The sequence below is a fragment of the Rhodococcus sp. 1168 genome, assembly GCF_002091955.1.
Lineage (GTDB): Bacteria > Actinomycetota > Actinomycetes > Mycobacteriales > Mycobacteriaceae > Rhodococcoides.
Genome location: NZ_MKKY01000059.1, coordinates 1 through 57,671, shown reverse-complemented (window position 1 = coordinate 57,671; position 57,671 = coordinate 1). Strand labels below are relative to the sequence as shown.

At 60.9% G+C, this 57,671-nt stretch carries 55 protein-coding genes and 2 pseudogenes (1 of these 57 running past the window's edge); 32 read left to right on the top strand and 25 right to left on the bottom strand.

From position 1 onward, the window contains the following. From BJI47_RS11400 to BJI47_RS11385, 4 genes are all read right to left on the bottom strand, one after another. Positions 1–177, bottom strand: partial view of a GlsB/YeaQ/YmgE family stress response membrane protein gene (locus BJI47_RS11400; RefSeq protein WP_088943835.1) — the 5' portion only. Its footprint begins 90 nt before the window's first position; 177 of the gene's 267 nt are visible here — the first part of the coding sequence; its start codon is at positions 175–177; its stop codon lies beyond the left edge, outside the window. A gap of 124 nt (positions 178–301) precedes the next feature. Then, positions 302–934, bottom strand: a complete 633-nt coding sequence (locus tag BJI47_RS11395) for a class I SAM-dependent methyltransferase (protein ID WP_088943834.1) — start codon at positions 932–934, stop codon at positions 302–304. A 94-nt stretch (positions 935–1,028) separates the two neighbouring features. After that, the gene (locus BJI47_RS11390; RefSeq protein ID WP_088943833.1) at positions 1,029–2,675 is read right to left on the bottom strand and encodes a DASS family sodium-coupled anion symporter; all 1,647 of its coding nucleotides are present in this window, start codon (positions 2,673–2,675) and stop codon (positions 1,029–1,031) included. Between the two features lie 79 nt (positions 2,676–2,754). Further along, positions 2,755–4,146, bottom strand: coding sequence for an ATP-binding protein (locus BJI47_RS11385; RefSeq protein WP_254900531.1), 1,392 nt, complete (start codon positions 4,144–4,146; stop codon positions 2,755–2,757). An 83-nt stretch (positions 4,147–4,229) separates the two neighbouring features. Between BJI47_RS11385 and BJI47_RS11380 the strand changes: the two genes are divergently transcribed. Next, positions 4,230–5,027, top strand: coding sequence for a hypothetical protein (locus BJI47_RS11380; protein WP_088943832.1), 798 nt, complete (start codon positions 4,230–4,232; stop codon positions 5,025–5,027). Between the two features lie 249 nt (positions 5,028–5,276). Next, complete coding sequence (locus BJI47_RS11375) at positions 5,277–5,585, top strand: hypothetical protein (RefSeq protein WP_088943831.1); 309 nt, start codon at positions 5,277–5,279, stop codon at positions 5,583–5,585. A gap of 207 nt (positions 5,586–5,792) precedes the next feature. Here BJI47_RS11375 and BJI47_RS11370 read toward each other — a convergent pair whose 3' ends face one another. Beyond that, a complete protein-coding gene (locus tag BJI47_RS11370) occupies positions 5,793–6,473 on the bottom strand; it encodes a response regulator transcription factor (RefSeq protein WP_088943897.1) in 681 nt (226 codons plus the stop codon). Positions 6,474–6,521: 48 nt separating this feature from the next. Here BJI47_RS11370 and BJI47_RS11365 point away from each other — a divergent pair, with 48 nt between their 5' ends. The 3 genes from BJI47_RS11365 to BJI47_RS11355 are packed head-to-tail and all read left to right on the top strand — an operon-like array spanning position 6,522 to position 8,703. Further along, positions 6,522–7,394, top strand: a complete 873-nt coding sequence (locus BJI47_RS11365) for a phosphatase PAP2 family protein (protein ID WP_088943830.1) — start codon at positions 6,522–6,524, stop codon at positions 7,392–7,394. Between the two features lie 41 nt (positions 7,395–7,435). Continuing rightward, positions 7,436–7,819 (top strand): BlaI/MecI/CopY family transcriptional regulator, encoded by a 384-nt coding sequence (locus tag BJI47_RS11360; protein WP_088943829.1) that lies wholly within the window; start codon positions 7,436–7,438, stop codon positions 7,817–7,819. Next, entirely contained in the window at positions 7,816–8,703 is an 888-nt protein-coding gene (locus tag BJI47_RS11355) for a M56 family metallopeptidase (protein WP_088943828.1), read from the top strand. Before BJI47_RS11360 ends, BJI47_RS11355 begins: the two co-directional genes overlap by 4 nt. Before the next feature lie 44 nt (positions 8,704–8,747). On the opposite strand, the gene BJI47_RS11350 is transcribed toward BJI47_RS11355, so the two are convergent. Both BJI47_RS11350 and BJI47_RS11345 read right to left on the bottom strand, forming a co-directional pair. Beyond that, the gene (locus tag BJI47_RS11350; RefSeq protein ID WP_088943827.1) at positions 8,748–9,239 is read right to left on the bottom strand and encodes a DUF2231 domain-containing protein; all 492 of its coding nucleotides are present in this window, start codon (positions 9,237–9,239) and stop codon (positions 8,748–8,750) included. Positions 9,240–9,367: 128 nt separating this feature from the next. Then, positions 9,368–13,783 carry an amino acid adenylation domain-containing protein gene (locus BJI47_RS11345; RefSeq protein ID WP_254900530.1) on the bottom strand — a complete coding sequence of 1,472 codons (4,416 nt, stop codon included), beginning with the start codon at positions 13,781–13,783 and terminating at the stop codon, positions 9,368–9,370. Between the two features lie 236 nt (positions 13,784–14,019). Between BJI47_RS11345 and BJI47_RS11340 the strand changes: the two genes are divergently transcribed. The 9 genes from BJI47_RS11340 to BJI47_RS11290 all read left to right on the top strand — a co-directional run bounded on the left by BJI47_RS11340 (position 14,020) and on the right by BJI47_RS11290 (position 26,960). Further along, a complete protein-coding gene (locus BJI47_RS11340; protein ID WP_088943895.1) occupies positions 14,020–14,961 on the top strand; it encodes an ABC transporter ATP-binding protein in 942 nt (313 codons plus the stop codon). Continuing rightward, entirely contained in the window at positions 14,951–15,727 is a 777-nt protein-coding gene (locus BJI47_RS11335) for an ABC transporter permease subunit (RefSeq protein ID WP_176224812.1), read from the top strand. The genes BJI47_RS11340 and BJI47_RS11335 overlap by 11 nt, the downstream gene beginning before the upstream one ends. A 5-nt stretch (positions 15,728–15,732) precedes the next feature. Continuing rightward, positions 15,733–16,578, top strand: a complete 846-nt coding sequence (locus tag BJI47_RS11330; protein WP_176224811.1) for an ABC transporter permease subunit — start codon at positions 15,733–15,735, stop codon at positions 16,576–16,578. A gap of 148 nt (positions 16,579–16,726) precedes the next feature. Beyond that, positions 16,727–18,316 carry a serine/threonine-protein kinase gene (locus BJI47_RS11325; RefSeq protein WP_088943824.1) on the top strand — a complete coding sequence of 530 codons (1,590 nt, stop codon included), beginning with the start codon at positions 16,727–16,729 and terminating at the stop codon, positions 18,314–18,316. Positions 18,317–18,679: 363 nt separating this feature from the next. Further along, on the top strand, positions 18,680–20,152 hold the full coding sequence (locus BJI47_RS11315) for a class I adenylate-forming enzyme family protein (protein WP_088943894.1): 1,473 nt from the start codon (positions 18,680–18,682) through the stop codon (positions 20,150–20,152). A gap of 86 nt (positions 20,153–20,238) precedes the next feature. Next, the gene (locus BJI47_RS11310; RefSeq protein WP_088943823.1) at positions 20,239–22,086 is read left to right on the top strand and encodes a DUF3556 domain-containing protein; all 1,848 of its coding nucleotides are present in this window, start codon (positions 20,239–20,241) and stop codon (positions 22,084–22,086) included. Then, positions 22,083–23,516, top strand: coding sequence for an NAD(P)/FAD-dependent oxidoreductase (locus tag BJI47_RS11305; protein WP_088943822.1), 1,434 nt, complete (start codon positions 22,083–22,085; stop codon positions 23,514–23,516). Before BJI47_RS11310 ends, BJI47_RS11305 begins: the two co-directional genes overlap by 4 nt. A 35-nt stretch (positions 23,517–23,551) precedes the next feature. Then, entirely contained in the window at positions 23,552–24,841 is a 1,290-nt protein-coding gene (locus tag BJI47_RS11300) for a CdaR family transcriptional regulator (protein WP_088943821.1), read from the top strand. Positions 24,842–25,397: 556 nt separating this feature from the next. Continuing rightward, positions 25,398–26,960: a long-chain-fatty-acid--CoA ligase gene (locus BJI47_RS11290; protein ID WP_088943819.1), complete on the top strand. Its 1,563-nt coding sequence runs from the start codon at positions 25,398–25,400 to the stop codon at positions 26,958–26,960. Between the two features lie 23 nt (positions 26,961–26,983). Here BJI47_RS11290 and BJI47_RS11285 read toward each other — a convergent pair whose 3' ends face one another. From BJI47_RS11285 to BJI47_RS11265, 5 genes are all read right to left on the bottom strand, one after another. After that, entirely contained in the window at positions 26,984–27,715 is a 732-nt protein-coding gene (locus BJI47_RS11285) for an SIMPL domain-containing protein (protein WP_176224810.1), read from the bottom strand. 134 nt (positions 27,716–27,849) lie between these two features. Continuing rightward, complete coding sequence (locus BJI47_RS11280; RefSeq protein WP_088943818.1) at positions 27,850–28,422, bottom strand: YceI family protein; 573 nt, start codon at positions 28,420–28,422, stop codon at positions 27,850–27,852. 42 nt (positions 28,423–28,464) lie between these two features. Beyond that, entirely contained in the window at positions 28,465–29,451 is a 987-nt protein-coding gene (locus BJI47_RS11275; protein ID WP_176224809.1) for an oxygenase MpaB family protein, read from the bottom strand. Positions 29,452–29,483: 32 nt separating this feature from the next. Then, on the bottom strand, positions 29,484–30,128 hold the full coding sequence (locus BJI47_RS11270; RefSeq protein WP_088943816.1) for a TetR/AcrR family transcriptional regulator: 645 nt from the start codon (positions 30,126–30,128) through the stop codon (positions 29,484–29,486). 175 nt (positions 30,129–30,303) lie between these two features. Next, complete coding sequence (locus BJI47_RS11265; protein ID WP_088943815.1) at positions 30,304–31,059, bottom strand: Ltp family lipoprotein; 756 nt, start codon at positions 31,057–31,059, stop codon at positions 30,304–30,306. Positions 31,060–31,820: 761 nt separating this feature from the next. Here BJI47_RS11265 and BJI47_RS11255 point away from each other — a divergent pair. Further along, on the top strand, positions 31,821–32,378 hold the full coding sequence (locus BJI47_RS11255) for a hypothetical protein (protein WP_125458721.1): 558 nt from the start codon (positions 31,821–31,823) through the stop codon (positions 32,376–32,378). A gap of 75 nt (positions 32,379–32,453) precedes the next feature. On the opposite strand, the gene BJI47_RS11250 is transcribed toward BJI47_RS11255, so the two are convergent. The 4 genes from BJI47_RS11250 to BJI47_RS11240 form a co-directional block, all read right to left on the bottom strand. Continuing rightward, the gene (locus BJI47_RS11250) at positions 32,454–32,933 is read right to left on the bottom strand and encodes an N-acetyltransferase (protein ID WP_088943812.1); all 480 of its coding nucleotides are present in this window, start codon (positions 32,931–32,933) and stop codon (positions 32,454–32,456) included. Positions 32,934–33,044: 111 nt separating this feature from the next. Further along, positions 33,045–33,221 (bottom strand): hypothetical protein, encoded by a 177-nt coding sequence (locus BJI47_RS24095; protein ID WP_176224808.1) that lies wholly within the window; start codon positions 33,219–33,221, stop codon positions 33,045–33,047. A gap of 86 nt (positions 33,222–33,307) precedes the next feature. Beyond that, the gene (locus tag BJI47_RS11245; protein ID WP_088943811.1) at positions 33,308–34,039 is read right to left on the bottom strand and encodes a peroxiredoxin-like family protein; all 732 of its coding nucleotides are present in this window, start codon (positions 34,037–34,039) and stop codon (positions 33,308–33,310) included. Between the two features lie 382 nt (positions 34,040–34,421). Beyond that, positions 34,422–34,871: a hypothetical protein gene (locus BJI47_RS11240; protein ID WP_088943892.1), complete on the bottom strand. Its 450-nt coding sequence runs from the start codon at positions 34,869–34,871 to the stop codon at positions 34,422–34,424. Positions 34,872–35,157: 286 nt separating this feature from the next. Between BJI47_RS11240 and BJI47_RS11235 the strand changes: the two genes are divergently transcribed. From BJI47_RS11235 to BJI47_RS11220, 4 genes are all read left to right on the top strand, one after another. After that, positions 35,158–35,661: a nucleoside deaminase gene (locus BJI47_RS11235; RefSeq protein ID WP_088943810.1), complete on the top strand. Its 504-nt coding sequence runs from the start codon at positions 35,158–35,160 to the stop codon at positions 35,659–35,661. Positions 35,662–35,922: 261 nt separating this feature from the next. Continuing rightward, positions 35,923–37,263, top strand: coding sequence for a serine hydrolase (locus tag BJI47_RS11230; protein ID WP_254900529.1), 1,341 nt, complete (start codon positions 35,923–35,925; stop codon positions 37,261–37,263). 54 nt (positions 37,264–37,317) lie between these two features. Further along, positions 37,318–37,980 carry a PadR family transcriptional regulator gene (locus BJI47_RS11225; RefSeq protein ID WP_088943808.1) on the top strand — a complete coding sequence of 221 codons (663 nt, stop codon included), beginning with the start codon at positions 37,318–37,320 and terminating at the stop codon, positions 37,978–37,980. Between the two features lie 91 nt (positions 37,981–38,071). Beyond that, entirely contained in the window at positions 38,072–39,361 is a 1,290-nt protein-coding gene (locus BJI47_RS11220; RefSeq protein WP_088943807.1) for a lipase family protein, read from the top strand. 35 nt (positions 39,362–39,396) lie between these two features. Here BJI47_RS11220 and BJI47_RS11215 read toward each other — a convergent pair whose 3' ends face one another. Together BJI47_RS11215 and BJI47_RS11210 are read right to left on the bottom strand one after the other, a co-directional pair. Next, entirely contained in the window at positions 39,397–40,995 is a 1,599-nt protein-coding gene (locus BJI47_RS11215; RefSeq protein WP_088943806.1) for an amidohydrolase, read from the bottom strand. After that, positions 40,992–41,960 carry a DMT family transporter gene (locus BJI47_RS11210; RefSeq protein WP_088943805.1) on the bottom strand — a complete coding sequence of 323 codons (969 nt, stop codon included), beginning with the start codon at positions 41,958–41,960 and terminating at the stop codon, positions 40,992–40,994. The genes BJI47_RS11215 and BJI47_RS11210 overlap by 4 nt, the downstream gene beginning before the upstream one ends. A 54-nt stretch (positions 41,961–42,014) precedes the next feature. On the opposite strand from BJI47_RS11210, the gene BJI47_RS11205 reads away from it, so the two are divergent. Further along, the gene (locus BJI47_RS11205) at positions 42,015–42,611 is read left to right on the top strand and encodes a TetR/AcrR family transcriptional regulator (RefSeq protein WP_088943804.1); all 597 of its coding nucleotides are present in this window, start codon (positions 42,015–42,017) and stop codon (positions 42,609–42,611) included. Between the two features lie 73 nt (positions 42,612–42,684). On the opposite strand, the gene BJI47_RS11200 is transcribed toward BJI47_RS11205, so the two are convergent. Further along, entirely contained in the window at positions 42,685–43,242 is a 558-nt protein-coding gene (locus BJI47_RS11200; RefSeq protein ID WP_088943803.1) for a TetR/AcrR family transcriptional regulator, read from the bottom strand. Between the two features lie 79 nt (positions 43,243–43,321). Between BJI47_RS11200 and BJI47_RS11195 the strand changes: the two genes are divergently transcribed. Together BJI47_RS11195 and BJI47_RS11190 are read left to right on the top strand one after the other, a co-directional pair. Beyond that, positions 43,322–44,029, top strand: a complete 708-nt coding sequence (locus tag BJI47_RS11195) for an SDR family oxidoreductase (RefSeq protein ID WP_088943891.1) — start codon at positions 43,322–43,324, stop codon at positions 44,027–44,029. 368 nt (positions 44,030–44,397) lie between these two features. After that, positions 44,398–44,829, top strand: coding sequence for a VOC family protein (locus BJI47_RS11190; protein ID WP_088943890.1), 432 nt, complete (start codon positions 44,398–44,400; stop codon positions 44,827–44,829). Positions 44,830–44,858: 29 nt separating this feature from the next. Here BJI47_RS11190 and BJI47_RS24090 read toward each other — a convergent pair whose 3' ends face one another. Beyond that, positions 44,859–45,008, bottom strand: coding sequence for a hypothetical protein (locus BJI47_RS24090; protein WP_176224807.1), 150 nt, complete (start codon positions 45,006–45,008; stop codon positions 44,859–44,861). Beyond that, positions 45,005–45,385, bottom strand: coding sequence for a hypothetical protein (locus BJI47_RS11185; RefSeq protein ID WP_139804862.1), 381 nt, complete (start codon positions 45,383–45,385; stop codon positions 45,005–45,007). The genes BJI47_RS24090 and BJI47_RS11185 overlap by 4 nt, the downstream gene beginning before the upstream one ends. A 507-nt stretch (positions 45,386–45,892) precedes the next feature. Between BJI47_RS11185 and BJI47_RS11175 the strand changes: the two genes are divergently transcribed. The 5 genes from BJI47_RS11175 (at position 45,893) to BJI47_RS11155 (ending at position 49,468) form a co-directional block, all read left to right on the top strand. After that, positions 45,893–46,549, top strand: coding sequence for a bifunctional 2-polyprenyl-6-hydroxyphenol methylase/3-demethylubiquinol 3-O-methyltransferase UbiG (locus tag BJI47_RS11175; RefSeq protein ID WP_088943800.1), 657 nt, complete (start codon positions 45,893–45,895; stop codon positions 46,547–46,549). A gap of 104 nt (positions 46,550–46,653) precedes the next feature. Beyond that, positions 46,654–46,878 carry a hypothetical protein gene (locus tag BJI47_RS11170; RefSeq protein ID WP_088943799.1) on the top strand — a complete coding sequence of 75 codons (225 nt, stop codon included), beginning with the start codon at positions 46,654–46,656 and terminating at the stop codon, positions 46,876–46,878. A 219-nt stretch (positions 46,879–47,097) separates the two neighbouring features. After that, the gene (locus BJI47_RS11165; RefSeq protein WP_084345262.1) at positions 47,098–47,376 is read left to right on the top strand and encodes a type II toxin-antitoxin system RelE/ParE family toxin; all 279 of its coding nucleotides are present in this window, start codon (positions 47,098–47,100) and stop codon (positions 47,374–47,376) included. Between the two features lie 20 nt (positions 47,377–47,396). Continuing rightward, positions 47,397–47,702 carry a HigA family addiction module antitoxin gene (locus tag BJI47_RS11160; protein ID WP_217808534.1) on the top strand — a complete coding sequence of 102 codons (306 nt, stop codon included), beginning with the start codon at positions 47,397–47,399 and terminating at the stop codon, positions 47,700–47,702. A gap of 941 nt (positions 47,703–48,643) precedes the next feature. Beyond that, the gene (locus BJI47_RS11155; protein ID WP_088943798.1) at positions 48,644–49,468 is read left to right on the top strand and encodes a potassium channel family protein; all 825 of its coding nucleotides are present in this window, start codon (positions 48,644–48,646) and stop codon (positions 49,466–49,468) included. Here BJI47_RS11155 and BJI47_RS11150 read toward each other — a convergent pair. Next, on the bottom strand, positions 49,363–51,378 hold the full coding sequence (locus BJI47_RS11150; protein ID WP_088943797.1) for a TerD family protein: 2,016 nt from the start codon (positions 51,376–51,378) through the stop codon (positions 49,363–49,365). The genes BJI47_RS11155 and BJI47_RS11150 overlap by 106 nt on opposite strands. A 436-nt stretch (positions 51,379–51,814) precedes the next feature. Here BJI47_RS11150 and BJI47_RS24080 point away from each other — a divergent pair, with 436 nt between their 5' ends. From BJI47_RS24080 to BJI47_RS11135, 3 genes are all read left to right on the top strand, one after another. Further along, a complete protein-coding gene (locus BJI47_RS24080; protein WP_176224805.1) occupies positions 51,815–51,967 on the top strand; it encodes a hypothetical protein in 153 nt (50 codons plus the stop codon). Positions 51,968–52,137: 170 nt separating this feature from the next. Then, on the top strand, positions 52,138–53,064 hold the full coding sequence (locus tag BJI47_RS23765) for a hypothetical protein (protein ID WP_125458719.1): 927 nt from the start codon (positions 52,138–52,140) through the stop codon (positions 53,062–53,064). A 67-nt stretch (positions 53,065–53,131) separates the two neighbouring features. Then, a complete protein-coding gene (locus BJI47_RS11135; protein ID WP_088943794.1) occupies positions 53,132–53,557 on the top strand; it encodes a hypothetical protein in 426 nt (141 codons plus the stop codon). 817 nt (positions 53,558–54,374) lie between these two features. Here the strand turns inward: BJI47_RS11135 and BJI47_RS23760 are convergent. Further along, a pseudogene (locus BJI47_RS23760) lies at positions 54,375–54,542 on the bottom strand (IS3 family transposase); the annotation flags it as partial. A gap of 82 nt (positions 54,543–54,624) precedes the next feature. Here BJI47_RS23760 and BJI47_RS11120 point away from each other — a divergent pair. Next, positions 54,625–55,329, top strand: coding sequence for a hypothetical protein (locus BJI47_RS11120; RefSeq protein ID WP_125458718.1), 705 nt, complete (start codon positions 54,625–54,627; stop codon positions 55,327–55,329). Between the two features lie 12 nt (positions 55,330–55,341). Further along, a complete protein-coding gene (locus BJI47_RS11115; protein ID WP_088943790.1) occupies positions 55,342–55,737 on the top strand; it encodes a hypothetical protein in 396 nt (131 codons plus the stop codon). 332 nt (positions 55,738–56,069) lie between these two features. On the opposite strand, the gene BJI47_RS24980 is transcribed toward BJI47_RS11115, so the two are convergent. Further along, positions 56,070–56,252, bottom strand: coding sequence for a nitroreductase family protein (locus BJI47_RS24980; RefSeq protein WP_125458717.1), 183 nt, complete (start codon positions 56,250–56,252; stop codon positions 56,070–56,072). Further along, a pseudogene (locus BJI47_RS11110) lies at positions 56,242–57,566 on the bottom strand (ISL3 family transposase). The gene BJI47_RS24980 and the pseudogene BJI47_RS11110 overlap by 11 nt, the downstream one beginning before the upstream one ends. Positions 57,567–57,671 lie beyond the last annotated feature (105 nt).

Below are 57,671 nucleotides of genomic sequence, written 5' to 3'. Positions count from 1 at the left end.
CCGCAGCGATATTCCGTCGCCTGCAATCAAACTCACCACCAAGCCACCGACGAAGGAGCCCACGATGCCGGCGATGAATGCCAGCGTCCAGTCCATGCCGGTCTTGGACTTCCCCAATATCAACTGCGCGCCGGCGCCTATCAGGAGACCGAAGAGAATTATTCCTATGATCAACACAGATGCGACCTAGCCTTTCAGAGTGCACGGTAGCTATCACGGTGGAATCACCAATTGTCAGGTCAGAGTATGCGAACCGAGCCGAGATGTTCAGACTATACGGTGGATGCGATGACTTCGGCCCTCACGACCTCCGTGCTCGCAAACGTTCGACCAGCCCGAGTGTGAATCGATCGATTTCCTCGATGGTGAAGTTTCGGTTGCGGCTTACGGAGTCGGAGGGCCGTCGGAGAAAGTGCTCACCGCCCATCGGGACGCTGATCAACTCGATGACTCGTTGAAGCCATCGAACGACCTGAATGGACGAGGACACATGGTCGGCCAGTAGCAGTGTCCCTCCGGGCCGAAGAACACGCGTCATCTCTGCCAGTGCCGCATCGGGATCAGGTATTGCGCAGAGCGAGAAAGTGCAGACGACCGTATCGAAGGACTCGTCGTCGAAGGTCAGGGCCTGCGCGTCACCGAGCATCAGTTGCGCTCCGGGCATGGCTTCCTTTGACTTGCTACCTGCGCGAGCAAGCATCTCTGGGCTGAGTTCGATGCCGGTCAATTCGATGCCAGGTGGGTAGTGGTCCAGATTGAGGCCAGTACCGACGGCAATCTCGAGGACCCGACCTTCGGCGCGGGCGCAGATCCACGCTCTGGTGTCTCGAAAGAGAACTCGATCGAGGAAGGTCATATGTTTGTCGTAGTTGGCCGACTGCTTGTTCCAATATCGTTGCCACCGCTCGAGTCGGTGTGCCGAGTCCCCTGACATCACTCATACCTTTTTCGTCGTATCGAACGTGTGTCCCTGACAGAGCTGATTTTCTTACGAAATCCCAGCATGCCATTTCAGACCGAGCAGGTCGTCACGACGCGATTCCCAAGGACCAGGCAAAGACGGTATAGCTGGCAACGGTGATCAGAGCTATCGCGATGAGGTTGAGCCATAGGCCACCTCGCATCATCTGACCGATCGTGATGTAGCCACTTGCGTACGAGACGGCGTTCGGTGGTGTCGCCACCGGCAGCATGAACGCGCATGTTGCCGCGAGCGCGACCGGAATCGTCAGAAGCAGCACATCGAGATCCATGCCCATCGCCACACCGCCTGCCAACGGAAGAAATGTCGCCGCTGTCGCAGTATTGCTGGTGAGCTCGGTCAGGAAGATGGTCGCAGTCGTTGTCACGACGACCAACAGGATCACGGGGATCGTGTCGAGACCCGCTGCCACGCTACCGATCCAATCGGTCAGGCCGCTGGACTGAAACTGGGCCGATAGGGCGAGTCCACCGCCGAACAGCAGCAATACCCCCCACGGCAGTTTGATTGCCGTGTCCCAGTCGATAAGACGCACTCCGGCCTTACCTCCGCTAGGGAGTACGAACAACAGAATGGCCGCGGTCATGGCGATGCCGGTATCGGAGATCGGTGGGTCATCGAAGATCAGCGGAACCGCGACCCAGGAAGTAGCCGCTAGACAGAAGATGACTGCCACCCGGATCTCACCCTGTGACATCTTCCCCAGAGCATCGAGTTCTCCCCTGATGAGGCCCTTACCGCCGGGGATGTCGTCGATCTCGGGTTTGAACAAGACGTGAGTGAGCAGAAACCAGGCGATGACCAACAGAACGACGGCGAGTGGCACGCCTGCGACCATCCATTCGAAGAATCCGATGGTGATCCCCTCGCCCTCCAAATAACCCACGAGCAACGTATTGGGGGGTGTGCCGATGATCGTCCCCAAGGAGCCGATCGACGCGGCGTAGGCGATGCCCAGCATCAGGGCGGTCCCGAAGTTGCTCTTGATCACCGCCTCCGTGACCGTCGCGTCGGCAGGCAGGTCCCCCTTGGACGTCGGACCTGCCGACGGCGAAGTGTCTGTGCCGGGTTCTTCCGTGGCGTGGTCCGCCCCTGCCTGCTTTCCGATGTCGAGCACCAGAACCAGAACCGAGACACCGATGGGGATCATCATGACCGCAGTGGCGGTATTGGACACCCACATAGACAGAAAACCCGTCGCGATCATGAATCCGGCGATCACCATCGTCGGCTTGGTGCCCATGGCGTTGACAGTCATCAATGCAATCCGACGGTGAAGGTTCCACCGTTGCATCGCAAGAGCCAGTAGGAAGCCACCCATGAACAAGAAAATGATGTTGTTGCCATAGGCCGCTCCCACGTCGTTGACGGCGACGTCGGGATCGAAGATCGGGAAAATTATGAGGGGCAACAGTGCAGTTGCGGGAATCGGGATGGCTTCCGTCATCCACCAGATACCCATCAGAACCGCTGTCCCGGCGGTCAACCGCGCAGCATGATCGACATCTGCCGGCATGATCGCGTAGACGACCACGGCCAGCAGTACGCCGGCCGCGAGTCCGATCCATTGACGCTTCCGCCGGCCCGGCTCAACCTCTTCGGCCCGTTCACCGGCCGACTGCTGATCGACCTCTTCGAACCCGTCCACATCGGACTGGCGACCGGTTTGTTCATCTGGACCGAGCTGCGTCATGGGGCCTCCTCATGATCTGCGTTTCGTCAGCTTAATGTCGCGAAGACCGAATATGTCCGTTTCTCGACACCTACGGAACTCAGCCGGAATCGACTGACGAGTGTCCGGGGAGACTGATCTCGAAACGAGCGCCGCCCAGTGGCGATTGGAGAACAGTCACCGAACCAGCATGTGCGGCGACTGTGCCGGCAACAATGGCCAAACCCAGACCCGCACCGCCGTCGTTGCGTGTTCGGGACGCGTCGAGTCGCACGAATCGGTCGAACACTCGCATTCGCTCCGACTCGGCAATACCCGGCCCATCATCATCGACTGTGATCAGAGCAGACCCACCCGACTCCGCACAGGACAATTCCACTCGACTGTTCGCGTGCCGAACCGCGTTGTCGACAATGTTGCGCACCATCCGCGCCAATGCCTGCTGATCACCGGTCACTCGAACAGGAACGATCGACGTCCGAACACTCAATTCCGACATCGATACGACACGTTTACCCTCCTCGTACAAAAGATCATCGAGATCGACATCGACCGCACTGGCGGCGCTCTGCTGCTCGTCCGAACGAGCAAGCAACAAAAGATCTTCGATCAACCCCCGCATCCTGCGCGCCTCAGGAAGCAGCGAATCGTCTATCAATGTCGCATCGATCAACTCCGGCCGCGCTGCGGCAAGCTCGAGAGCGGCAGTGATGGTGGCGAGCGGGCTCCGGAGTTCATGGGAGGCATCACTGACGAATCGCTGCTGCGCACGCTGACCGGCGTGGAGGCGCTCCAGCATCTCGTTCATCGTCACCGCAAGTCGAGCGATCTCGTCGTGCGCTTCCGGAACCGGAATACGCTCCCCCAGTTGGCCATTGGAGATTGATGCCACCCGGGTCCGGATACGTTCGACGGGGCTCAACGCCGCACCGACAAGCCGGTACGTCGCCAACGCGACGAGCGCGATCACAATGGGGCCGACGATGGCCAGTAGAACTGCAACCGTGGTGACGACGTCTTCGACCGGCTCCCGGTCGGCACCCACCAATACCGTCACCGGCCCCTCTCGCGTCTTCGCACCGCGGCCCGTCACCCAGAAATCGCCACTCTCGCCGCGTTCGACACGCCCGAGATCCTGCGTGGTCGACGACGGAACCTGAAAAGTCGACAGCGACGCATCACCATCTCCACTCGAGGAGGCGAGTACTACTCCGGACGCGTCGATGACCTGCAGAATCCCGATTTGACCATCGGTAGCCAACAACGAGTCGTCGATCTGCGACGGTGAATCGGTCTGGAGTTGCTCGGATACCTGCACCGCGCGAGCCACCGCAGCAGTACGGGCAGAGGATTCGAGAGAGCTGTAGAGAACACTCAACAACGCACCACCGGCGACGATCAGGCACACAGCAAGTACCAGGGTCGTAGCAACCGCCGAACGCACCCGCACAGTCCAACGTCGTGGCCGCAACACATCGATGTAGGTACTCACGCCCCCAGTGTCCTACCTGCAGCGCCGAAGACAATGACCATCTTCAGCATCCCTTCAGGAACACCCTGTCAGAGTCGTTGTCCATGACCACCACACGCATGTTGGCGAGCAAAGTCCCCGAGGTGACGCTCTACTTCTGGATCATCAAGATCCTGGGAACCACGGTTGGCGAGACGGCCGCCGACGCTCTCAACATGGATCTCGGCTTCGGTCTTACCGGGACCACTGTCGTCGTCGGCATCATGTTGGTCGCTGCGCTGCTCTACCAGTTCACCCTTCGGCGCTACGTGCCGTGGGCGTACTGGTTGGTGGTTATCCTGATCAGCGTCGCGGGCACATTGATCACCGATAATCTCACCGACAAATTCGGCGTTCCACTGGCAACAAGTACCGGATTCTTCACCGCCGGACTGATCCTGACCTTCGCAACCTGGTATATCTCCGAGGGAACACTCTCGATACACAGCATCCGAACCCGCCGCCGAGAAGGGTTCTACTGGCTCGCAATCCTGTTCACTTTCGCACTCGGTACCGCTGCGGGCGATCTGGTTGCGGAGCAGATCGAACTGGGATACCTGACGTCGGCGCTCATCTTTGCCGCCATCATCGCCCTGGTCGCCGCCGCACATTACGGCCTACGACTCAACGCCGTCCTCGCATTCTGGATCGCATACATCGTCACCCGCCCACTCGGCGCGTCCATCGGTGACTACCTGACCCAGGACAAGACTGCCGGCGGGCTCGGACTCGGATCAACCATCGTCACCACCGTGTTCGTGATTGCCATCGTTGGTTCCGTTGCATACCTGAGCATCACCAAAGCCGACGTCCTCGACGCCGCCGCGGACAATTCCGACGCTGAAGACGCAGCGAGGGCATAGATCCACACCGAAGATGGGTCGGCGTCCGCGTGAGAGGTGTTGCGAGCATCCTCACGTCACTGAAACCCTGGTGACTCTCGCGCGCATCGTCGAATTCTCGGTACGTCAGGCATTCCGGCGCTGGTTCGGCTCCGACTGGCCGGCATTGTCGAACGCGACATACCAGAAGGATCGGGTCGATCACCGCACGCTCACGAAAGCCACGGACCCTTTCAGCTCTCCACAGGGATCCTTCAGGAGCCGACTGCGATGGTCGGTCCTGTACCGCACGAACGATATGTGCACACCGACGACCGAAGGAACCTCGTGGACATCAAGAACAAGATTGTTGCCGTCGCTGCCGTAGCGCTGGCAAGCGGATCCATCGGCGGCGGCATCGCCGCCGCTCACACCCTCGATCACGCAGCAACACCGGGCAGCAGCAGCGTCGTCGACACACCGGAAGCCGGAGACACCCCGGATGCAGTCGACACGCCCGAAGCCGGAGACACCCCGGATGCACCGGGCTCGGTGGACCTGCCCGAGTCCGGCGACGTCGCGGACGCACCGGGACAGTAACTCACAGTTCGACCCGACCCGTAGCGCCCGAAGGCTTACTGCCCTCGGGCGCTACCTACATCACTCCGACCACACGACCCTGCTGTGTACCAGCATCTTTCAGATCTTTCTTCAGCTCATCCCACGCATGATCGGGAGTACCGGATCACTTTCCTGTCAGGAGACGCTCATGCTCGCACCGACCCTGCCTGCAGCAGAACACATCTCTCAGTCGCTGGTACCTGTTGCGAGTCGGTATCCGACCCCGCGTATCGTCTCGATACTCTTGCGGCCGAACGGCTGATCCACCTTCTTACGGAGGTAGCCGATATAGACCTCGACGATGTTCTCGTCCCCGTCGTAGTGCGCATCCCACACCGACCGGACGATCTCGGACTTGGTGACCACAACCCCACTGCGCCGCATCAGGAACTCGAGCACGCTGTACTCCCGTGGGGTGAGCGATAGTTCCGATCCCGCCCGCATGACGCGGTGCCGCGCCGGATCCAATTCCAAATCGCCGACGGTCAACACTGCAGGACGCTCCGGAGCACCTCGCCGCACCAGAGCCCGCAACCTGGCCACCAACACCACGAACGAAAATGGTTTGATCAGATAGTCATCCGCACCGAGATCGAACGCATCGGCCAGATCGTATTCACCGTCCTTGGCCGAGAGCATCAGGATCGGCGTCCACACACCCTGCGCCCGCAGATCCCGCACGATGTCGTAGCCATGCTTGCCCGGCAACATGATGTCGAGCACGAGTGCGTCGAATTCGCCGGACACCGCGGTGTGGAACCCATCGTCACCGTCGTGCTCGACCTCGACAGCGAAACCCTCGGCCACCAGACCGCGCCGCACCATCTCCGCCAGACGCACTTCGTCCTCGACCACCAGTACCCGCATCGACAACTCCATCTCTGTACGTTCCAAGAAGTACACCAGAACCAACAGGTGACCGGGGATTCGCTTTCAGCGATTCTTCAGGAGCACTTCTGCACGCTGAACCCCGTGCTCCTCTCCTCATCGATGTTCGCCGTGCATTCAACGGTCACCGAAGTATTCACCGAAGCTGCCTCCACCGACGTCGAAGCGGTCGGGCTCGCGGTCGCCTTCGGTCTCGTGATCCTCGGGGTGGTGCTCCGGACACGCGATAATCGAGCCCGCGCGGCGATCTTCTCCGCACTGGGTTATGCCTTCGCTGTACTGGTTCTGGCCGTCGCGGTACACATCAACGGCGCTTTGACCGGCGCCGATGCACCAGTCGCCCAATGGTTCGTCGACCACCGAAATTCCGCCCTCGATCACCTGGCAACCGCCATCACCACCGCAGGCGGCCCACCCGAAACAGCAGCATTGGGCATCCTCGTCGCGGTGGCGCTGATCTGGAGAACCAAGCGCTACGGCCCAGCGGTTGTGCTACTTGCGACCGTCGCCGCAGCATCGGTTCTGTGCACTGCACTGAAACTGATTATCGGCCGTGACCGCCCACCACTGTCGATGCAGCTGATGCTCGAAACCGATCACTCCTTCCCATCAGGGCACGTCACCGGCAGCGCAGCCCTACTGATGATGATCGCGCTCATCGCCGGCGCGCGACGCCCGACAGCAGTGCGCGCCCTGTTGCTCGGTATCGCACTCGCGCTCATCGTCGTCGTGGCCTGCACACGCATGTATCTCGGAGTCCACTGGCTCACCGACGTCTGCGCGGGCGCTCTCATCGCCGTAGGCATGGTCACCCTAGGGGGCTACGCGCTACACCGACTCGACACTACGACTGCGGACGAACCCACACCGCCCCGGCACATCAGTCCGGTGGCGCGATAGTGCCCTATCCTTGAGGCATATCAGTGAGTGAGGTGAAACCTGTGCGTCGAGCGTCCGGTCAGCTGGAAGCGTCCCTCGTGCAGCTACTCGGTGAGCATCGAGAGCTGTCGGTGTCAGAGGCTCGCGCACATCTGGACGCCGAACTCGCCCACACCACGGTAATGACTGCGCTGGTTCGGCTCCATGGAAAAGGTCTGGTCGAGCGGGAACGCCGAGGACGATTCTTCGTCTACACCCTCACAGCGCCGGTTGACGAGATTCCCGCGCTTCGTGCCGCGATGCGTATGAGAACCGAACTCGGTGAGCGGGACAAGCGTGCGGATGTACTGGCAAGTTTCGTCGCAGCCTTGGACCCCGAGGACGAGGCAACGCTGCGCAGTCTGCTCTCACCTGCTGCACGCGATCTGGATGAGCGCGGGCAGTGACGCTACTCGTGTTCGTTGCCGCGCTCCCCTGGGTGGTATCACTGGCGATTCGCCTGAGCATCGAACATATCGATCGCCGTTTTACTCCGTCGTCTGCGGTAGTGCTGTTTCCGATGCTCGCCGTCGTCACCGCATTCTCGATTGTCGCCTCGATGGTGGCAATTGCTGCAGTCCTGGTTTCTTCGACCAAGCCCTTTCTGATTGCGTTGGGTGTTGTACTTCTCGGGTGGGTTCTCTGGCGGTTCATCGAGGTGTCACGCCATCTTCGACGGGTGGCCGTCAGTTCTTCCATGGCGTCGCGTTTCGGCACCGAAGCGAGCACGCCAGGGGGAACAGTTCTCGTCGACTCCGCTGAGCCCGACGCTTTTGCCGTGCCATCGGGTGGCGGTGCCGTCGTCGTTACGACGGGGCTCGCCGAAGTACTGTCCGATGCCGAGTTGCGTGCGGTCATCGAACATGAACGTGCGCATCTGCGATTTCGCCATGCGCTATGGATTCAGATGTGCGAGATCGCGGCCCAATTCGATCCGGTGCTGCGCCCGTTGGTAGTTCGGGTAAGACATGCTGCGGAACGTCAAGCAGATGAGTACTCTGCAACCTTCGGCCGGAATGTGACTGTGTCTGCGCTCGCGCGAACGGCTTTGCTACGCACGCATCTCGAGAGGGATGCGCAGTCTCGGAAACTTGCAAGTACCGGTGGCGATGTCGTCCGGCGAGTGCGCGCTTTGACCGAGCCCCCGCCGGAGCGCCAGCGTTACGCCGTCCTCATCGCAGGCCTAGTGGTGATAGCCGCATGCGCGTCGATCTCGATAGCACTGTTCGACGTGGCGCAGGACGTCATCGTGCCGGAGGCCGGAGAAACGCCTTCGTCTGTCTTCCAATAGCTTTGGCCGGAGGCGGGATCTTAGTTCTCGCCGTCGGCTTCCCGTCACCTGCTCGGGCCGTCCTCCGCGGGGGCGGAAGTGACGGTGTCATCCCACGCCGCACGCGCACCGGAGTCCCCGATGCGATACACCTGGACGATCGTTGCCACCCCGACGAGGACGGCCACAATCGCGACGGCAACCGATAGCCACCGCACCGGCGGCTTCTCGTTACGTTCACGGAGTTGCAGGAGTACCAGCAATGCTGCAACCACGACAGCAGCGATTGCGAAGTAGAGCATGGTATCGCCGAGTTCGGCATGCGTCTCGACGGATGCCGAACTCGGAACGCGCTTTTCCAGCCATTCCCCAGCATCTGTCGTGAGTGGTGTCATCACCAGAATCAACACCGACAAAGCCGCGATGAGCCACACTAATCTTCGACGGACTCCTGCCCACACACTGGCCGCGACGGCAAGAAGTGCAGTCAGTGGCGCGAGGACAACGATGAGATGAATCAACAGAATGTGGGCTGGTAGGCCGTTGATCGTCGACACTTTTTTCCTACTTCCGGTCACGGGTGTGCGTGCCCCACCACGTTTATACTACACGTTATGTAGTAGTTCTCACCGCACTGCGGATCGATTTCGGACCGGTGCGGACGTTTCACGAATGGCTTTGTGCTTCAGTCGGGTACGCCGTTCCACCTCGTAGTCGGATCGGCGACGATATCCCGCACGATCTGCTCGTACGACTGGCCGAACTCGGCGACCGTCGTCCCGTCGAACAATGCCGTCGGATAGACGATGTCTACCCCGACCGCGACAACAAGCCCCGCTTCGTCCCGGCGTTCGGTGATATGGACGTGCATATCGCATTTGGCAATATCCAGCGGACGTGGAGTTACCTCGAAATGGGCGTCGCCGACGTCGAACTTCGAGGTGGTGAAGACATCCAGGGACAAGGCGACTTGAAAGAGTGGATGCAGAGAATCGACGGGGTCCTCGACGAGATCACCCGCGACGTCGACGAACGGGGCAGTTGCGTGGTCGAGTGCTTTCAGTTCGCTGGTACGTGCCAGGGCAAGGACATCGTCGAACGTTCGCGCGGACGCGATATTCGTGCGGATGGCAACCGTATTGGTGAACATGCCCACGAGTTGCTCGAACCTCGGATCGTCTCGAGCTGCAACAGGAGTGCCGATGACGATATCGGCAGTCGTGCTGAGCCGCGCCAGAAGGACCAGCAGTGCTGACCGAAGTACGGTGAATCGCCCTGTCCGGGCACGGTGACCGAGACCGTCCAGCCCGTCCACGACAGCTGAGTCGAATTCCAGCGAAACTCGAGCACCGGAGAAGTCCCACTGGTGTGGCCTCGGCCGGTCCAGGGGCAAGCCGATATCGAGTGGTGCTCCACGCAACTCCTTGCGCCAGAACTCCATATCGGCGGCGGTGGACCGAGCTGCGGCCCATACGCTGAAGTCGGAGTACTCCAGCGGCAGTTCTGTCCATTCAGCGGTCTTGCCGGCGGCCCGCGCGTTGTATGCGCGAACGAAGTCCGACGCCAACACACCCAGAGACCATCCATCTGCGGCAATATGGTGCACCACGCATGCGAGCAGATGATGATCGGAAGAGACCGAGAACAGCTGCGCCCGGATGGGACGCTCGGACCGAACATCGAATGGTTCTGCCAATACCGCATCTATTGCGCCAGCATCGAATGCAGTCTTACCGAACACCGGTCCGTCGAGAAGAGAAGTCCCTTCGATGACTTGTGCTGGGCCCCAAGTCGAATCCGGATACACCGTCCTCAGGCTTCGATGGCGGACCGCCAGATCTGCGAGCGCTGCTTGCGCCGCATCGGCGTCGAACGAGCCCGTGATCTCGATGGTGAACGGCAAGTTGTACAACGGAAGGCGTGCACTGCGATCGATGTGGCGCTGCTGCGGAGCGAGCGGGATGTACGCAGCAGTATCCGAACGGACCCGCTCAGGACCGGTTGGGTAGACCGAACCCCGGTCGGCGGACCTGGCGTCCACCAGCGCAGACAGAGCACGGACCGAAGGGGCATCGGTGAGGTCTCGCACGCCGACTTCCACGGTGGTATCAGCACGAACGAGGGCGAGAACTCTGGTGGCTGCCAGCGAATCGCCACCCAGGTCGAAGAAGGACGTCTCGACATCGACGTGGTCGACACCGAGAATGCGCGCATACGCCGCTGCGACCGCAACTTCGGTGGCACCCGATGGTTCGACGCCGCGTATCTTCGGCTGTATCTGCGGTGCCGGCACGGGGAGTGCTGCTCGGTCGAGTTTCTTGTTGACCGTCAGCGGGATCGCGTCGAGAATCGTGATTGTCGACGGAATCATGTGGGCGGGCAACCGCTGCGATATATCCAGGCGAATCTGCTGTATGTCGACGGACTGCTCGATGGGCACGATGTATCCGTCGATGCGTAGCCCACCATCGGGACCGTAACGTACGGTCGAGGATGCTGCGGTGACCTGCGGATGCGCGCGCAGTACCGCATCGATTTCTCCGAGTTCGACCCGGTTTCCTCGGATCTTGATCTGATCGTCTGTTCTGCCGAGAAACTCGAGGTTTCCGTCCGCCAGGTGGCGTGCCAGGTCGCCACTACGGAAAAGTCGTGAACCATTACTGCCGAACGGGTTTGCGAGGAACCGCGTCGCTGTGTCGGCACTGCGGCCGAGGTATCCACGGGCCAGACCGCGGGTCTCGATGAAAATTTCTCCAGTGGCACCGGCAGGCACCGGGTGCAGGGCGCGATCGAGGAGGTAGATCTTCGCTCCCGTCATGGCCGCGCCGATCCCGATCGACTCACCTGCATGCAGCGGGTCGGTCATGGTGACACTGCATGTCGTTTCGGTCGGCCCGTAGGCGTTGAGCAAGCGGCGGTTCTGGGACCAGCGATCGACGATGTCTCGCTGGGCCGCCTCACCACCGATGATGATGGTCTCGATGCAGTTCAGCTCTGATGAATCGAGTGTGGCCAGAGCCGAAGGGGTGATCAACAGATGGGTGATCGATTCGCGTGAAAGTAGTTCAGCGAGTTCGAGTCCGCCATACACACCGGGGGGCGCGATCACGACCGTCGCACCGGAGATCGCGCCCGCCAGCATTTCGACGACTGCAGTGTCGAACCCCGGTGAGGCGAGATGACAGATGCGCGATGAGAAGTCGAGTTGGTAACTGGCTCGAATGTGTTGTGTGAGTGCACCGATCCCGTCGTGAGTGACGACGACTCCCTTCGGCTTGCCGGTCGAGCCCGAGGTGTAGATGACGTATGCGGCGCTATGTGCCCTGTACTCGGCCGATACGACAGCAGCGGCGGAGTGTGCCGGTTCGGAGGGATTGTCGATGTCGATCCACTGCACTTCCCCCAGTTCGGATTCGAGGTGTTCGAATGTACACAGGCCTACCTTTGCGGCGCAGTCACCGAGGATGAACTCCGCCCGTCGACGCGGGTAGTACGGGTCGATGGGGACGTACACCGCACCCACTCGCGCTACTGCCCAGAACGCCGCGACTGCGGCAATCGATCGAGACACCCGCACCACAACCATGTCCTCGGGGCCGACCCGATGATCGATCAATGCACGAGCAAGGCGATCGACCTGCATGGACAATTCGGCATACGTGACGACGCCGTTGTCGCGGACAGCAATCCGATCGCCGTAGCGACGGACCGCCTCGTCGAACAATTCGATCACCGAAGTCGAACCCTCGGCATCTGGACCGACGGACGCAGGCGAGCTTCGCGTTTCTTCGGGAAAGAAGAGCTCGAGATCCGTCACAGCGGTGTCTCCGCAGCCAGGTTCGGTAAAGCCGTCGAGAAAGTGCAAGAATCGGCGGTGATACCGGGATAGATCGCCGGGGGTGTACACGGCCGGGTTCGCCTCGAAATCGATACGGGGTTGCGTGGCAGTTCTACTCGGATAGATATTGACCGCGAGATCGGCGACCGGACCCGTCGTCACGATGTGGATCTGACCGTCCAGATCACCGACGGTAATGTTGTTGGCGAACATCATCACGTTGATGGTGGGCCCGAATTGGCCGACGCGAAGCGGAGATCCGCTCACGGATGCGGTGGGTCTGCTGCGCTGGTGCCGCAATACTCCGCTCAATGCCACTTCTGTCGATTTGACGACGCTGTCGACCGTGGCCGATCCGACTCCGGACAATCGCAGAGGGACCACATTCGACACCGAGGATCCGGCACGGCGTAGCAATGCCGTCGGCCTCGCCGACACCGGCAACGACAGGTGGACATCGTCGGAACCGGTCATGCGCGCAAGGAAAGCGGCGAACGCAGCTATCACCACACTCGATGTTGCTCGATCGCCGACCGCCCATGAAACGGCCGAAGACGTTCGGTGCGCGTCGGTGTCCGCGCCGACCGTGATGGATACCGGTTCGGGCTGTACCGCCCGGCCCAGAGTAACCGGAATCGACTCGGGCACATCAGCATTCACGGTTTCCCAAAACCGTCCATCACGCTCGGATCGGGAGGACGTTCGATAACGCTCGTCCTCCTCGACGAGGGCTGCCGGGGACGACAGGTGGAGAGGTTCCGGTTCGGCCCCCGCTCGGCAGGCCGAGTAGATCGCGGCGGCTCGCTCGAGCACTTTCATCGATGCAAACCCGTCGAGCGCGATGTGGTGGGCTCGGGTGTACCAGAGCACATGGTCATCGGTGAGACGGAAGAGCCGCAACCGGACAAGTGGCCCAGCCATCGGCAGCGGGGATCGACAATCGTTGTCCATCCATAGGAGCGCAGAACTCAATGCGCTCGGATGCGCCCTGAGATCGACAATCTCCGCGACGTCATTGATCTGTGTCGTGAATACCTGAGCGGGTCGTCCCTCGATGTCGACGACGCGCATGCTCGACGACGAGAATTCGAGGTGTGCCCGCAATCCACTGTCGAGTAGCGCATCCACATCGACCTCACCGGTGATGTCCACGTAATAGGCGATGGTGAAGGGGATGTCCGGCATGAGCTGTTGCGCATACCAAATATCGGCTTGAGTCGAACTCAAGGGCAATGCATCTTCGAGCACGGCATCCTCCCGCATCAGCACCTAACTACTACATGGTGAGTAGTTTCAGGCTACATGCGCCGCGGATCGGGGTGGCCGGTCCCGATGTGGAAGCGAAAACACCTGGACGTACGAGCATGATCGGAATCGGCAAACCCGACCCCGAAATCTTCGTACACTGGCTATCTGATGGAACGGCCGCAACGCCGCCGACTTGTCGACAGATCTGGACAACGATCACCCACCGCTACCGCGAGGGACACGATGCAAGGATGTCTGAGCAGCCTGCGATAAGGACCGATCGACTCACCAAGCAGTTCGGCGCATTCACTGCGGTGTGCGATCTCGACCTCGAGGTCGAGATCGGTGAAGTATTCGGTTTCCTCGGACCCAACGGTGCGGGAAAGTCGACCACGATCCGGACACTCCTGGACCAGATCCGGCCCACCTCGGGCCGCGCACGGATACTCGGGATGGACTCCCACAAGGACTCGTTGAAAATCCGGTCCGCGATCGGGTACGTGCCCGGGGACCTGGCCCTGTACCCCAAACTGACCGGATCGGAAACGCTGCGGTACTTCGCGCGCCTTCGCGGCGGGGTCGACCAGAAGTATGTCGATCAGCTCGCGGAGCGGCTGCAAGCAGACCTGTCTAAAAAGGTCGGTGACTACTCCACCGGCAATCGGCAGAAAATCGGGTTGATTCAAGCGTTCATGCACAAACCGGATCTACTGATTCTCGACGAGCCGACCGCGGGACTGGACCCACTGGTGCAGCGCGAATTCAACACGATGCTGCACGAGGTGCGCGAGGAAGGACGCACAGTGTTCCTGTCCTCACACACTCTGTCCGAGGTCGAACGCGTCGCCGGACGGGTCGGCATCATCCGGGAAGGCAGGCTTGTCGCAGTCGAGCGCATCGCAGACCTTCAAGCAAAAGCCATCCGCCGTCTCGACATCGAGTTCGCGGAGCCGGTGTCGCCAGAGCTGTTCGCGCAGGTAGACACCGTCCGTGAGGTCACCGTCGACGGTACCCATGCCACCGTGGCATTCGACGGCCCGATCAACGGCATCTTGGCGGCGGCGATGGCGCACGAGCTGGTCGATCTACACACCCGTGATGCCGACCTCGAGGAGATTTTCCTGGCCTACTACCGCGGCAGTTCCGAAGACTCAGAAGACGGTGCAAAGAAGGATCCATCGGATGTCCACTGACATCTTCACTCGCGAACTGACCGACCGCCGGATGCCCGTCGCAGCACTGGGCGTCGTGCTGGCACTCTTCGCATTCTTCGTGACCGGTATCAGCTCCGGGCTCGAGGACGTCATGACCGACCTGACCAACGCGATGCCCGACGCAGTCACTGCGTTCATCCCGGCTGGTCCGGGCGGCTATGCGATCGGTGAGCTGTTCAACCTCATCGCCCCGCTGGCCCTGATCGCGTATGCGGTGATCACCTCGGCGGCGGCAACCGCCGGGGAGGAAAAGGTCGGGACGATGGCGTTGCTGTCCGCCCAGCCGGTCACCAGAAGGTCGATCCTGGCACAGAAAGCTCTGGGAGTGGGCGCCGCGCTTGCTGCGGTGACGATCGTGTTCGGGGGCGCTGCGGTTCTGTCGGCAATGTTGTTCGGTGTCGACGAGCTCACTCCCCGCCACATTGCGGCGGCGTGTTTGCATCTGTACCTGCTCGCATTGCTGTTCGGGGCGATCACGCTGGCCGCGGGCGCAGTAGCGGGCGATCCCGGTATAGCCGCCGGCGTCGGAGGCGGTCTCGCTGTGGCGGCGTGGGTGTCGAACTCGATGCTTCCGATCGCACATCTCGACGCGTGGGCGCGAATCAGCCCGTGGTATTACTACGTCTCCAGCGAGCCGCTGAGTCATGGCGGCGATCTACGGCACGTCCTGGTCCTTGCCGTACTTACCCTCGCTGCGGCGACGATCGCGGCCGTCGCGTTCGACCGCCGTGACCTGAAGGGATGAGCACGATGACAACGACCTCAGACCACAGTGCCGCGGGCTCGGCACGACCGCGCCGGCTCCGCCAGATCCGAGCGGTGACGGCGCTCGCCCTGCGAGACCGGTTGACGCTGGTGGGTGTCGTGGCTGCGGCGATGGTCGCGATGGGTGCCCTGACGGGGGCGCTGTGGCCGCCGTTGCAGGACACATTGGTCGCCCTGCCTGCCAATTTCACGGACTCGGTCGGCAAACTGCTCGCTGGTGCGGACATGACCACTCCAGCGGGGTGGATGAATGCCGAAATGGTCTCGCTGGTCGTGCCTGGAGGACTGATCGCGGTTGCAATTCTCTCCGCATCCAAGGCGATCTGCGGAGAGGAACAGACAAAGACCATAGGCGTACTTTTATCACTTCCATTGAGTCGCAGCGCTTTTCTGGCCGCCAAGACCGCGGCCATGATAGTCCACGTGCTGCTCGCGACCCTAGGCGTCGCAGCCGGATTGATAATCGGGAATGTGATCGGCGGTCTCGGTATCGACGCATCCGGCGTGTTCGGCACGTGCGCGCACAGCGCACTGTTGGCGATCGTATTCGGCGCGGTCGCGGTACTGATCGCTGCGCTTACCGGTGACGGCCGGCTCGCCTCGGCCATCCCGGCGGCACTTGCCGTGCTTGCCTTCGCGCTCAACGCTTTCCTACCGCTGTCGGACTCACTTGCCGGCTTCACGAAGGTCAGTCCCTGGTACTACTTCGCAGGTAGCAACCCCCTCGTCAACGGGGTCAACTACGCTGATCTATCAATTCTTCTTGTCGCCGCGATCGTATTGTGCGCCTTGGCATTTCCCGTCTATCATCGGCGCGACCTGGCCGGTTGACCATGATGCGAAAGCTCGGGTCACCCATCTCGTAGAACTGCACACCGCGGAAGCCGTGAGGGGCTATTACGTAACGAATCCACGCTACCGAGCGAAACCTGACTGGATCATCGTTTGTATTCTTCTCGGCACACACGAAGCAGGTTCGATGAATCAGATCGCGTCAGTATCCCGAGAGGGAAGCCAGTTCGGCCCCTACAAGCTGAAATCGTTGCTCGGCAAGGGCGGCATGGGTGAGGTGTACGAGGCATACGACACTGTCAAAGACCGCACTGTGGCCCTCAAACTACTCTCACCCGACCTTGCGCACGATCCGACTTATCAGGAACGGTTCCGCCGCGAATCGCGAGCTGCAGCGCGTCTTCGAGAGCCACATATTATTCCCATTCACGACTGGGGCGAGATCGACGGCGTCCTCTTCATCGACATGCGGCTGGTCGCCGGCGATGATCTTCGAACCGTTCTCAGGGCTCAGGGTCCGATGTCACCGAGCCGCGCCGTCGCGATCGTCGCACAGGTCGCCTCAGCGTTGGACGCCGCACACGCCGACAATTTGATTCACCGCGACATCAAGCCGGAGAATATTCTCCTTACTCGGGACGACTTCGCTTATCTCGTGGACTTCGGTATTGCTCGGTCAGGTTCGGACGTACAGCTCACCACCCAGGGCACCGCGATCGGCTCGTACGCCTACATGGCACCCGAACGATTCGACGCCGATACGGTCACCCATCAGGCCGACACGTACTCACTGGCCTGCGTGCTGTACGAATGCCTCACCGGAACAGCGCCTTATCCCTCGACCAGCGTCAGCCAACTTATCAAAGCGCATCTCATGACCGCGCCACCCCGAGCCAGCCTCACTCGGCCGGGGCTTCCCCGTGCACTCGATGCGGTAGTCGTCCGCGGTCTGGCGAAAGATCCCGATGAACGGTTCTCCAGTACGGGCGATTTCGCGCGGGCCGCCCATCTTGCCCTTACTCCGCCGGACCGCGCCGAGGCCACCGCGATCGTAGATCGCACTCTCGACGGCACGGCAGTGGGCAGCGTCGGTGAATATCGACAGACCAAAGTTGGCGATGCCGTCCATCCCCGACCGCAGGCCTGGGACACAGCGGCACCTCCTCCCCCACCACCTCGACCGAATGCAGCCCCGTACCCGGTCGCTCAACCGGGGCCGCACCGCTCGACGTTTCTCCCCGTGACGATCACCCTCCTCGTCGTCCTGGTACTCGGACTCGGCGCAGCTGTTGCATGGCTGACACTCGCGCCGAAGACCGAATCCAACACGGCTGCAGTACCATCGGCGGCTGCTCCGACTTCCCAGAGCGCGCCGAACGTGGAGACAGAGCCGCCGACAACGATTGCCCCGACGTCCACTCCGGTCGTACCAACCCGCGCTCGATCGATCCCTGTATCCGGCGCGGACAGCCAAGGCTTCCTCGGCTCATCCGGGCCCCGATGCAACGCCGACAATCTCGCCGTCGCCATCGGACGCACCACCGATTCCAAAATCGTGGTGTGCGAAACCGGCGTCGGACGGTACTACTACAAGGGCGTCCGAATCACCGACGCCGCCGGGATCGAACTCGACGACCCGAGGCCCTCTGCCGGCGGATTCATCGCCACCAACCCCGCCGACGGAACCCAGTATCGACTCGATCGGTCCTCGCTGACCATCGTCTCCGACGGCGAAGTGCTGGCCGAAGAACCGATGAGGGAGTACTATGCGCGCTGACATGTCTCATTGAGGAATGGTGCTACAGCCGAAACGCTTTCGCTACCGCTGGTGTTTTTCTTCGATCGCAAGGCTCTGCCCCAGGATCGGTACCTCGATCGAAAGGGTCGGCCACCCGGCAGATCTGCCTCGTACTGACAGCAGTGGATACTGTCGTCACCCGTCTTGAACCGGATTTCCGAGGTGGTGATCCGACGCGCTCACGAGGTGTTGCAGCAGCCCTCGAGCTCACGTGCGCTGCACCTTCGGCATTGTGCTCAGGGAACAAAGAACCTGGACAAGTTGATCCTCAGGGACCGTTTCTTCGGTCGCAGGACGTCGATAGTGTTTCGAGTCACACACGAATGAAAGGTGCTGACTCTCGTGGCGGACATTGGATATTTGGCTTGGGATCTTGCAAAGAAGTACGGGCAGAAGCCGTGCGTGCGGGACGACCGCGTCGAACTCACGTATGAAGAGTTTGCAAGTCGCACGGAAGCTGTTGCCGCGCAATTGGCCGGACTCGGAATCGGACTCGGTGACGTGGTGGCGATCATGCTGCCCAATCGAGTCGAGCTACTGATTGCGATCATGGCTGCCTGGCGCATCGGCGCTGCAGCTACACCCATCAATCCGATGTTCACCGCGAACGAAGCGGATTACCAGATCGCGGACTCCGGGGCCGAGTTGGTCATCACCGCCACTGCCGACGCTCCCTCTAGTGGACGTGCGTTGTTGGTCGTCACCGATCTGGCGACAGTGCCGCCTACCGATTCTCAACCCGGAATCAATGTTGCAGCAGACGATCTGGCTCTGCTCATCTACACCAGCGGCTCCACCGGGCGACCCAAGGGAGTGATGCTCACCCATGCCAACCTGCAATTCATGGCCTCGTCGATGGGAAAGAACATCGGTGTCACCGGCGCTGATCATTGCCTGCTGATTCTGCCACTGTTCCATGTCAACGCGATCTGCGTCAGCGTCTTGACGCCCTTGCTCGTCGGCGGACAGGTGAGTGTCACCGGAAAGTTCTCGGTGTCGAGGTTCTTCCACGACGTTGCGCGGCTTCGTCCCACGTATTTCTCGGCTGTGCCGGCAATCTACGCGATGCTGGCCTCACAGCAGGAAGACGCGTCGATCGACACGTCCTCTTTGAAGTTCGCCATATGTGGTGCGGCGCCGATCAGCAGGGAACTCCTCGAACGCGCAGAACAGCGTTTCGGTTTCGTGATCGCGGAAGGATACGGACTTACCGAGGGGACCTGCGCGTCGGCCTGCAATCCGGTCGAAGGAGTGCGCAAACTCGGTACGGTCGGACCGGCGCTGCCCGGCCAGCAGATTGCGATTCTCGCCGAGGACGGAACCTTTGCGCCCGTCGGCACTGCCGGAGAGGTGGTAATCAAGGGCGACAACGTGATGCGCGGCTATCTGGGCAAGCCGGAGGAAACTGCACAGGCCGTCAAGGACGGTTGGTTGCACACCGGTGACGTCGGAGTCCTCGACGAGGACGGCTACCTGACCCTGGTCGACCGCATCAAGGACATGATCATCCGCGGGGGCGAGAACATCTACCCCAAGGAGATCGAAAACTCGCTCGCCACGCATCCTTCCGTGCTGGAAGCCGCCGTCATCGGCGCTCCGCACCAGGTCTATGGCGAGGTGCCAGTGGCCTATGTTGTGGCCTACCCCGATGCGCCCGTCACCGAAGACGAACTACTCGAACATGTCACGGCCTTGCTTACTCGAGTGAAGGTACCAGTGGCCATCTACGTCGTCGATACGCTTCCCCGAAACCCGGTGGGCAAGATCGACAAACCTGGAATGAGACGCGCTTTGAGCGCAAATCCCGCTCCCTAGCCGCTTCCCCAACAGTACCAACACAACTCGACGACGTCCGCCGAGTAGGTCCGTCATGCCCACATTCCGTATTTTAGGAGCACATCATGGGATTCAAAGAAGGAAACTTCCCTCCCGTCGATCCGGCAACATTCATGGACAAGCCGTTCCTCGAGCGTCTGCGTGACATGTCCACGCACTGGGTGGATTACGGCTTTGGTACGCCGAAGATGGTCCACACCGTCTACATCATGAAGTTGTTGTTCCTCTACCTGGCGGCTGGAACAGCCGTTGCCACGTTGACTTCCGGCCTATCGTGGTTCGACCTCGGATCGTGGTGGAACCAGCCGATCGTCTACCAGAAACTCATCATCTGGACGATGATGCTCGAGATGCTGGGCCTGGCAGGATCCTGGGGCCCGCTCGCGGGGCACTTCAAGCCGATGACCGGTGGACTTCTCTACTGGATTCGCCCCGGTACGATTCGCCTCCCACCGTGGCCGGGCAAGGTACCGCTCACCTCGGGTGACACCCGCACGGCCTTCGACGTTTTCATCTACGTCGCCGCAGTCGCCAATCTCTCTGTTGCAGCGATCATTCCGGGCGTGCACACCGCCGGAATCGATTCGGCATTCGCGGACAGTGCTGGACTCGTTCGACCGACGGTCCTGTACTCCTTCCTGGTACTCATATTGATTCTCGGGCTGCGTGACAAGGTGCCCTTCATCGCTGCACGTAGTGAGCAATACCTGCCGGCAATATTCTTCTTCACGTTCCTGCCCTTCGTCGACATGATCCTGGCGCTCAAACTGCTGATCGTCATGGTGTGGATCAGCGCCGGTGTATCGAAATTCGGTCGCCACTTCTCGCTGGTGGTTCCCCCGATGCTCAGCAACACGCCGTGGATCACGTCGAAGAGAATCAAGCGTGCGCACTACCGGAATTACCCGGAGGATCTACGGCCCTCGCATTTGGCCGGCGGCGTCGCGCACGTGGCCGGAACGATGGTCGAAATCATCACCCCGCTGATACTGCTGTTCTCGACGAACAAGACGCTCACCATCCTCGCCGTGATCCTCATGGTCGGATTCCACCTGTTCATTGCGTCGACTTTCCCGCTGGCCGTTCCACTCGAATGGAATCTTTTGTTCGCTTACGCCTCGGTCTTCCTGTTCCTGGGCTTCCCGGCATGGGAAGGCTACGGCCTCGGAGCAATGTCCTCGCCGTGGATCACCGTGGGAATTGTTGCAGCCCTGGCATTCTTCCCGATTTTAGGAAATTTTCGACCCGATCTGGTGTCCTTCCTGCCGTCCATGCGTCAGTACGCCGGTAACTGGGCATCTGCGACGTGGGCATTCGCGCCGGGGGCCGAAGCGAAGATCGACCAGTTCATCAAGCGTCCATCTTCGGATACGCGCAATCAGTTGATGACGATGTACCCCGAGGACGTTTCCGACGTCGTTCTGCATCAGTTGTTGGGCTGGCGTTCCATGCACAGCCAAGGGCGTGCACTGTTCTCTCTGATGATCAGGCACCTCGGCGACGACATCAACACGTACTCACTGCGCGAAGCCGAGTTCAGTTGCAACTCCATCGTCGCCTTCAACTTCGGTGACGGGCACCTACACGACGCGAAGCTGATCGCCGCCATCCAGCGTCGCTGCAACTTCGCGCCCGGTGAGTTCTTGGTGACCTGGATCGAATCGCAGCCCATCCACAAGGGTACTCAGGGGTACCAGGTGATCGATGCGGCTCTCGGCGTCATCGAACGGGGTACTTTCAAGGTCGCCGACGCAGTTGCCGAGCAACCGTGGTTGCCGAACGGGCCAATTCCGTTCGACGTTCAGTGGACACTGGACGTACGGGCCGACCGCGCGGCAACGGATCCGCAGGTTGTTTCCGAACCGAAGATGCGTACGACAGTGAGCGGTAGCGAGCAAGAGGTGAGTAAGTGACGAAGGCCGTAGTCGTCGGCAGCGGGCCCAATGGGCTCGCTGCCGCGTTACACCTTGCACGTAGCGGTGTGGACGTGCAGGTAATCGAGGCTTCCAACCAGATCGGCGGAGGCACCCGCTCCGGTCCGATCGACGTGCCGGGATTGATCCACGATCACTGCTCGGCGTTTCACCCGATGGGAATCGGCTCGCCGTACCTGTCCACACTGGATCTCGCGCGATATGGGCTGATCTGGCGTTGGGCAGAGGTGGACTGTGCGCATCCGCTCGACAGCGGCGATGCCGGTGTTCTGTACCGCTCGTTGGAGCAGACCGCTGCGGGACTCGGCGCGGATGGGGCTCGATGGCGACGCATGTTCGGTGACTTGTCGACGGGGTTCGACGACCTGGCGTCCGACCTGATGCGACCGATCGTCAATGTTCCGCATCATCCGCTGCGCCTCGCAGCTTTCGGTCCGCGAGCGCTGCTTCCAGCAACGGTGACCGCGAAGCTGTGGAAGACCGACAAAGGGAAGGCGTTGTTCGGCGGGGTTGCGGCGCACGCCTTCTATCCACTCAACCGTCCGGCCACCTCGGCGGTGGGGTTGATGATCACCGCTGCTGGTCACCGCTATGGTTGGCCGGTCGCCGAGGGTGGTTCGCGTTCGATCACCGACGCAATGGCCGCGATGCTCCTCGATCACGGCGGCAAGATCGACACCGGCGTTCGGGTACGCACTGCCTCCGAGATCCCGCGCGCCGACGTTGTTCTGCTGGATGTCAATCCGAGGGGTGCGCTCGAAATCCTGGGCGATCGACTCCCTGGCCGAGTTGCGAAGGCCTATCGAAAGTTCAAGCAGGCCCCCGGAGCGTTCAAGGTCGATTTTGCCGTCGAAGGCCATGTGCCGTGGATCAATTCTGATTGCGCTCGGGCCGGAACAGTCCATCTGGGTGGTGGTTTCGACGAGATCGTGGCAGCTGAGCGAGACACGAATGCAGGTCGTATGCCGGACCGACCGTTTGTGCTTCTCGGTCAGCAATACCTGGCGGATCCCACGCGCTCTGCCGGGAACATCCATCCGTTGTACGCCTATGCGCATGTCCCTCACGGGTACGACGGCGACGCTACGGAGTCGATTATTCGCCAGATCGAACGCTTTGCGCCAGGATTCCGGGACCGGATTGTCGCGACTTCGAGTCTTGGTACCGCTGATCTGGCGCAGGACAATCCGAATCAGGTAGGCGGCGACATCATCGGCGGGGCCAACACCGAACTGCAGGTTGTCTTGCGTCCGCGCGTTGCAATCGATCCATACAGCACGGGGATCGCGGGCACCTACCTGTGCTCGGCCTCGACCCCACCGGGTGCCGGAGCGCACGGAATGTGTGGGTACAACGCTGCCGAATCGGCTTTGAAGTACCTGCGACGACGGGGCGCGGAAGTTCTGTGAGTAGTCCGTCACATAAGGAGCGAGGCGCCGGCGCGATGCGGCGCCTCGCCCGAGTGCCTGCATCTGCAGAGCCGGAAGTGCTTGCCGTGGTTGCCGAGTTGGCCAGACGACTCGATGAGCGTAGCGCCGACATTGCGCGTGAAATGGCCTCGATGATGGCTCACGAAATCGACCAGTTGGACGCAGACGCCAAAGTGCTCGAAATGCTCGATGCCAGCGTGCAGGGAAACATCACGACGATCATCCACGTCTTGGCCAACGACATTCCGATCGATCATCTACAGCCCACTACCGCTGCGGTGGAATATGCTCTGCGGCTGGCACAACGGGATGTTCCGTCCAACTCGCTCGTTCGGGCCTATCATATGGGGCAAGGCGATCTGATGCGGATCTGTCACGAAGAGATCAGCACCCTGGATATTCCAGCACGACTCACTTTGGCTGCCCTGAAACACACTTCGGATGTGGTCTACAGCTACATCGACTGGATCACGCTCTACGTCTTCGACGCATACGAGCAGGAACGCAGTCGATGGATGGCAGCACAGGGAAACCTCCATTCGGCCGCGATCCACGCCCTACTGTCCGGAACCAACGCGGATGCCGGCGCTTTCGAATCGGAGACCGGATATCGCCTCGGTCAGCACCACGTCGCTCTGGTGGTCTGGTCGACGTGGGATGCGGACGTGCTCGGCATCAACACGCTTGACCGACTTGTACGCGATCTCGGCGCAGCGGTGGGAGTGGACAAGCCGCCGATCATCACCGCAATCGATCGACGCACGGTGTGGGCCTGGCTGCCCTTCGGTCGCCGGGTGGGCGCACCGGATCTACAAGTTCTAGCGGCGGCAGTGCCGTTGGACGGCGGAGCGCGGGTGGCAATCGGACTGCCAGGATCAGGGATCGAAGGATTCAAAAGATCTCACCAGCAGGCCACCGCCGCCTATTCCGTTGCTGCGGTGCCGGATACGCCGCAGCGCCCTGTGGTGAGCTTCGGGGACCGCGGCGTCGCCGTGGTGTCCCTTCTCTCTGAGAACATCGATTCTACGAAGTCATGGGTTTGGGAGGTGCTCGGTCCGTTGGCGGAAGATACACCCTCTGCCGCGTCCTTGCGGACGACGTTGAGCGCGTACTTTGCTCATGGTGAAAGTCATCTGCACACTGCCAATTACATGCATCTGCACCGTAATACGGTGAAGTATCGCATCAACAAGGCACTCGGCGATTCTGTTACTGCCGGCCGAGACAAGTTGGATCTTGCTTTGGCATTGCAGGTTTGTGAGTTGTTGGGTAGATCGGTTTTACGCCCGGCCCAAACGTCGTGAGTTCCGGATGCTACTCATCGGACGGTCCCTGTGCGCGATGAACAGGTTGGCACCGTGCGCGTCGGGCAGGTAGGAAATCATGTGGAACTCCCACCGCAACTGGGTAATTCCATTCCTAGACCGTTTGATGTTCATCCAGGTCATCGAGACTCGAAAGGCCTTCGACGAAGGCGTCCTCGATTCGGAATCAGACGCGAACATCGGCACCCCACCGGGGACTGGCGGGGTGCGTCAGTTCGCCACCGGTGACTCAGGTGGCCGGGAGCCTCGACGGTCACCTCGGCGTGTAGTGGTTCCTGATCAAAGTCCGATTTCGGGTTCCATGAGCAGGGGTGCCGTTGTCTACTGAACGAGTCGATGCGACACCTACATTTCGCCGATGGAGTCGATAAGCGACATAGATTGTGGCATTGCACTCTCGCCGTCGCGAACTCGGAGACTTCGATGTGGACGGAAGTCGTCCGCCGGACCGAGGCCCAAGTTAATATTCGGGTCACGATTGCGAGGCAACCGGACTTGCGTAATCCGCCCGTCGATACGTTATGAGGATGATTCGATGTCCGATCCCACAGTAGGAATCATCTCCGATCGCGTCGAGCATTGGTCGACGGTCAAACCGGACGAGCTCGCGATGACCTTCCAAGGGTCGGAATACACCTGGTCACAGTGGTACGAGCGCATCCTCCGCGTCGCGGCCGCCCTCGAAGAGGCAGGTATCGTAGCCGGCGATACGGTCGCGTTTGTCGACAAAAATCATCTGTCGTGTATCGAAGTTACCTATGCCGCTTCGCTTCTCGGTGCGGCGAACGTCGTTCCCAACTGGCGGCTAGCAGCTGAGGAACTCGATTACGTCCTGGCCGACTCAGGTGCCCGCATTCTGTTCGTCGGCAGCGAACTCCACCCGCAGATTCTTGCCATCCGAGACCGTCTGAGCGCCGTCGAAATGATTTTCTCGGTAGGTGGTGAACACGATGAGTTCGAGCCGTGGATCGACGGAGTTTCGCCGCTACACCCCCGCCCGCATGTCAGCCCCGAAGCAACTGCACTGATTCTCTACAGCTCAGGGACTACCGGTCGGCCCAAAGGCGTTCGGCTGACACATCGAAACCTTTTCGCACACAGCGACAGCATGCTCGAGATCATGCCGGTGAATGAAGATCACCGATTCTTGATTGCCATGCCTATGTTCCACGTCGGTGGAACCTGCTACGCCATAATGGGGATTCATGCTGGTACACACTGCTACTTCACGCGGGAAGCCGACGGCCCGTCTATCTTTGCGGGACTCGCGGCGGGCGCCAACATCGCCTTCCTCGTTCCCCCGGTGATAGCCGGGGTGTTGGCTGCAGGAGAACAAGCGATCGACGCGTTCAAGGCATTCAAGCGCATCATCTACGGCGCTGCACCGATGCCGTTGCCACTGTTACGCGCTGCGCTTGCTGCCTGGCCAGACACCGAGTTCGTACAGGTCTACGGCATGACCGAGTTGGCCGGGGTGGTCACCGCGTTGATGCCCGACGTTCATCGCGATGAGGCCCAGACCGAACGCATGGCCTCGGCTGGGACGCCGATCCCTGGTATGGAAGTGCGGATCGTCGATCCCGTGACACTCGAGGATGCACCAACCGGCAACACTGGTGAACTGTGGTGGCGGTCGGAACAATGCACCCCGGGCTATCTGGGCAAACCCGAGGCTACAGCCGAAACCATCACCGCCGACGGGTGGTTGCGCAGCGGGGACATGGGACGAGCCGATGATAGCGGCTTCGTATTCATCGAAGACCGCCTCAAGGACATGATCATTACCGGTGGTGAGAACGTCTACTCCCCTGAGATCGAACGGATCCTGGTGGAGCATCCCGCAATCGCCGAGGTCGCGGTCATCGGCGTCCCCGATGACCGTTGGGGCGAAACGATCAAAGCCGTTGTCGTTCTCGTGCCCGACGCGATCGTCGATGAATCCGAATTGATCGCCTACACCCGCGGCCGTCTCGCAAAGTTCAAATGCCCCACGAGTATCGACGTCGTCGAAGTCCTCCCCCGCAACCCCACCGGAAAAATCCTCAAACGCGACCTCCGCAAACCGTACTGGGACAACCGAGACAACCACTTGGTCTAGACGCCGAAGAAATATGCTGCCGATCAGTCCAAAGCCCATTTGACGGCCACGGACACGCTGACAGTCTGCTGACCGGGTTCGATGGGGACCGATGAGTCGGCCATACTCGCGCCCTCTGGGAACCTCGACGGTTGGTCCTGCCCGGTGATGTTCTCGGTAATGGACAAAACCTGTCCGAGATCGCTACCCGAGAGCGTTGCGTACTGCTCAGCGCGATCTCGGGCGTCGGCGAATGCCCGGGCCCGCGCGTCGGATATCAGTTCCGAATCGTCGTCGATACGGAATGACACCCCGGAGATCCGGGTTGCGTTACCACCCGCGGACGTGGCATCACCGAGGACCGTCGAGGCCCTCGACAGGTCCCGGACCGTGATCCGCAAAGTGTTGGTCGCCTGGTAGCCGGAAATCTCCGAGGTTCCGCCGAGCATCCCGCCCGAGTACTGAGGGTTGATGGACACCTGTTGGGTCTGAATGTCCTCGCGATCGACGCCCGCGTCCGATATCGCATCGGTAACTTTGCCGACCGCAGCATTTGCCTGATCAATCGCCGTCGTGACATCGCCGGCCGTCGTCTCGACGCCGATCTGCGCCGTCAAGGTGTCGGGTGTGCCTTGGACTTCACCGACGCCGTTGACGCTGACTCCGGGCGGCCCATCGGCGGACGCGGTATTGTTCCCACACCCCGCGGTCAGACCGAACGCCACGAGTAGTGCTGCTGAACCCATCGCCTTCTGTACCCATCGTTTTCGAGTCATCGACGTAGTGTGCACGGTTTCGGTCGAACTGGAAAGACCACAAACGACGAATCATGGTTGGTCAACTCGGCGACAACGAATTACCCGTCGAGCATCACAACGCCTACCGTCGCACCTGAGATCATTCGCGGCGACTACCCTTTCGGTGGATTCACGCTCGGCTTCGTGCGCTCGGCCTCGAAGAACACGGTCACCTCGTCGACCACCTTCATAGCACCAAGCATCTGGGAGTACGGCTTGATTCCGTAATCCGACTGGCGCACTGTGCTTTCCGACGCACAGTGCCATTTCGTACCATCGTCGGCGACGGTTACGATCACAGTCATCTCCCGGGTGACGCCGTGGATCTCCATAGTGCCGCGGAGGCTGAATCCGGTTTCTATCGCGGCGATATCGTCTGAGCGGAAGCGAATCTGGGGGTACCGTTTCGCGTCGAGGGTCTTCAGCGCGTTGGATTTTGCGAGGATCTTCTCCGGCCCGATCAGCGGCGTGACACCACCTTCACCGTCGACTACGTCGAGTGAATCGACTTCGGCGGTGAGGGTAACCGCGGTGGGAATATCCCCAGACCAGTCGACCGCGGCCGTCCACGACTTCATTGCAATGGTGAGACGGTGGCCCAATTTGGACGCCTTGCCGGTGACGTCCGTCTTGATCGTCAGTCCGCCGCCGTCTGATGCGTCGAATGTCCAGCTCACAGGAGTCATAACTCGACTGTAATAGTCGACCCCGAAATTCGAGTTCGGCGATCAGAGGGCTGAGGTGACCGAGTCGCCCACGAGGGCCAGATACTGCTCACGCGGCAGGGGCCGGCCGGCGCGTCGGAAGGCTTCCTCCACCGAAACGGTCTCGGGTGTCGTGGGTGCTATGTCAAGGATTGCAGGTGCGAGCACTGCATAGGCCCGAGGTGAGGCACTTTCGAGCTTCCTGGCCAGCACCTTCGGCTGACGTGCGGCCAGGCGCATTGTCGGGCGCAACATTGCGGTGACCACTGCATCGATGATCGGTCCTTGTCGAGACCCGATGGCTGTGCGCATCCAGCGAGGCAGGGTCGCGATCGTGGTCCGCCGCAGCACCCACTGGACAAGCGGGCTCATGATGCTCAACGGGCCGGGGAGCTCGGTGAGCGCAGGGTTGGCGCCGTTCAGAATGAGCCGCGCATGCTCGACTGCCGTCTCGCTGACCACCATATCGGGAAGGACCCGCTGGTAGTACGCCCGCATTTCGGTACGGCTCCTTGGGACTTCAGCGGGGTCGATTGTCTGAAACTGCGCAGCGATGGCGCATTCTTCCCAGTATTGGCGTTCGTCCTCCTCGCTCAACCGCCCGGGCCCGAATCGCTCGTAGACGTGAAGGACCGACTGCCACTGAGTGAGGTGTATCCAGAGCTGCCCCGCAGGATCGTTGGGGTCGTAAGTTCGACCGGTTTCTGGATCCAGACCGGTGATCCTCGAATGGATGCGCATCAGGGTGTCGGCGGCGTGCGCGGCTGTAGCGCTGTCCGCAAGCACCAGCGCGCCCGCGTATTCCAGAGTGCGGTCGTACCGGTCGGCGGCACGCTGTCGCAGAGAGCCGGTGCCGGCGACCGAAGCGACCACCAGTGGGTCGAACATCTCGGTGAGCGCGGTGCGCGTGAAGCCCACCGTCATCGAGGTCGGATAGCGGTACACCTTCCAGGTCACCGATTCCGGGCCGAAGATGCCGTAATCAAGCGGTGCATTCACGATGCGTGTCATGCAACACATACTGTCGCATGTGTTGCACACCGTCAAGCGTTCTCGCCCGATCCAAGTAACAGCGGAACGAGAGTTCGTCTCGCATAGCTTCTCGCCCCCGCCTCGGAACGAACATCTATCGAGTACTGCGCGGGGATCAGCACGAACGAGGCGAACAGCCGTGCCATGGTCTCTCCGATCGCATCGGCATCGAGATGAGTCGCCCGGCCGTCCAACTGCAACTTTCGTACACCAGCGGCAGCGAAGGAGCTGCCCAACCGAAGCAACGCAGATTCGTCGGCCATCCCGGCCGCGATGAGGTCCTGCGGCTCGAACTCGGCGGTGCGTCGGATCACCGGATGTGCTTCGGTGAGACGCACCGCAGCCGCGAAGCCTTCGACGAGCTGTTCGGCCGGATCCTCGACCCCCTCGAGAGACTTCATGATCCCCTGCGCCATGCGCTCACCCTCGCGCAGAGTCATCGCTTGCAGCACTCCATCGCGGTCACCGAAGCGGCGGTAGATGGTGGTCCTGTTGACCCCGGCGCGACGTGCAACACCGTCGATCGTCAGCGCTCCGATGCCGCTAGCGGCACATACTTCTACCGCTCCATCCAGGATTTTGATTGCCGTCGGGTCATCCGGCACGTCGCTGGCTTCTCCCGCAAACACCCGTTCGAGTACCACTCCCAGATTCACGGAGTCAGACTATCCGACCGAGTCGCGTGAATTGCTTGGCTGCAGGTTGCTGATATGGGCTGGCCAACCGGGGCCGAGTTGCTCAGCAATGAACCCGGTGAGTGTTGTCAGCGCAACGCCCGCGGCGAGCGACCGTTGGATCCCGACATCCCTGGCACAGGTAGCCTCCGGGAGGTTAGAGCCCTGCCTGATCCACTCCGTACTGAGCCTGTTCAGGGGTGAACCCTTCGTATATCAACTGATCGACGAGGCCTTGACGCGAGAAGGCTGTGTAGTCGAGGTAGTCCTGAGCGGATAGCGCGGCCTGTTCGTTCCAATCAGCCGCGACATTGTCCACAGCGAAGGTGGCATCCTCGGTCGAGTAGTCCTCGTACGTCAGTTGATCGATCAGACCCTGTCGGGAAAACGACGAATAGTCCAGATAGCTGTTGGCCGCACGCACAGCATTGCGCTGTCCGCCGGTCATCCCCGTCTGCCCGCTGGCCGGCTCGGTCGTCTTCGGTGCGGCAGGAGCGATAGGTGCCGGCACCTCAGGTTCGGTCGTTTCCACCGGCAGGACTGGTGCCGGCGTCGGGGTCGGGGGCGGGAGGGCAGTCGTGGTCGTGGCTTTCGGAATGACCGGAGCCTTTTCGACCGCACTCGATTGTGCCGTTGTGGCCGCCTGCCCGCTTGCTACGTCGTCCGATGACTTGTCCGCTGAATTCACCACACCGATAACGACGAGAAGCACCACGCCGGCAGCCACGACCCATGGCCACTTCTTGCGGTTGGATCCACCGGATGCTGAATCAGCGGGAGCACCTGACAAGTGTTCGGACGCAGTCGGTTTCATCGGATCCGGCTGAAGAGCGGACGTCCACTGTTGGCCGTCCCACCACCGTAGCTGTGCAGAGCCTTCCGGGTCTGCATGCCATCCAGGAGGTGTCGTCATGGTTGTTCCTTACTCGTCGGGTGGTCGCCCGTTACTGCTTGTCATTCAGATCCGCTGAGTGTGCGTCCGCGCATGTTTCCCCCACGGCTGCACTGCCACTTCAGAATTCTTCGAGACCATCAGCACAGATCTTCTTCTGCTTCGGCCCATTGGGTCGCAGAATGGTTATGTACGTCAAATTGATACCACCTGCTCCAGGCTCCAGCGGAATCAACTACTAGATCGATTGTCCCTGAACTGCTGAAATGCAGAAGTCGGTCCAAAAATTCAACCGTCCGAATGACCCCACACCGATTCTCGTCCCACGGCTTCTATGGAACAAAGAAGCTTGCGAGTCCCGGAGTGATCGTCCCAAGGGTGGATACGACAGTCAAAACAATGTGCCCAGACCCACTCAGTAACGTCGCCTCGGCCGGAAATCCGTATAGTCCGTCCGACATTCGCGCGGAGCCAGACGCTCCTGTCGACAGATTCAACCAATGCCCGTCGGACGAGAGCAAGCAACCCCACCTGCCTTCCTTGCCACCGGTGATCGTCACCGTGCCAAGCTGTTCGCCGACCACCGTCACACAGCGCACCGCGGGAACGTCGCAGCTGCCGTTCGGATTTCCGAACGGTACCGATTCGACTTGATACGGAACGCTGCTCACGTTCACAGCAAGGGCACACCTCGCCCTCGCCACGTCCCGACCGTCCGTTCGATACGCTCGAAGATGCCGATCGGATTCGAGCTCGAGAGGGGCATTCGCAGAGTGGACGAGATGAGCGACTGGGTCATGGCGGAATACAGATCACTCTGCCTAGTCGACGATCCGCCGACAGATGCCGCATACCCCGAGGGAACAGCCGATGAGGACGTCGACGACTACCTTCCCCCACCGGACCCGCCCGAAGGCTTCGATCTACTCACCGCAGCGCCGGGCATCGTCACCATCACGACTGGAGCAATGCGCGGTCGAGTACACCTGACCATCCAACTACGCGACGACGAACCACAGGAGCTCGCTCCAGGTAAGTGGGACACGGTCGAAGAAATCGGATTCAGAGCCCTGAGCGCACACACGCGGGCAGCTTCAGGCGAGTACTACCCCTTCGCCGCAGCGGAGAGCAGGTCGTTCGCGGCGTCGGTAACGCCCCAAGGTCCCGGTTTCTACAGAGTTCGCGCCTACGAAACGAACCGAGCTTTGACGTCCGGCGAGCACCGAGACGAAGCCGATCTGCCCACTGAAGAGAAATACCTGATCCAGATATGGCCTCTGCTTGCCGAGAACGCCGTCAGACAAAGATTGCTCGGTCCGCAGCCAACGTTGCTGCAATAGGACGAAGCGGATCAGATTGAGCGACAATCGATTTCTGGCCAGCTGGCCACGCACCCGCGATGTCGAATGAAATCTCTATCGCACTCGCTTGCTCAGATAGACAAGTCCATAACCGCTCGCAGTCGGTACACGATGCGTTTCGCGGTAGCCGAACCTCGAGTAGAGCCGCAGGTTACCGACACTGTGTTCGCCGGTGAACAGCTTCAGCTCGGTGATGTCCTCAGAAACTCGCGCTTCCACGAGTTCGAGCAATCGACTGCCCAATCCACGCACCTGAACGTCAGGGGCTACGACCAGCCTGCCCACCTCTGTGCACCGCGCATTTGCAGGAAGGACACACACGCGTACCGCTCCGAGGAGTCGTTGTGCGCCATCACGCAACCCGAACGAGTCCACCTCGGCTTTGTCGAGTTCGCTCGTCACCTCGATCAGCGATTCGACCAACGGAGGAAGATATAGATCCTCAGGGGCATGGGCCTCGGTCACGTACGCGGCACGCTGGAGCGTGAATATCTCACCTGCGTCCTTCTCCGACAAGGTCACAACAGATTCCATGCGTCGGAACTATTCCAGAAGAGCTCGGCCCAACTCTCATCGGAATTCAGAGACGGGCTATCGCGTCGCACAGCTGCAGAATCAGGAAGGGTCACCGGCCTGGGCCGGAATCTAGTTCTTCAGTTCGGATTCGATCTGCATTCCCTCGTTGCCGAAGGACGGTACCGGACTGGGTGTTCCACTGCCGTCGACAATGTAGAGGTAGCGGACGGGTGGCAGCGCGGGCAACGGGGCTGCCGAAAAGTACCAGTGGGTGCAATGTCGCCGCGTAGTGCTCTGATTGTTCACTCGGTTGGTGCGTGAGCATGACTGAAAGTGAGCGACCGGTATTCTCCGAAGCATGAGGATCGAGGCGGCGACGGCTATCGTTGTCTTTACTGCTGGGGTCCGGCAGTCGTCGCGCTGAGACGATCTGTATCGACATCAGTATCCGCACAGCCGGCCAGGGCAGCGTCGAGGGCGGTGAGGATCTCGCCGGGCTCGCTACGGGTGGTGTAGTCGGGGTGCACATCGATCCACCGGATCGAGCCGGCTGCGTCGACGATGACCACTGTCGGAAACGGGACTGTAGGGGTGCCGTCGGAATTGATGTCGGCGAGGTCGAGTCCCAGGCTTACCTGAGCGTTACGGGCTTCTTCCCCTGGTGCAGTGAGGATGCCGAGCCGGCCTGCGATCTGGTTCCCCGGATCGGACGCCACCGTGTAGGTCAGATCGTTCTTCTGTTGCATCGACAGCGACCCGTCCGGCTTCTGCGGGCTGACAGCAACCAGAGCGACGCCACGAGCGTCGAGCTCGCTGACCAACGTTTCCTGGTAGGCACGCAGCGTCAGGTTGCAGTACGGACACCATGCCCCTCGGTAGAAGACCACCACTGCGGGGCGGCCGGCCCGGACCGACGCCAACGTAGTGGGATGTCCGCTTTCGTCGATAACGTCTCCGTCGGGCATAGCCGTGCCGGCGGCAGCGACATCTGCCGGTATCCCCGCTGCGGTGACGCGTGCCAGGTCGGCATCGAAGGCCGTCCTCACTTCTGCAGGCAGCCGTGTCGCTGACTTCCGCTGAAGCTCTGCAACTCGGTCGGCAATGGGTGTGTGGGGAGTAGTCATCAGCAGGGCTCCGATTCGGTCGGGGTCGTTGGGCGTAGCGATGTTGTCGAGCCGGACGCCTTTCCGTCTTGTTTACAAGTGTGCATGAATGGGATGGCTGCACCGAAATTATGCTTCGGCCAGCCGAATTCGTCATCTGGTACGAGGGCGTGCGCCGAAAATCCGGCGCACAACATCGCCGCTACGTCACGCCAGAACAATAGTCAGATAGAGGCGCAGCGTCGATCAGGACGGAACAACACATATGACAGCAGCGATGCCGAGAGCAATTCGAGCCCCGGGCGGCCTTGAAATTTACACGTGAGGAAAGTCGCGTCGACTTAATCGTCTACTCATGCTCTGGAGTGTAGAACATCTGCATCTTCAGCCAGCGCTGGACAAACTACCAATGCCAGGCACTGCCGCCGACGTTCTCGATAGTCCGTTGCAGAACTTCGATGGTTGTTACGAGGTCTGCTTCGCTGATGCCCTGCATCCGTTCTTCTTGGAGCCTGCGCTGGACGTCCGATCCAACCCGAATCTGTTCGGCACCGTGCTCGGTCTGCTCGATAACCGAACCGGACAGATGAACGAAACCTTTCGCGACAGACGATTCGATTGCCTCGATGATGGCTTCCGGCGTGTCGTTGTGGCCGAGCTTCTCGATCGTCTCTTCCCGGTCGATACCGTCGGGAAACGACGAAAGCTGGTGAAGAAGCCACCATTCGGGTTGCGAGAGCCCTACCTCGTGTAGTGCGCTGCGGGTACGAGCGCGAATGGCCTCGCCAGCTCGCACGGTCCAGAATCCGATGGGCTGGAGGTTCGGTGGTTGCATGGGCATCGGTGGTGTCATGAATTCGACGATAGAACCAAATCCGGGGTTGAGGGCAACTCGACACGGCATTCGTACTGTGCGCGATACTGCCCAAGCACTTTCATCGAATGCGTGTGAAAAGCATCCGCGGAACGGTCAGGCGTCTCGGCCTGGTCCCCGAGACTCAGGCGCATTGGCCAATCGTGATAACGACAGCGTGCATCCAGCTGCGGCCGGGTACGAAACGACGGTTGTTTCGATAGACATGAGCGAGCCGAGGCGCTCTCGCTGCTGATCTCGGATCCTGACAGGGCACACTCGGGATATGACGTTTCCCGATTCCGGCGATTTGGCCCATATCCATCGATGCGTCGAGCTCGCCCACGAGGCGCTGGACGCAGGTGATAAACCGTTCGGCTCCGTGCTCGTCGACGCCGAGGGCCGGGTGCTGTTCGAGGATCGCAATCGGGTGAGTGGCGGTGACTCCACCCGCCATCCCGAATTCACCATCGTGGAATGGGCCGTAAAGAACTTGAGTAGTGAAGATCGTGCACGGACAACGGTCTACACCTCGGGCGAACACTGCCCGATGTGCTCTGCCGCTCACGCCTGGGTAGGTCTCGGCGACATCGTCATCGCGGTGACGAGTGCCCAACTCGCTGCATGGCAGCAGGAGTGGAACGTCGATCCTGGACCGGTCACACCGTTGCCCATCAGCCAGGTGGCACCATCGGTCACGGTCCGAGGACCCGTCGAGGACGTCCGCGACGAGATGCGGTCACTTCATCGTCGCAATGCAGGCCTGTCGGAAGAATCAGTTTCCAGCTGAACGGGCCAGACGCTTCGCGGCTCGCTATCCGCAGTGTGACTCGTCGTTCTCCGATGTGGTCGCGGCGTTCGCGCAGACCACCAAGAGCAGCGTGCATGCCGCGGTAACCGCGAGGAGCTGTCCGGCAGTCATCATGCACCTGACTTTCGCTCGAACTCTTGGCTTCGAAACTTAGCCGAATAATACTGCAATGTGCAGCATGCAAGATGCATAATCGAAGGAGGAGCCTTCAACACCCCTTCGCCTACCCAGGAGCTCACGATGCCTCCATCGATGACCCTCTCTCCCAGACGTCGGCACGCTGCAGTTGCCGCGATGCTCACGGTGATCACATTCACCGCCTCGTGCTCGTCGGACACGAGTCCTCCGACTACCGACTCGGCAGCTACCGCGTCGTCGGCTACGAGCACGCAGTCCGGCGATAGCGCGTTGGTGCCGTTCGACACCGCCGCGATGGATGCAGTAGTCGACGAAACTGCACAGGAATTACGCGAAATCGGCATGGTCGTCCTCATCGAGACCCCCGATGGAAAGTACACAAACAGCTGGGGTGCAACAGAACTGGGCGGAACCGAGACACCGACGCTCGATACCAGCATCCGTATCGCATCCAACACGAAGACGTGGACGGGTACCGCTATTCTGCAGATGGTCCAAGAAGGAAAGCTATCGGTCGACGACCCGGTGAGCAAGTACCGACCCGACGTGCCGAATGGGGAGAACATCACCATCGGACAAATGCTCGACATGCGCAGCGGACTCTACAACTACACCGAAACCGTGGAGCTCAATCAGGCCTTGGACGACGATCCTGGACGGGTGTTTGCACCGGAGGAACTGGTCGCACTCGGACTTTCCAATCCGCCGTACTTTCCACCTGGTGAGGGGTGGCATTACTCCAACACCAACACGGTGCTCCTGGGCTTGATCGCCGAACAACTCGATGGAAAGCCGATCGAGCAGATTTTTCAAGATCGGTTCTTCTCGAAACTGAACATGACCGGGACGTCGTTTCCCGCAAACACCGACACCGCAATCCCTGCGCCGTTCGCGCGGGGATACTCCTACAGCGGCAACATCGAGACTCTCGGTGAGGGCAAGGATTCGCTGTCGCCGGAGAGACTGGCCGAGATCGAGTCCGGGTCCGTATCACCGCGCGATACGACTGGCGACAATCCTTCGTGGACTTGGTCGGCGGGACAGGGGATCTCGACGGTCAACGATCTCGCGACGTGGGTACAGGCGATGGTGAAGGGTGATCTTCTCGACGAAAAGACACAGAAGCTGCGCATGGATAGCGTCGCTTCCACAGACCCTGAATCACCTAAGGCCGCCAGTTACGGGTACGGCATCGCACAGATGGGCCCTCTGTACGGCCACACAGGTGAGCTGCCCGGCTACAACTCGTTCATGGGATACGACCCCGTCAACGACGTGACGATGGTCATCTGGGGGAACCTTGCTCCCACGGCAGAAGGCAAAGCCCCTGCAGCACGACTAGCGGAGAAACTGATCGGCTATGTCTACGCGACGACCGGTGGGAATGACAACGAAAATACTGCTGACGACATCGGCGAGGTAGGTGAGACGGAAGGCAACTGAACCATTCACTAGGCTCGGTGCTTTGCATCGGTAAGCACCCGGAGGAATGTCAGCGTGGCTCGTGAGGATTTGAATACGACGTCGTATGTGATCCTCGGATTGCTGGTGTCGCGAGATTGGTCGGCCTATGAGATCGCAGAACACTTCGGCAAGGGCATCGGCGAACTGTGGCCACGCGCGGACAGGCAGCGGTACAACGCCCCCAAGAAGTTGCTTAGCCTCGGTCTGGTTACTGCTACCAACCAGGCGGTCGGTGCTCGAAACAGGACTGTCTACTCGATTACAACGGAAGGACGCGATGCATTGGCGTCGTGGCTGTCGACAGAATCGCGTCCTTCCGCTTTCGAGTTCGAGGGCATGATCCGCGTGCTGGTGGCGGAACAGGGGAACATCGACGATCTGAGGAACAACCTCGTGATCATGCGCGATCAAGCGGCCCACAGCCGCAGCCTGTTCGGAATGAACGCCGTCCTGATCAGAGAGACAGACGGTGGATCCTTCCCGGAGCGCGAACACCTCATGGCGCTCGCCAACAACTTCATGATGGGGCACTTCAGCCACATCGTCGAGTGGGCCGAGTGGGCCCTGGATGAAATCGCAGACTGGCCCGACACCATCTCCCCCGCTACCAGCCACCACCAGCGCAGCCGCGCAATTCTCGCGGAGTCGGCCGTTTTCGCTCCCACCACCGGTAAATTTTTTACTCCGAAGCAATAAGCACTCGCATCCGAGAGGAGGACCTGCGGAAGAACCGACGAGCCGGCACCGTCCGGACGCAGATCCGACCTACAGAGGGGTAGCAAATCCCATGACTCGCCGCACCATCGAAGCGAGCAGCCGTCTCGCCGTCCTGACCGCCGTGGCGCTCGCTGTAGTGAGTTCTGCGACCGGATTGGCTGCCGCCGAACCGGCTTCACCGCCAGCGGTTCAACCATTGCCCTCGGCCGATCCGTTCTACGACTGGACCGACTCGCTCGACACTGCGGCACCTGGTGCTGTCCTACGTACCCGGCCCGCGGCATATGGCGCGCCTGGAATTGCTACACCGATCACGTCTACGCAGGTGCTCTACCGGACAACCGATCAACAGGGCAGCCCAGTGACGACAGTCGCGACGGTTCTGCGACCACTCGTCCCAGGACCGACCAAACTGATCTCGTTCCACACCGCCTACGACGGTCTCGGCACCGAATGCGACCCGTCGTACACCCTGAGCGGACACGGCGACAGCCGTACCGCGACGATCGAGCAGACCGTCATCGCCGGGTACATGGCCGCCGGGTACACCGTCGTCGTCCCTGACTACGAGGGCGAGGATCTCGAGTGGACCATCGGACGCCAGTCGGGGTATGCGGCACTCGACGGGATCCGAGCCACGGAATCGGTTCTCGCACTGCCTGCGTCGATGCCGGTCGGGCTCATCGGTTACTCGGGTGGATCTGTGCCCACGCAGTGGGGCGCCGAAGTGGCCCCCCAATACTCACCCGAGCTGAACATCGTCGGTGCCGCAGCAGGCGGCCCGCCGGTCGATTTCGCCCGAAACCTGCCATACGTCAGTGGGTCCAAGGATTGGGCCGGCGTGATCCCCGCCCTGATCGTCGCCTACCAACGGGCGTACGGCATCGATACCGACGCATTTCTGTCGGACAAGGGCAAGAACATCGTCGACGCCGTCCAATCGAACTGCATCAGCGGTTTCGCCTCCAGCTACCCTGGGTTGACCGACACCGAAATGCTCGCAGCGCCGTACACGTCCCTCCTCCAGGTGCCTGCGGCAGTCGAGGTCGTCAACGACAACATCATGGGAAGCACTGGAACACCAACCGCCCCAATCTTTCTCGGCGTCGGCAATTCCGACGGCATCGGCGATACGGTAATGGTCACCGGTGATGTGGAAGGGCTCGCACACGAGTACTGCAACCGTGGCGTCGCGGTGACCTACGCCCAATACACCGGCTTGGACCATACCGAAGCCTTCGTACCGTTCCAGGGCCAAGCAGCCCAGTTTCTCACTGAACGCTTCGCCGGCGCCGCACCCACGAATAACTGCGCCGTGATCGGACCAGGAAACGATCTGACTCCAACACCCATCCCCTGAGCATTCGATCGACACAGGATCACTGTGCAATGGGCCTACACATCCTCGAAGACCGTCTCACCGCCGACAACGGTACGAAGAACCTTCAGTGCCGACAGATCCACTGGACCTTCCTCCATCGGGTTACCGTCGAGCACGACAAAATCTGCCAACAGACCAACGGCTATCCGTCCCTTGTCAGCGGCTTCTCCGGTAATTTGTGCAGCAGCACTTGTGTAACCGGATAGTGCAACGTCGGCGCTCACCCGTTGCTCGGCGCCTAGAACGTGCCCCTCACGGGTCACCCGATGCACGGCGGTATTCATGGTGAAGAGCGGATTGACAGGGGTCACCGGGCAATCACAATGCAAAGCAAAAGGAAGGCCGGCAGCAACTACCGACGCAACCGGGCTGATCCGCTCACCGCGCCGCTGTCCCAGGAACCGATCGCGGTGTCGATCACCCCAGTAGTAAACATGATTGACGAAAATAGAAGCGACAACGCCTAGCTCGACCATTCGTTCTATCTGATCGTCGCGCAAAGTCTGCACGTGTTCGAGGCGATGCATGATGCCGGTTGCAGGGTGCGCAGCCTGAGCCGCCGCAATAGCGTCGAGCGCAAAATCGATGGCCTGATCGCCGTTGGTGTGAATTGCAAGCTGACGCCCTGCGGCATGATGTTCGTTCACCAGTGCGTCGAGCGAGCCCGACGGAATTGCCATTCCGCCGCAATGGCATCCACCCAAATCGTGGTAGGGCTCGGTCAATGCTGCGGTATGCAGCTGAATCGAACCATCCGAAATCAGCTTGACCCCTCCCACATTCACCAAGGCGGTCGGTTCGGGAATATCGCCCAGCTGATCGTGGACACCGTGCCCGAGGTACAGGCGCGCCCGCAGTCGCAGTTCGCCGGTCTCTTCGAGTTCACGGTAGGTGCTGTACATCTCTTTCGTCACGAACATGTCGTGGAAGCTAGTCACACCTACCGAGGCCATCACTTCCTGAGCGCGCAAGAGAGCGAGACTCGAAGCTTTGGGGTCGACGGCGGGAGTCAGCTTGTACACCAGGGACATTGCCGGCACTTCACACAACTCGCCGGTCGGAACACCGTCAGCCCCACGAACGATGACTCCGCCCTCCGGATCGACCGTCGTAGCATCGATACCGCACATCTGCAGAGCCACAGAGTTGACATAGACGCCGTGGCCGGACAAATGACGCACCATGATCGGATGCTGCACCGATGCCCGGTCGAGATCAGCCGTCGTCAATCCCCGATCTTCGGCCACCAGGCTGTCGTCGAATCCCCAGGCCTGGACAAGCTCGCCGGCCGGTGTTGTCGCCGCCCGCTCACTCAGCGCGGCGATGACCTCCTCGATCGTGGGGCATGCACCGGTCGTCGCATTGACGTTACTGAGCCACATGCCCCACATGATCGGGTGCAGATGCGTCTCGATGAATCCCGGAACAACCACTGCCCCAGCCAAATCCACTACCTGAATGCCGGGACCCGCCAACGCTGTGATCTCGGCGTCGGATCCGACCGCGACAAACCTGCCGCCCTTGATGATCAATGCCGTCGGCGCGGCGACAGAAGCACCGTCCATTGTCTTGATGTCACCATTGATGTAGATACGGTCGGCCGCGACGGTCATGCTTTGATCTCCATTCGTCTGCCGACAACACGCGTCGGTAATTTCGCTACAGGCTGGCGCGTCGCGACAACCACTCCGGCAAGAATCAGCACCGCGCCCAGAATTTGTACGATGCTGGGGATTTGACATAGCAGGACGGCACCGAACAGCAGCGCCGACGCTGATTGCAGCACGAGGCTGGCTGCGATATTTCCCGCCGGCAACCGTTGGCTGGCACTCGCTACCAAAAGCCAGCCCACTACCTGAGATACCAAGGCCAACAGAATGAGCCAACCTTGCGCCGCCAAAGGTGGTGCAAGATCAAGTGTTCCGGTGACCACGCCGAACAATCCGGCCGTCACACCGGTGGCCGCAGTGGAGACCAGCATCGGCAGCCCGGTCCTACCGGCAGCACGCGTCGCCAAGCCCATCATGAAGATGTACACGGCATAGGCTCCTGCTGCAATGATCGCGAAGGAAGCACCTACCGTCGGATTGGCCCCCGTCAGCGATGTACTCATTCCCGCAACAAGCGCGACGCCGACAAAGAGCAGCGGCATACTCGTCAGTAGTGCCCGAGTGATGCGCTGACGCAGGACCACGTACCCGAGGACAGCCACGAACACGACCTGCAGGTTCAGCAGAACCGTCGACAGTCCGGCGCCGATCGAGTGGATCGCCTCATGCCAAAGAAGCAGGTCGATACCCAGGAACACTCCCGCGACGACGGCTTTGGTTACCCACCGACCGGGAGTCTGGTGAGCTTGCGGGCGACGTCGTTGCACGAGTACGACGATCACGAGCGGGATCAAGGCGTAGAGACACCGAAAGAACGCGCCGGTCGCGGGCGAGACGCCGGACAAGTCGTACAGGATCGACGTCATCCCCAGGATGCAAGCGCCCGTGACCACCACCTGCAGATCTCGACGACGTCGAGCATCGCGAGTTGCATCGCGAACGACACCTAGGGATGGAGCATCACTCATGGTGATAAGTTATCACTTTCGTATCGCCGCGTCCCCACAAGGGAAGATGTTCACATGAGAATCCCGGTCACCCGCGAACGCATCATCACCGCCGCCGCCGAACTCGTGGACAGCCACGGGCCCGATGCCCTGATCCTCAGTCGACTCGCCGATACCCTCGACGTGCGACAGTCAGCTCTGTACAAGCATGTAGACGGTGTCGACGACGTCCAGCATCAGCTCAGCCTGCTCGCGCGACAGTTGCTGGCAGAGGACCTCCGCGCAGCCGCCGTCGGGCTCGCCAAGGACGACGCCGTCATCGCACTCGCCGACGCGTGGCGTAGCTTCGTCCGCTCGCACCCCGGCCTATACGCCATTACCGACCGCTACCCCACCGCCCCGCACGCCGATCTCGTGGCCGCCGTCGGCGAGGTTGTCGACGTCATCGATCGCGTCATCGCCGGTTATGGATTGAGCGCGGATGATTCCGAACAAGCAGCTTGGTCGCTGCGCAGCGCTTTACACGGGTTCTGTGTCCTCGAAGCGCAAGAAGGCTATCCAGCCGGCGCAAACCCCGACCGCGTGTACCGACGCCTGGTAGAACTGTTGTGCGCTGGCGTCATCGGCATTCTTGCACCGGCCCAGGGTGACAACGACGGTACGGTCGACTGACTCGATTTTGCCTGAAAGTCGTTGCCACCGAACGCATTCAGCACCCGGCGACGACAGCCCGTTCCGCATACGACTAAGCACGAAACGATAGCGCCGTCAGACCCATCTCTGCGATCGACATCAGTTCCCCGGAGTTCGCACCGTCGCGTGCACGGGACGACATTCCACTGTGCACAGCCATCACAAAGCTCGCGAGCTGTTCCGGGTCGGAACCGCGTGGCACATCTCCCTCTGCGATGCCGCGGGTAACGCGATCCACGAGGCGCTGACGCAGGATTTCACGCTGGCCGGCCAGTCGCGGCTCCGTCGCGATGAAGCAGCCGGGGGGCGTTCCCTCGTCCGTATGAGCAAAGGCGCTCAGGTGGAGCATCTCGGCAACACTCTCCTGAAATGTCGGTAGTGACAGCGCTTTCTCGAATTGGGCACTCACGCTGGTGAAGTAGCAGGCTGCTGCGGCCTGAAAGAGTTGATCCTTGTCACCGAACGCCGCATAGAGACTGGGTGGGGTGATTCCCATCGCCTCGGTCAGCTTGGCAACGGTCGTGGATTCGAAGCCGTCGCGCCAAAACTGTTCCATAGCGACGACGATCGCTGTCTCGCGGTCGAATGTTCTCGGTCTGCCGGCCATCATTTCCCCATTCTATAGCAGTCACTACGTAATGTGCTACGTTCGAAACGCATTCCATAGCGATCACTACAGAAAGACTCACATGCAGATCAAGAACTCGACCGTTCTCGTGACCGGCGCCAACCGCGGCATCGGCGCCGAATTTGTCCGGCAACTGAAGGAGCGTGGTGCAGCAAAGATCTATGCCACCGCCCGCAACGCGGATTCGATCAGCACCGACGGCGTGGTGGCAGTCACCCTCGATATCACCGACGACGGTCAGATCGAGGCCGTCGCCGCCCGAGCAACCGATGTCCAGTTGCTGATCAACAACGCCGGTATCTCATCCGGTGCCGATCTCGTGAGCGGAGACCTCGATACGATCCGCCACGATCTCGAGACGAACTTCTTCGGGCCGCTGAAGCTGACCCGCGCATTCGCGTCGATCCTCGCAACCAACGGAGGCGGCGCGATCCTGAACGTCTTGTCGGCAGCGGCCTGGTTCACCGCCCCGGGAGCAACGTCCTACGCCTTGTCGAAAGCCGCTGCCTGGAGCTTGACCGACGCAACTCGGGTCGAATTGGCAGCCCAAGGGACACAGGTCACCGGCCTACACATGGCGATGGTCGACACCGACATGACAGCGGGCATCGACGTACCGAAAGCCTCACCCGCTGCAGTCGTGACGGCCGCTCTCGACGGTATCGAGTCAGGCGCCACCGAAGTACTCGCCGATGTGGTGACCGTCCAGCTCAAAGCGGGCCTGCACCTCGACCCGACCGAACGCTACGGGACCATGATCCGCGCGTAACCGAAGACGAAGGCTCACCGCTCATTCGAGGCCCGCAATGCGCATCGGCAAGCTGCACAGATGCGTAGACATTCGCTCCTCAGTACCTTTCGAAGTACATGCTTCGAAAGGTACTGTGGGCTTTTGTCTTTCAGAACGATCAAATCGGTCTTGCGCTTCGTCCTCCCGACCGAGGTTGGCTACTTACAGTTTTCGGTGAAACGATGATCTGCATCGCCACCCTCCTACCGTGAAATCACCATTCTCCCCGCCGTGCAATCTCAATTCCGAGTCGCATTTCCTTGTGACCGAAGAGTTTCGATCCGACTACTCGTCTACACGCTGTATCCCGACGAACCGGGTGCCGCAACCAAGGAAGTGTGACCGCCATGCCCGCAAAGATCTCCGTGAGTTTCCCGACCGCCGACCTCGAACGAAGCAAGACTTTCTACACCGCTATCGGCGCGACCATCGATCCGCTCCTCACCGACAGTAAAGTCGCCTGCCTGGTGTGGGACCACGATCTACAGTTCATGCTCCTGAACCGTGAGTTTTTCGCCGAGTTCACCGACAAGCCTGTCGCCGACCCGGCCAAGAGCGCGCAGGTGCAGATTGCGCTGGCGCTCGACTCGAGGGACGCCGTTGACACTGTCGTCCAGGCGGGTCTGCGCGCCGGAGGTTCCGAACCTCGGCCTGCCCAGGATCACGGTTTCATGTACGACCGCGACCTTGAAGATCCCGACGGCAACAACCTGGCCTTCGTAAGCGTGGCACTCCCGGCGGTCGAGCAGGACCTGAGCGACACAGTCACCGCAACATAGCCGGTATCCCGACTCGAACCGGGACCGACTTATCCCACCAGTTCGGGGGACGCCTCGCGGAGTGCCGCGTAGAGAACCGGAGCTTGCAAACCATAGGCATGCGAAGCGTGGACGATTGTCTCGATCGCAGCCCTGTGCGGATCCGGATCCTGCGCGCTGAACAACGTAGGAATGGTCATGAACCGGGGCTCGCCTCTGCCATCGAACGGAGTCTTCGGCCGAGCACTGACGACTGTCGCGCTCGAAGACGTCGTGGCGCGAACGCGTCGTTGATCGGCCCGATGTCTGCGAATGGTGCCGGAGGAGTTCGGTTCTCGGCTAGTACGTCGAGCGCCGGCCGCACCCACGGCAGGTCTGCCAGTCCGGCGTGTTCGCATGCTGCGTTCGCGCAGTACACCGCGATGCGGCGCGCGGTCACGGCGTCGGTAGCGAGGAGTCCGACTACGAGGTCGCGGTCGAACTCGGCGAGCGTCTGGCCGCCATTGAAACCCGCGACCTGCTCGATCGGCTCCGACCGAGCCAGACGTCGCTGTTCGAGGTCCACTCGCTCCACCATCTCCGTGCTCCCGTCCTCATGAAAGACGGTGATCCAACTCGGCTCCTCACGCAATCGACTGGACTCATCGTGGTCGAGTCGATCTGCAGCACACCCTTGGGTTTCACTTCGAGGCGATGCTCGCATACCTGCTGCCACTCATCGGCGTCGCTTGAAGGACGTGCATCGAACACTTCGACCACAATAGGCATCTCGAAGTTGTTCTGATGAGGGTTCAGCACCACCATCGTGAGACCGTCACCCGAAGTCGGTTGTGCTGCAAGAGTATATCGAGGAGCGGGAGCTCGTTCACTTCGTCGCCCAGGCCTCCACGCAGGCAGAACTGGCCGTGGTCCATCATCGACATCACATGCTGCGATGTCGTCGGCTGCGAAAATAGTTCGGTCATGACTGCGCAGTGCCACGGCGTGGCACTCCCCCGCATCCTGAAAGCCGGGTGCACCTGAGTTGGGACTCATTCCCGGCATAATGATCGAACGCGTCCCGACGAGAGGTGCCAAACCCTTCATGAACAGTGCAGACGACCAGCGACTTGCCACAGAGTCGATCAACCAAGGCGACCCGACGGGCTGGTTCGACAAGCTCTACCGCGAAGCGGCCGACGGTAACGCCGTCGTTCCATGGCATCGCGTGGAACCCAATCCGCTGATCGTGGAGTGGGCGCAGAGCCGTGCGGGAGACAGACGCGCTGCCCTCGTGGGCGGATGTGGTTACGGGACGGATGCCGAGTTCATTGCGTCCCTCGGTTACGAGACAACAGCATTCGATGTCTCCCCGACCGCCATCGACGCTGCGCGAAGGCGTTTCCCCCAGTCTGCGGTGAACTACGAGGTTGCCGATGTTCTTGCGATGCCGACGCAGTGGCGTGGCACGTTCGACGTGGTGATCGAATCGATCACGGTTCAGTCGATGCCACTGTGGGTGCGATCCGATGCCATCGCCGCGATCGCCTCGACCGTGTCGGCGGGCGGGACATTGCTGGTCGTATCCGGAATCCGCGAGGAAGGTGTCGATGTCGACGGACCTCCGTGGCCGTTGACCAGGACGGAGATCGAATCCTTCTCCTCCCACGGTCTTACTACTTCTGAGATCGAACTGGTGACGGCCGAGAACCGTTGGCGAGCAACTTTCGTCAACCTTCAGGGCAATACGACGGGCAACTAAGTCATGCGCTCACCAATGATTATCGGAACCCTCGTTCTGGCAGCGTCGGTGAGCGGATGCGGCAACGCCATCGACACGGACATCGTCGGTAGGACCGCATCGAAGTGCCGCTGACTGCACCCGCCGACCCGTGGGCTGCGGATAGTGCAGTCCGACTTTCGGAGGATCCCGATTCACTGTTCATCGTCATCGCATCTCTGAAAGACGAGAACGCCCAAGCGGCCCAGGTATCGGCAACACAGAGCGAGGTGGACTCTCTGCCGCCAGGGCATGTCCTCACCGCGTCATCGCAGGTGGTCTCCGAAGCCGAATTCCATGACGCGTGCTGAACTAAGTCTCCCTCCGCACTGTTCGACGGCTCTACACGAGGGACCTGTGCCTATCGATGGACGACCTGGGGACTGTTTTTGTACAGCCTATGGCGGACTCGACAAAAGTCACTAGGAGCAAACAGTGACAATGAGAGGCAGTCAATCCCAATTCCATCAGCGCGAACCGTCGAGCATAACGCCTTGCGTTAATAACGTCATTCGTTATACCCTGGATGGGTGCTGCAGTCCTTCGCCAACAAAACCGCCGAACATGTCTGGAACCGCACCCGCACAAAACTCGCTCCCGAACTCCAACGCGCAGCACTGCGCAAACTGCTGATTCTCGACGCCGCGGACGACGTGAACGACCTCCGAGTCCCACCCGGCAACAGACTCGAAAAACTCAGCGGTGACCGCACCGGTCAACACAGCATCCGCATCAACCAGCAATGGCGCATCTGCTTCATTTGGACACCCGCGGGACCCATCAACGTAGAAATCGTCGACTACCACTAGAACGACAAGGAGCAACCACCATGCCAGACACCGACACCATCATGGAGCCCATCCATCCCGGCGAGATCCTCCTCGAGGACTACCTCAACCCACTCGGCATCACCCAACACAAACTTGCCGTTGCCATCGCCGTACCCCCGAGACGAATCAACGAAATAGTCCACGGAACCAGACGCATATCCCCCGACACCGCACTACGCCTCGCCCGCTACTTCAGCACCACCGAACGCTTCTGGCTCAACCTCCAAAACCGGTACGACATCGAGACCCAACGTACCCAACTGACCCACACACTCGAACAGATCATTCCGCTCAAAACTGCGTGATCTTCTGCCTCCGACTCGGTCTTCATCGGGAACTGCGGTCGGATCTGTCTCCGGGACAACGAGTTTCAGCGTGCTGAGATAAGGCGACCTCACCGACCTCATCAAGCAGTCGGCTGACCGCCGACACCGACAGAAATCGGGACTGTATCGAGGACCGCTTCGAGAGATGAACAAGGCGTACTCCGAGCGTGCGCCTTGCAGATGTTACGACCGGATGCTCACATACTCGACACCACAACCGATCCCGGCTACATCATCCCCTGCTGACCGCGCCGCTTTTTCCTCCAGTGGCGAGAGTCTCGTATAACGCTCCGACGCCGCGTATCCATCGCCTCACACACAGCAGCGCGAGCGGCGACCGCGTCGAACAAAGGTTCCGCCGGCACTTGAACTCGTTAGCAGTCGACCACGGGTGAGGAATTTCGATGAACATGTCTTTCGTAAATGCTGTCGAACTTGGGACCCATTTCTGATCGCGGCAAGCTACTGACCCTGGCTCATGAAAGCCATGACTGTTGTTGCGGAGGTCGCATCGACCTTGCCAAGACCCGACTGCAGAATCGCTTCTACCTTCCCTGGGCAAAATCTACGCATCTACGGCGGCGTAACAGATCAATTCCGAGTCGCCCAAAGCGCAAGGGGGGGTCGTCGAATATGGCTACCAGCTCGCGGAGCTGGGTGGCGTTGAGATGGTTCTGTTCGACCTCGGTTTGTATTTGAATCCACGAGAACCCCGGCCGAGCAATGACAACGGCGCTGCTCAGTTGCGTCGGACGTTTTGTAAGGAACGACGCGGGGTGGTGTGGAACCAAGCCGAGCAATGCTCGAAGAAGTTGCTCGCCATCGCTTCCCGACGATCGGCCTAGTCTCTGAGCTCAAAGTACTGCACGCCCCCAGACGTCCAGCCAAGCATCCCGCTTCGCGCGGTACAGTTCCCCCTCATGAACTATGAGCGGTGGGAGCGGTCGACGGAATGGCCGCTTGCTGGAGCAGCTTTGACGTTTCTCGCGATTTACGCGTGGACAGTGCTGACTCAACCAAGTGGACTGAGTGACAGAATTGCCGAAAACGCCGTCCTCGCGATCTGGGTAATATTCGGCATCGACTACCTTGTTCGACTGACTCTCGCCGAACAACGAAAACGCTGGTTCGCTCTGCATCTTCACGAATTGGCCATCGTTGTCCTGCCCATATTGCGCCCGCTCCGACTCCTACGCCTGCTGACCTTGGTCAGTTTCTTGCAACGGTCAATCGGCGGCGCCCTGCGCGGACGAGTCGTCACGTACGCGATCGCAGGAACATTACTTTTGATCTTTGTCGCATCCCTGGCGATGTACGATGCCGAACGCACAATCCCGGAATCCACCATCAAAACATTCCCCGACGCACTGTGGTGGGCAGCCGCAACGGTGACCACAGTCGGCTACGGCGACTACGCCCCCACCACAGTCACCGGCCGATGCATCGCAGTGGGTCTGATGATCGCCGGCATCGCCCTGCTCGGCGTGGTCACCGCCACTTTGGCATCATGGCTGGTGCAGAAGGTCGCCGAACAAGACGACCAGAACCAAGCAGCAACGCATGCCCAGATCGCCGAACTCACTCGGGAGATCGTTGCTCTGCGAGCAGCCCTCAGTGCACCTTCAACTACGAACAATGCTCACGAACGCTTAGCCCTCGTGTCCGCTACGGCGACCGACTCGCGATCACCGGCTTCCGGGGCGGACGGCACCCACGGCTTGAGTGGTTGCAGCACTGTGCGATAGAACTCGTCGACGCCATCGGTGATGCTCCCGATGAACCCCGCCGCCGAACCGGACCGCTTGCTTCCCATTTTCGTCGGCGCCGTCAACGTGAACCGCGCGAGCACACTGGCCCGGCCCGCCGTCAACGACTTCGCATCCCCGCGGACTGTCGCCAGACTCTCACACGAAATCTCCGCCGCATCCGAGAACACCGCTTCCACCAAAGTCTCCGCAGGCGCATCCTTGAGCTGTTTTATCAGCCAAGACGTTCGCTTGAGCGCAGTCCCATCATCGGGTGCGTCGATCGCGGTGCTGCACTGAATCTTGTTGGTCCGCAAATCCGCCTCGACCGTCAAATCACCAGCAGCATCGGGAATGCGCAGCGTCGCCGCCAACGTTCCAGTCGACGCAAGCCGCTCGACTAGGTACTCATTTCTGGCCTGAGGATCGCCGCTCAACTTACGCGGCAAATAATATTTCACGCTCGCACCCAACTCCGCAGTCATGCGCAACGCCAGATGCCGCGACAACGACGCCCAGGTATTGGCCACCGCCAATCCTTTTGCATCACTAAGCCGTAACGTCCCGGCAGCCACCGAATCACGTACCGCCACCCAATGGCGACCCATATCCACGAACTCTGTCGCCCCCGACTTCGGATGCGTCAGGTACCGCACGAACTCGTCGAGAATCCACACCTGCAATGGATCCGTCAGACCGCCATGAGAGAGCAACATTCGAGCTTCGTGAATGATCTCGGACCACGAAATATGACGCAGTGCGACTTTCGTGAGCTTGGACTTGCTCACCTCCACCGGCAACTCCCCCGCAGACGCCGGAATATCGTTGGACAAACTGAGCACCACCTCGTATTTGTGTCGGCGCGCCACATCGAGATAATTCTCCAACTGTTCTTTCTGCAACCGGCCACTACCGGTCTTCACCTCCAGCAACGCCGTCCACACGTGCCCAGCACGCGAGACCCGAAACACTCCGTCGGGGATGACCTTGCCTTCGCCTTTTACGAACGGAACCTCCAGATAGCCTTCGAACGGCCCCGCCGGTGCCCCCGCTCGCGAGCAGATCGCGCGTGCAAAGGGCCGGACAGCCTGCATCGTCGCAATCAGCGCCGACGTCGCACGCTTCTCCTGCTCCTCTCCCGACCCCACACCGGAAATCGAGAACAACCGAGCGCTCTGCCATGTCTCCGCGCCCGCAAGAGTGAACTGTGGCATCGCCGCCTTCTTCGCGGTCGGCTTCTTCGTGCGGACCCCGCGTTTGGGCGCATAGACAGTGTTCAACGCGACCTCGACAATTTCGCCGTCAGCTGCGACGGTGCGGGTGGTTGCCTCGATGACCTCGGCGACGACGATGTCCTCGGTAGCCTCTGAGGCTTCGCTATCGTCGACATCGACTCCGAAGTCAGCGGCCAACCCTGCCAAACCTGATTGCCAGCCCTGCCCCACAGCACGAAGCTTCCAGGAACCGTCTCGTCGATAGATTTCGCCGAAGACCAACGCTCGCTCGGTATCCGCGTCTGCGGTGATGAACTCCCCGAGAACCGAACCCGACTGATCACGCACCTGCAACGCGAGCTTCCCGAACTCCCCCAACGCCAGATCACTCGAACTGCCAGCGATCACAATCTTCACGACGTCAACCGGCACCGAGGCCAGCTGAATTGAGATCCGCTCCTGTTTACCCTCATCGGTACTACTGCTACCCAAATAGCGAACCGCCGCTTCCGCGGACTCGGACTGATTGTAGAACACAAAGTCGGCATCCGAGCGGACCTTGTCGTCCACGCCAACCAGCAACGCGGAGGCATCGAGGTCGCGATCCGAATCGACCCACGAGACAACGATATCGAGCACGCTCGTCACCTCTGGTAGCGACACGTTCTGACCTTTTGCCAACATCGGTGAACTCACAAACGCACTCCAATCACAACCGCGGACTCTCAATGAAACAGACTATCCGGACCGTTGGCAGCGCACAGAAACCAGTGCTCAGTTCATCCAAACGAATGACCGGCCGTGTGCGGAATCCAGCGCCACCAGCCATTCTGTTCCTGTGCATTGACCAAAGCCGACTCTGCGCTTGCCCGACGAGGACGCCCACGCGATCGAAAAACGGATCCTCGCAGCCGAAATCGCGGGCTTCTCCCTCGCCCTCTGGTGAGCAAGTAGTTGCCGCCAACTAGAAGACGCAAGTACGCCGGCCAGCACCCCTGCAAGCGATTGCGGGTCATGACGTTGGTGTCAGTCGTTGTCGGTTGAACTCCAAGTAGTCGAATCCCAATGATGTGGGGATAGCTGGTCCCACCATCTGGGCGTTACCTCACCGCCACCGGCACCGCGGTGGCCTGTGCACCTGCCCGGCGCCGAGAGCGCAAGCGTCCTTGCCGGTTGGACACCCGACGCCACCCACTGGCTCAACCCCCGAACTGCCCGCATCAGTGACACATCGATCGAGTACCTACGAAACGACGACGGCGAATGGGCAGCCGCTGACTCATGACGCGACCGAGAGAAACACCGCCCGGGCCCACCGGTGACTGCCGCGGCGTTCTCGTGTGCTCCGACACTTTGACGCGAGTGGCTACGATCGCGCGACGCCCTGTAGTCGATCTCATGCCCTGCTCATGCAGCCTCCTGCGAATTTCAGCTGGACAGTGACTGTCAGCGACGGTGTGTCGTTCCACGCAGCGCGCGGTCGAAGTCGTTGTCATCCGAGCGCAGCTCGAATCGACGACGAAGAAGCCTATTCGGCAGTACACGGGCCCCGACTCTCCCCGCCGATGGCAGTGGAACGGCCTTCTCCGCGGTGACGGGTGGACTGCTACCTGGCGCGGCTTCCGGCCCCGCACCGGTGACATCGAGTTGACCGGCCGCTTCCTGGGTGTTTACGCGGGTGATCCCGGTGGCCGCTTCCGCGGCCGAGTGACCCGTGTGCAGATGATCGGCCACCGCTTCCGCCGCGGGCCCGATGGAACAATCGCCCCCAAACCCGGCTCCCGCAGAACACGCGACGTCGAGGCGGCGCCTCGCTTCTTCGATCACCGCATGCTCGAGGACGACGCGGAGTACGTCGACGGAGAGACTTCGGTGGTTGTCGACCTCGATCTCGACGATGTCCCGCCCATCCCCGCTCGCCCCAGCATCGAGCCGAGTGACATCTCGGTCGCCGGCGATCTGCTGTGGTCTATCGACGACTCCCTCCCGCTGGCGGTCAGCGTCGACGCCCACCAGCGGGTGACCGAATACCTGTTGCCGGGCGCGATCGGCGACAGACGCTACGTCCGGGCGACGCCGTCAGGGTGCTGGGTCACGGGAGCTGACGGCACCTATTGGCTGTCGCCCGGCAACAAACCTGTTCAGGTCGACGAACGCCCCACCTACACCGCCACGGTCAACGACGAAACCCTGCTGACCTTCGCCGGCGACGCGACCTGGCGGCTGTACCGCCCCGGTTCCGACCCGATCGATGTCCCAGCCGTCGACGGCTACGTGAACTCTGTCGCTGTAGTCGACGACTACTTCGTGGCCGTCGTGGGAGCGCGCGGACAGCGCAAGCAGCTCGTGCGGGGTAATGCTCGACGGTCAGTCGACCTCTAGACCGATCCCCGAGCCCATAGATCGCCGCCGTCGCAGTGAGCCCTTCTTCGCTGGAAACCCTCTGCGCTTGGTTCAGGGTCCCGACATCGGTGTTGTCCAAGCAGACCTCAGCCTGCGGCCCGACGGCACGATATGGCCAACAGGCCGTCACTTCTTTGGAGGCCAGGTCGGCGATTATGCATGGACGATCGCCCATCCACCGGACGGCACCGGTCCGGCTGGCTGGTGGCCGCTACCAGGACCGGTGACCTACGACCGCACCGAACAATTCTGGCTTCTCACCATCTACAGCGGACGCACATTTCTCCCGCTGACCAGTGTGCCGGTGCGCACGACGCGGCCCTCGATCACGATCGATTCGCGAGGTCGAATCGCTGTCACCGCCCGGGGAGGCAGCAAGACCTTTCAAGCCGACTGGCCCGTCATGCAGTGGCCGACGGAATTGGACGTCGCAGGCCTGCTCGACCGAGCCGCAGACGACCGCGCAGACTGAGCAAGGAACCGACAATCGCTCTCTCAGCCGAGCACGCGAGGAGACACCTGACCATCGATAGGTTCCCAAGCGCGATACCTCGAGACCCGCAGAGACGGCCTGACATTCATGGACATCGACTCATTGAGAGAACCCAGCCCGTCCGCCCGCGACTTCGTAAATCCGATGCTGCTCGACCATTGGTTGGATCCACTCGGACAAGGCGACGGGAGACGGACGCATCTGAAGACCCGACGGCTGTGCGCTCGGCGGCCCGCCGCTACTGACCTCACCGCGCTCTCCGCGTCCACGCGTGCGTTGTTACAGCAGGTAGACGCGTCTGCCGCGATCGTGAATCGTCAGGGGTGTGCATGAGACGCCATGCTCTGCCGCTTCTCCTTCAATATCGGCCGTGTGAAGGTCGGGGCAAGGCGGCGGTTACTGCAATCTTTGCTGCCTTTGCGATTGCCACCGAGGGCGGATACGGGGAGTTGGATGATTTCGCAATCCACTTTGCAATCGCACGTGTAGGCTCCGTCATCGCAATACCGACTCCCCTTACCATCACGGGTGATGGCGTTCACGTTGTCGGAGTGGACATCCCACCGGGCCGGTACACGGTTTCGTTTCCCACGGTTTCGTTTCCCACGGTGTCGATTCTGGCGGCGTGCAGTCGAAGTGTGACTGGGTCCGGGTCTCGGGACCGAGAGCATTGCCCCGAACCGAATAGCGAACGGAAGCTACGAAACGCCTTGGCACATAATTGCAGTCATGGATGACGACGTTGCCCTCGACAACTCTGGATGCGGCACTCTCGTGACTCGTAGGTTTGAGTGATTCAGGCCGCGTTTGCGCTCTGATTGATTGTCTCAACCTCGATTGGCGTGAGTTTGCAGAGGCGTCGTTGGCGACGCCGGCGGTGATAGGTCCGGTCGATCCAGGTCAGGATCGCCAGACGTAGCTGCTCCCGGGTGGACCAACGCTGGCGGTCGAGAACGTTCTGGCGTGTACCTGGTTCACCGGGGACACGCCAGATGCACTTGGGCTGAGGACGACTACCTCTCGACTCCTTCTGAGAGACTGTCGCTGTGGAAGACGAGTGGACGGACAACGATCTTCAGCAGGATGTCTCGGAGAGCCGCTGGGTTGCCGACAACCTGAAATTCGCACCCACCACTACAATCGGGTCCCTCGTTCCCGCCACGTTCGACGCCTATGCCCGAATCTTGTATCCGGTGCGTGTATCCGATCAGAACGGCAACACGAGCCTGGTTCGCTGGTCCGACATCGCACGCCACACCGGGGCAATCGCCCACGCCGAGATGGAACTGCACGCAATCGAAGCGAAGGGCGAACGTGGGTCCCTCCAGTCGAACCCCCCGACCGCCGCCACACCTGTCCTCGATTGGACGAGCCAGCTTACGCGGGTGGTACAGGTTCTCGCCGAACACACCAGCACGCCCGACGATTGCTGGTTCGCCATCTGGGAAGGCAACACCTCACTCGACGACATACGCGCGACGACGCCGACCGCGGTCATCAACGGCGACAACTACTTTCTGCTTCGCGGCCCCGGCGCACGCGCCACGCTCTCCTACCGGGCCTTGTCACCGCACATCTGGTGGCCCGCCGACCATTCATGGTGCATGGTCGCCCACTTCGACTTTCCGTGCGTCTACCTCGGAGGCAGCAGACAGACCGTCGACGCTGTCCGCGCGATCCCCGAAATCGAATCCTGGCCAGCGAGAGTCGGTCAAGTCGTCACCGCTGATAACGACAAACTCAACAGATGAAAGGCCGGAGTCATGACCAAGCGGAAGTGGTATGACAACCCCACCGTCGACCGATGGGGAACTGTTTATCTAGTAGTGGTTTCGGTCGTGCTGGTCGCGCAGATCGTCGGCAACGTCATCGACGAGCCCTCACCGTGGAACATCACATTCGCTGTTCTATATCTCCTGGCGTTTGCCATCATTGCCACGTCTATCGTGCGGCAGCGTCGAAGACGCAATCGCGCCTCCTCGCCCGAGGTGACACGGGTCGAACCCAGCAGTGTTCCCACGCGCGAAGTCTGGAAAGCGAAGACCTCGTCGTCGTCACGAATATCCGCGATCAAAAAGCTGCGCGAAAGCTACCCCGGTCTTGGCCTTCGCGAAGCCGCGAATCTTGTAGACGACACAACCGACCTGCCGAACCTGTAACGGAGTGTTCATGCAGGTTTCTGGCCACTTGACCCCCGGACCAGTTTTGGTATCACGTCGAAGAGACGGATGAGCAAGTACGTCTCGCCGAAGCGACGACCCGACGGTTGGGGATGCGTAGTTCGGTCGCGAACTCCCAATGGAGGGCATTTCGTGCACCATGGTGGTCATCAGGCCGCGGACGGAGCCAAGAATTATCAGCAGCGCCCGTAAATTCCACAGGAAGCCATGAACCCGTTCACGCTGGATAGTCAAAACATCAAACGCCCTGGAGCGTGCACCTCGTTCACGCGAACGGCCCCATCCGAGGTCGGGCAGCGTGTCCCAGGAGGTCACGGTCGCGCTATTCCAAGAGGCATCAACCCCAGCAGTTCATGGTTGTGCGGCAACAGTGCGATATTGCTGATGCCTTGGGGCAGCAGGCGTTCATCCACACCTCCGACAAATGTGACACCTACACCCAGATCAGCGCACGCAAGGTAGACATTTTGGGCTCTTCCGGTTTTAGAGTGCATCGAGTGCGCGGGTGAGGTTGCCGCAGTGCAGTAGTGATCGGATGCGGTAGTGCGTGAGGTTGCGGAATCCGAGAGCGTTGCGCCGCAACGCTTCCAATCTGCCGTTGATCGCTTCGGTCGGCCCGTTCGACGCCCGGTGGGTGAAGTAGGCGAGAATGTCCACCCGCCTTCGGTGCAGGGTCCGCCCGAGTTGGGCGAGCTCCTCGAGACCGTCCGGGACGCCGGTGCGGATGGTGTCGATCAATCGAGTGAGAATCCGGTGCCCCTGCTTCGGGTCGGGGTGGGCGTACGCGGCGATCAACCGTTGATACACCGCCCACGTCACCTCCACCGGAGTGTGGTTCGGGTCGGCGAACGTTGCTGCAAGCCTGCCTTTCTGACGATCCGACAGCAACACCTCCCTCGTTCGCAGGGTGCGCCTCGTCCGATACAGCGGGTCACCGGTCCGGCCCCCGTGCCCGCAGGTGTCCTGCTGCACTCGCTGGCGGCACAAGTCCAGTGTCGTTCCGGCGAGGGCGACGACGTGGAACGGGTCCATCACCGTCACCGCATCGGGGACGCTGCCGGTGGCGGCGCTCTTGTAGCCGCGAACCCGTCCATCGCCACCACCTCGATCCCCGCTCGAAAAGAGTCGGTGCGCTGTGCGAGCCACCCCGTCAGCGCCGCCGCCGAACGCCCCGGTACCAGGTCGAGCAACCGCGCCGGGCCGGTTCCGTCGACGACCGGCGTCAGGTCGACGATGACCGTCACGAACCCACCACCAGCAGCGTGTCGGGTGTGCGCCCACCTGTGTTCGTCGACCCCGATCACCCGCACACCGTCGAAGCGGGTGGTGTCGGCGGCCACCACAGTGGTGGTGGCGTCGACGGCGATCGCGTTGACGGTGTCCCACGACAGGCCGAGTTCGCGGGCCACGGCGGCGACGGTGGTGCGGTCGAGGATCAACCTCCGCAGGACGTACCTCGCGCAGCGGCGGGTGGTGGACCACCCGGCCCTCGCGAGGCGGTCGGTGTTGTGGCAGAACACTTCCCGGCCACAGGATGTGTTCGTGCACCGGTAGCGGGGAACACGTACCCGTAGCTGCAGCGGGTGCCCTACCACCGGAACATCGTTCACTCTGCGTTCGATCCGGTCACGGTACTTCCCGACCATGTCGCAGCCGGGGCAACAGCCGGCCGCGGTGGTGATCAGGTCGCAGAACACGATCGTGGTGTCGCCGTCGATCGCAGCGTCGCGGATGGTGACGCCGAGTTCGACGGTGCGGATGATCGTGTCGGCTACGGCAGAAGCGGAAACAGTCGTATTCTCGGACACAGGGCTCCCCGGTGGGTCGTGACGAGTTGGCGTGAGAACCCTCATCATCGGCCTCCGGGAGCCCGCCTCACCGCAGCGACACGACCCCACCGACCGGGTTTACCG

What these genes read in the sequence shown, in the direction of transcription:
- BJI47_RS11395 (WP_088943834.1), bottom strand. Translation starts at nt 934, where the DNA reads ATGTCAGGGGACTCGGCACACCGACTCGAGCGGTGGCAACGATATTGG.
- BJI47_RS11390 (WP_088943833.1), bottom strand. Translation starts at nt 2,675, where the DNA reads ATGACGCAGCTCGGTCCAGATGAACAAACCGGTCGCCAGTCCGATGTG.
- BJI47_RS11380 (WP_088943832.1), top strand. Translation starts at nt 4,230, where the DNA reads ATGACCACCACACGCATGTTGGCGAGCAAAGTCCCCGAGGTGACGCTC.
- BJI47_RS11375 (WP_088943831.1), top strand. Translation starts at nt 5,277, where the DNA reads ATGGTCGGTCCTGTACCGCACGAACGATATGTGCACACCGACGACCGA.
- BJI47_RS11370 (WP_088943897.1), bottom strand. Translation starts at nt 6,473, where the DNA reads ATGCGGGTACTGGTGGTCGAGGACGAAGTGCGTCTGGCGGAGATGGTG.
- BJI47_RS11345 (WP_254900530.1), bottom strand. Translation starts at nt 13,783, where the DNA reads ATGCGGGAGGATGCCGTGCTCGAAGATGCATTGCCCTTGAGTTCGACT.
- BJI47_RS11340 (WP_088943895.1), top strand. Translation starts at nt 14,020, where the DNA reads ATGTCTGAGCAGCCTGCGATAAGGACCGATCGACTCACCAAGCAGTTC.
- BJI47_RS11335 (WP_176224812.1), top strand. Translation starts at nt 14,951, where the DNA reads ATGTCCACTGACATCTTCACTCGCGAACTGACCGACCGCCGGATGCCC.
- BJI47_RS11330 (WP_176224811.1), top strand. Translation starts at nt 15,733, where the DNA reads ATGACAACGACCTCAGACCACAGTGCCGCGGGCTCGGCACGACCGCGC.
- BJI47_RS11325 (WP_088943824.1), top strand. Translation starts at nt 16,727, where the DNA reads ATGAATCAGATCGCGTCAGTATCCCGAGAGGGAAGCCAGTTCGGCCCC.
- BJI47_RS11310 (WP_088943823.1), top strand. Translation starts at nt 20,239, where the DNA reads ATGGGATTCAAAGAAGGAAACTTCCCTCCCGTCGATCCGGCAACATTC.
- BJI47_RS11300 (WP_088943821.1), top strand. Translation starts at nt 23,552, where the DNA reads ATGCGGCGCCTCGCCCGAGTGCCTGCATCTGCAGAGCCGGAAGTGCTT.
- BJI47_RS11290 (WP_088943819.1), top strand. Translation starts at nt 25,398, where the DNA reads ATGTCCGATCCCACAGTAGGAATCATCTCCGATCGCGTCGAGCATTGG.
- BJI47_RS11285 (WP_176224810.1), bottom strand. Translation starts at nt 27,715, where the DNA reads ATGACTCGAAAACGATGGGTACAGAAGGCGATGGGTTCAGCAGCACTA.
- BJI47_RS11280 (WP_088943818.1), bottom strand. Translation starts at nt 28,422, where the DNA reads ATGACTCCTGTGAGCTGGACATTCGACGCATCAGACGGCGGCGGACTG.
- BJI47_RS11275 (WP_176224809.1), bottom strand. Translation starts at nt 29,451, where the DNA reads ATGACACGCATCGTGAATGCACCGCTTGATTACGGCATCTTCGGCCCG.
- BJI47_RS11265 (WP_088943815.1), bottom strand. Translation starts at nt 31,059, where the DNA reads ATGACGACACCTCCTGGATGGCATGCAGACCCGGAAGGCTCTGCACAG.
- BJI47_RS11255 (WP_125458721.1), top strand. Translation starts at nt 31,821, where the DNA reads ATGAGCGACTGGGTCATGGCGGAATACAGATCACTCTGCCTAGTCGAC.
- BJI47_RS11250 (WP_088943812.1), bottom strand. Translation starts at nt 32,933, where the DNA reads ATGGAATCTGTTGTGACCTTGTCGGAGAAGGACGCAGGTGAGATATTC.
- BJI47_RS11245 (WP_088943811.1), bottom strand. Translation starts at nt 34,039, where the DNA reads ATGACTACTCCCCACACACCCATTGCCGACCGAGTTGCAGAGCTTCAG.
- BJI47_RS11240 (WP_088943892.1), bottom strand. Translation starts at nt 34,871, where the DNA reads ATGACACCACCGATGCCCATGCAACCACCGAACCTCCAGCCCATCGGA.
- BJI47_RS11235 (WP_088943810.1), top strand. Translation starts at nt 35,158, where the DNA reads ATGACGTTTCCCGATTCCGGCGATTTGGCCCATATCCATCGATGCGTC.
- BJI47_RS11230 (WP_254900529.1), top strand. Translation starts at nt 35,923, where the DNA reads ATGCCTCCATCGATGACCCTCTCTCCCAGACGTCGGCACGCTGCAGTT.
- BJI47_RS11220 (WP_088943807.1), top strand. Translation starts at nt 38,072, where the DNA reads ATGACTCGCCGCACCATCGAAGCGAGCAGCCGTCTCGCCGTCCTGACC.
- BJI47_RS11215 (WP_088943806.1), bottom strand. Translation starts at nt 40,995, where the DNA reads ATGACCGTCGCGGCCGACCGTATCTACATCAATGGTGACATCAAGACA.
- BJI47_RS11210 (WP_088943805.1), bottom strand. Translation starts at nt 41,960, where the DNA reads ATGAGTGATGCTCCATCCCTAGGTGTCGTTCGCGATGCAACTCGCGAT.
- BJI47_RS11205 (WP_088943804.1), top strand. Translation starts at nt 42,015, where the DNA reads ATGAGAATCCCGGTCACCCGCGAACGCATCATCACCGCCGCCGCCGAA.
- BJI47_RS11200 (WP_088943803.1), bottom strand. Translation starts at nt 43,242, where the DNA reads ATGATGGCCGGCAGACCGAGAACATTCGACCGCGAGACAGCGATCGTC.
- BJI47_RS11195 (WP_088943891.1), top strand. Translation starts at nt 43,322, where the DNA reads ATGCAGATCAAGAACTCGACCGTTCTCGTGACCGGCGCCAACCGCGGC.
- BJI47_RS11190 (WP_088943890.1), top strand. Translation starts at nt 44,398, where the DNA reads ATGCCCGCAAAGATCTCCGTGAGTTTCCCGACCGCCGACCTCGAACGA.
- BJI47_RS24090 (WP_176224807.1), bottom strand. Translation starts at nt 45,008, where the DNA reads ATGACCATTCCTACGTTGTTCAGCGCGCAGGATCCGGATCCGCACAGG.
- BJI47_RS11185 (WP_139804862.1), bottom strand. Translation starts at nt 45,385, where the DNA reads ATGGTGGAGCGAGTGGACCTCGAACAGCGACGTCTGGCTCGGTCGGAG.
- BJI47_RS11175 (WP_088943800.1), top strand. Translation starts at nt 45,893, where the DNA reads ATGAACAGTGCAGACGACCAGCGACTTGCCACAGAGTCGATCAACCAA.
- BJI47_RS11160 (WP_217808534.1), top strand. Translation starts at nt 47,397, where the DNA reads ATGCCAGACACCGACACCATCATGGAGCCCATCCATCCCGGCGAGATC.
- BJI47_RS11155 (WP_088943798.1), top strand. Translation starts at nt 48,644, where the DNA reads ATGAACTATGAGCGGTGGGAGCGGTCGACGGAATGGCCGCTTGCTGGA.
- BJI47_RS11115 (WP_088943790.1), top strand. Translation starts at nt 55,342, where the DNA reads ATGACCAAGCGGAAGTGGTATGACAACCCCACCGTCGACCGATGGGGA.
- BJI47_RS24980 (WP_125458717.1), bottom strand. Translation starts at nt 56,252, where the DNA reads ATGCACTCTAAAACCGGAAGAGCCCAAAATGTCTACCTTGCGTGCGCT.